Genomic DNA, 56836 nt, shown 5'->3' on the forward strand with positions numbered 1-56836 from the left:
TCCCCGCTGTTTGGTGGCAGTGTGGCGGCGACGATTGGGCATGTGCTGGCTGAAAGCGGCGGGAATGTCATTGAAGTCGGTGCCGGAACCGGCCAACTGGCAGCGCAAATTCTGGCCGAGCTGGAGCGACTGGATCAACTGCCCGCGCAATACGGCATTCTGGAATTATCAGGCGAATTGCGCGAGCGCCAATTGCAAACACTGCAAACACTGGTGCCACATCTGGCCGAGCGCGCCGTGTGGCTGGAAACCTTGCCCAGCGAATTTGTCGGCGTGATCGTGGGCAATGAAGTACTCGATGCGATGCCTTGTGAAGTCGTACAACTTCACAATGGCACATGGCAACGGCGCGGCATTATCGCGACTGAAGCCGGGTTTGACTGGGCCAATCGCCCGCTCGACCCACAGCAAGATGCTGCGCTGCTCGCCACTTGCGCGCGCTGGCCGCAGATCCCCGGCTATACCAGCGAGATTCAGCTGGAAGCGCAGGGCTTTATCAAGGCGCTGTCTGCCAGCCTTCAGCGCGGCATGATCTTAATGCTTGATTATGGTTTTCCAGCAGGCGAGTTTTATCACCCGGAACGCAGCATGGGTACGCTGATCGGCCATTATCGCCACCATACGGTGCATGACGTATTTCATTACCCCGGCTTGACCGATCTGACCTGCCATGTGGATTTTTCGGCGATGTATAGCGCTGCAGAGCAAGCTGAGCTTGCGCTAGAGGGCTATACCTCACAGGCCAGTTATTTGCTCGATTGCGGCATTCTGGAACGCGCAGCGCAGCTCGATAGCCAATCCGTTGAATATCTGCGCACCGCTGCCGCGCTGCAAAAATTGCTCGGCCATGCCGAAATGGGTGAATTATTCAAAGTCATTGCATTTTCACGCGGGTTGGAAGGCGCGACCGCCCCCGGCTTTCGCGGGCAGGATCGCTCTGGCGAGCTGTAATCAAGCACACGATCTCACGATCTGAATGCGCTGGCACAGCTCAGTTTATTTGACGCTGGCTTGACCGAGCCAACGTCGCCAAGGGCAATTTATGGCACCCAGCTGATCTGGCTTTGCATGGCCGCTGGGATTTTGAATTGCCAGCGCTCAAGCTGGGTGCGGCTAAACATTATCCGCCCTGAACTACCAGAGCGGATCGCCTGCCGCTGAGCCGGTTTTTGCAACTGCGTTTTGGCCATACTGCCCGCCACCGCACCTTGCTCAAAGCCGGTAATCACCACACCACCTGCCGTGGCTTCGCGCCCCACCTGAAAATCCCAAAAACCGAACAGGGGAATTTTGCTATTGGCCGAGCTCCAGCGCATCACCTGAGCGGCGTCAACATTGCGTAATTTCTCGTCCACCAGCGCCTGATAGGTGGCGATGATCACCACGTCATAGCTCGCTGGTGCCGCATCAAGTGCCTGCTGCCAGGCGGCAAAAGTCCCCACCTGCTGTACATCCAGCCGGGTATCACCCAAACGGAGCAGATCGTCGCGCAAAATAAAGGCCGAACGATCTTGATCCATCAGCACCAGAATGCGGCGCAGACCAGGCAGGACTTCGCGAATCAGCGCCAGACTGCGTTTGTAATGCGGACGCTCAAGGATGCCGGTGATGGTTGGCGGGATTTTACCGCCCGCAAAATACGCAGCAGGATCGGCATTGATGCCCAGAAACACCGTCGGCATCGCCATCCGTCCCAGCTTGGGGCCCAGCAAAGCCAGCGCCGCATCGTCCCCCAGCATCACCAGATCGGGCGAGCGCGACTGAATCTGCTCCAGCGCCACGCCCGCCTGCTGCAGATGCTCGCGGGTCGGCTGACGCTTGGTATCGAGCGAGATAAAATCCAGCTCGGCCACGCCATCGAGCTTGCTTTTAATCCCCTGCAAATAGGCCTGATCCCAGCTATTTTCCGGGTGATAGCTCTCGACCACCGTCACCTTGGGCAAGGCACAAGCCAGGGGCATGAGCAAGGAAAATCCCAAGCCGCACAGGGCGGTGCGGATCATGCGCCCCATTCCACCATCAGATCATCGGCGATGCCTTCCAGCGCATGGCGTACCGTGGCCAAATCCAGCTGCTGCGGCGCCGATAGCTGCGCCTGGGCATGAAACATCATTTCCCCCGACATCGGTGCGCTATCGAGCCAGGTGGTAAGTTTTTCCACATTGACCTGATGGCGTGCCAGAATGGCGGTCACATCATTCACAATCCCGATCCGGTCATGCCCAACCAGCTGCAGGGCAAAATTCTGCCTCTGCTGCGGCTCGGACTCCTGATCAATCACGCCGCGAATATCCAGATCGGGCACAGACTGCAAAGCCGCCAGCAAGGCCGCGCCATCCTGCTCAACAGCCACTTTGACAATCCCGGCAAACTGCCCGGCCAGCCGAGAAAAAGACGACTCCAGCCAATTGCCCCCCTGCGCAGAAATCAGCGCAGCCAGCTGCTCTAGCAAGCCGGGCTTGTCTTTACCCAGTACCGAAACCACCAAGACATTCATTGTCATCGCCACTACCTCATTAGCTATCGTTTTTAGTCAATCTGATCCGCCTGCACGCCGAACTGGCTGGCAATCAATGCCATCTTCAACTCATTTGACCATAAATCATGACCAGCGCCCTATTTCCTGCCTGCCGCTGTTTGATTTATGCCGCTTAATACCTTGCTACGCGATCCCAGGACATACCGACGGACTTCCTCACCTTGTTTGCCCATCGCTTTTATGTGGCCAATTTCAAACGAACGTTTGTAACAAGCCGCCGCGATGATGCCAATTTTCAGGGAGAGAACCATGGATCGTCGTCAATTTATTCGACTGGCCGGCTTTATGACCGCCAGCGTAGCCAGCCCCATCCTACTGAGCGCCTGTGGCGGTGGCAGCACCGAAACCAACACACTGGGCACGCAAACCACGCCAGCGCCATCATCCAAACATTATCAATTTCCGCAGGGTATCGCCTCAGGCGATCCGCGTGCCGATAGCATTATTTTGTGGACTCGCGTATTACCTGCCGGTATTGACACTATCAATAGCCACGATGCCAGCATGAATAGCAGCATCACCTTGATCGTGACCGAAGGTGATCCGGCCGCACTGGTCGGCACCACACAACCATTGACTGGCAAAGTCGTCGCCAGCGTAACTCTGAATGCATTACATGAATGGGATCACTCGGTACGCCATAAATTATCTGGCCTGCAGAGCAATACCACCTATGGGTATCAATTTGTCGCCGTCGATAGCCGCTCAATGATTGGTCGCTTTAAAACCGCACCGGCGGCCAATGCCGATATTGCGCAGCTCAAATTTGCCTTTCTGTCCTGCCAAGACTGGAGCATCAATCACTGGGGCGCGTTTGATCTACTGGCCAAGGATGAGCTCGACTTCATCGTGCATCTGGGCGATTACATTTACGAGACCATCGGTGAAGGCTTCCAAAGCGGCCAAGTTGAAGCCGCACACCCGGCGCTCGAATTGCCCAATGGCCCATTTAAACAAGGCAATAGCGGCGCCCGCTACGCCAGCACGCTGGCCGATTACCGCGCGCTCTACAAACAATACCGCAGCGATCCACGCCTGCAGCAAGTGCATGCACGCTTTGCAATAATCGCCATCTGGGACGATCACGAGTTTTCCGACGATTGCTGGGGCGATGCCAGCACTTACGACAATGGCACGTATGATGCCAAAACCGGCGGAGACAACAAGCACGAAACCACCCGCCGTCGCTCGGCCAATCAGGCCTGGTATGAGTTTATGCCGGCCGATATTGCGTTTGACGCCAATACCACCGGTTTTCAAACCGTACGCCTGTATCGCGACTTCCAATTTGGCAAATTGCTGCATTTAGTTATGACCGACGAGCGCCTGTATCGCGCCGACCATGTGATTCCAGAGGCCGCGGCCGGCTCATCGGTCGGAAGTCGTTATATGGTGCCTAGCCCTATTCTTGCCAGTGCTGAAGCACAAAAAATGGCCATTGGTAAAGCGGCTGGTGATGAATTGGCGCTGGTGTCGATCTTGGGCAAACCGCAGCGCGACTGGTGGAAAGCCAAATTACAATCGAGCACGGCGCAATGGAAAATCTGGGGCAATGAAGTGTCTTTGCTCAAGATGCGACTCGACGCGCGCAATTTGCCGGGCGTACCCAAAGAGCTGCAGCAAGACTTTGTGCTGAACGCGGATCAATGGGATGGCTTTAATGCCGAGCGCAGCGATTTGCTGAACTTTATCCGCAATAACAAAATCAGCAACGTCGTGGCGATTACCGGCGATATTCACAGCTTTTATGCTGGCGTCGCCCATGCCGACTACAGCCAAAATACGCCCGCGCTGGTAGATTTGGTCACTGCCGGCATTAGCAGCGATTCGTTTTATCACTATTTTGCCGATGCAGTGCGCGACCCGTTACTGGCCAGCGCGCAAGCCTTGGTGTTTAGCAGCGAAGCTGGCGCCGAGCAAATTGCGATTCAAATGCTGAGCATGGCGGTTGCCCAACAAACGGGCGTGAGCAATCTAAGCGATAGCAATCAGGTCAAAGCCGCCGTCACCGCCGCCATTGTGGCCGGTAAATTGCCTGCTGCCGCAGTGCAAGCCACCGCCAACTTGAGCAAAGCCGAAGTAAATACCTTTAATGATTTACTCGGTGGCGAGCTGGGCCAGACCATTGCCAAACTGATTGCGGGCTTGGCAGCGCAGAAAAAGTCGATCCCGGCGATGACGCTGTACGGTTTGGTGGCGCAACAAATCGCCGGCAAACTGGGTATCACACCCGAGCAAGTGCCTGCTGCGCAGGTGCAACGCTGGCTCAACCCGTTTACCGATCAGGCCAGCGGCAATGCCCCGGTGAATAATCCATGGATGCGGTATGCCGATACCGACGCGCAAGGCTATGCCGTGGTGACGGTCACACCGGGCGCACTCGATTGCACTTTCCGCAAAATCAATCCGCTGGAACAGGGCAAAGTGCCGTCACAGCTGCTCAAGCAAGAAACCCGCTTGCAAGTTAAAGCGGGTGTGGTGGACGTGAAAGAGGTTTAAGCCGGTATTCGTTCAGTAGCACGATTGGACAGCATCAGCTAGGCATCTTCCGGCCAGCATTTTGGCCGGAAGATGTAGGGGTTGTGATCAACCAGGCGGAATCCAAGGCTGCACACCGGTTCTGCATCAATGGGATTAATAAACCCGCTTCATCCACAGCACGCTGGGCATATCGGCCTGCGAGCGATCCAGCAAAGCACGATGCTGCAAAAACACCACGCCAAAACGCGCCCCCAGATCAGTCCAGAAATACGTGCTTTTCACCGTCAAGCGGCTGACTGGTACATCGGCACGCAAAGGCTCGGGCAAAGTCGCAATAAATTCCTCAACACTTGAGAAGTATTTACTTCTACGCCTTGATAATACTTGCTCAGCAGCAGATACCCCTAGCTTTGGCAGCCAAGCCGCGAGTACTTCCGCGCTAACAAAATTCAGATTCATCGGCGTGACGCCCGGCAAGGCCACCAGATGTGGCTCCAGAATCTGCAAGACGCTGGCGCTATACCCATCAATTGCAGCCAGTTCACTGATATCCAGATACAGCGGCAGCGCACCTTGCGGGCTCGCTCGCTTAAGCCAATCGACCTGCAAGGCATCAGCAAGCGTCTCCGGCAGAGCCAGATTAAGCAAAAGCTGCCGATAGGCCGTCAGCGCAGCGGGATCTATCCGGCCTTCAGCAGTCAGGAGGTTATTCAGATTGAAACGGCCATTCAATTCAATCAGACGACCGCTTAAGGCGCCGTTTTCGATTTGAATTTCCGGTATCGGGATCGCCCATGGCTTGAGCAAATGATCCGGCTCTGCCAGCCGCGCATCATCACGCAGCGTTAAGCGCACTAGCTGCAAGACCGACCACGTGGCGGCGCGCGCCTCGGCGGTGTCTTTGCGCACTTCAAGCTGCTGCAAGGCGCGCTGCTGGCGCAACATCAGCAGCCCAGCCACTGAGGCCACCAAGGCAGCCACCATCAGCACCGCAATAATGGCGACGCCCGCTTGGCGAATCAATGGGCCTTTGTGCATCGCGATCATGGAATTAAAAACACCCGTTCATAGCTGCCCGCACGCTGCGCCACGGCCAAACGCACGCGAATCGCACGTGGCCGGGTCGTGGCATCATTCCAAACCGGCAGCCATTGATTGCTTTTATCCATAAACGCAAACTCGCATTGGCTTAAATTGCTCAGCAGTACATACGGCACTGGCACATCGCCAGCGGCTAAATCGGGGCGCGGATACAGCTTGAGCTGCAAGGTCTGATTGCGACATTCATATACGCCATGCAGCGGGGCGCGATTGGCATCAAAACGAATAAACTCCAGCGCCACTGGCACCTGCAGACTACTCACACTGCGCAGCGGCGGCTGCAACGCACCGCGCTCATCCCGCCAGGGACGCGGCGCCACTTGGCTGAGATCATTTTCCAGCCGTTCAAACGCCAGCGTCAGCTCGCGCCAATATTGCGTTTCGCTCACCACGGCGCTGCGCGTATCAATCACCATGCTCACGCCGCGATAGGTAATCAAACTCATAATTGCAAAAATCGCCAGCGCCACCAGCAATTCGAGCAGCGTAAAACCTCGCAAATTACTGCCACGGGGTATAGGCTGAAAAGCCAATCCAGATCCGCCCCGCATGGCATTACTCCGCTCTGGATGCATAAAACACCTGTAGCGAGAGCACATAATCGGGTTTATCGGCGGCCATCACGGCCAGCTCAATGCGGCGGAAACTGTAATTGGGCGTCGGGCTGACATTCATCCGGTAAATAAACTGCTCGCCGCCTTGCTCGACATTGCCCTGTAACGAGCCAGTATCCGGAAAAGCCCGCGTCGCCAGACTTTCATTCACCAGATTACTCGCCACCCAGCTGGCCAAAGTACGCGTGCGGTAATCAATCAGCGTATCGGTGCTGCCGATCACCAAGCGCGCAGCGGCCGCCAAGGTCACGCCCAGCACGGCCAGCGCAACCAAGACTTCGACTAAGGTAAAGCCGCGATGGCGCTTCATTGTGCCACCTTGGCTGGCGCGCTAGCGATGCCGCTATCGAGCGCAAAGTGCCCCATTACATCGGCCACCACCCGCAGCTTTTGCTCGCCACCCTGCAATTCAATCGCAAACGGCTCAATCACCCCATCGCTAGGAAACAATATCCGCTCACCCAATGGTCGCGCCTGCTGATTGACGCTTTGCGCGCTAATGCGCACCTCGTCGGCCAATTGAGTGCTGCGCAGCGCTTCATGATTATTAATCGGCTCCCACTCCAGCCGCTCGGTTTGCACCCAGAACTGGTAGGCCGCCCCATCGCTAGTCCACGCCACCAAGCGCCCCTTGGCCACGGCTTCATCCCGCGCGGCTTCAAACTGCAGCGCCAGCCGTTCCGCCGCTTCGGGCACGCCGCTGCCGCGATTAAATTTGAACGCCACAAAGCTGGTGGCAATCAAAATAATCGCCGTGACGACGAGGATTTCGAGCAGGGTGAAGCCGGATTGTGGGTGCGCTTTTTTCAAAATATCATCTTGTGACACTAGAACGTGCTTCAAATATTGAGCCTTGGGTTGGCGGCTATGCGCCGCGGCACTCCCTTTTCTTGCTTCACCAAGAAAACGAAGTTTCTGCGTAGCAAAAAGGAAGCAAAAGAAGGCGACCAGGGCGAAAAGCGCTCCGCGCTGCCCTTGCCTCGTCCGTCGAAAAAAGACTCCAAACGATAATACTGTTTGTCTCTCTCCTCACCTCGGTTTTCGCTACACGGGAATGCAAGCCCAAGACCAACAAGTACAGTCCATATGTATTGTTTTAATTGCTCAACCGATTTACGGCGTTTAATACTGAGCAAACAGCGAGCGAGAGGCTTGAGCACAAGGCAGAAAAGTGCGAAAAACCGGAATGTACTGCAGTACATAAGGATTTTGAGTGCTTTTCTAACGCCGTGATCGAGTCTCGCAGCCGCTGTTTTATTGCTGCCAAGAGCCGATTTGAGTTTCTGGTGCCCCCGCCTGCCCATCTGGACCATAGCTGAGCACATCAATCTCACCATGCGCACCAGGGTTCAGATACACATAATCCGCCCCCCAAGGATCTTTCGGGGCTTTTTCCAGATAGCCGCCGGATTTCCAATTCATCGGTACTGGGGCGGCTTGTGGTTTTTCGACCAAGGCTTTGAGGCCTTGCTCAGTCGTTGGGTAGCGACCGTTGTCGAGCTTATACAATTTGAGCGCAGCCATAATCGCCGACACATCTTGCTTGGCCGCGACAATCCGCGCTTCATTCGGGCGATCCATAATTTTGGGCACGATCAGCGCACCCAATATCGCCAAGATCGACACCACGACCAAAATCTCAATCAGCGTAAAACCACGATTTTTCTTCATTTTTACTCCACAGGGGTATAGCCCCATCAACAACAATCTAATTAGTCTGCAATCAAATACATCAAACATGGGTGGGGTGGTTTAGGCGAAGCCGTAACCCACCAAAGGTTGTATCTATGCGTATGCGGTGGGTACGCCCTGCGGGCTAACCCATCCTACAACGGCAACAGGCGCCGCAGCCAATCACTTCACCAACTGGTTCATCTCAAACACCGGCAACAGAATCGCCAACACAATCATCATCACCACCGCGCCCATCACCAGCACCATCACGGGGCCAAGCAGGCTGGTAAAGGCGGTGACTTTGCGATCAAGTTCTTTAGTCTGCTCAATTGCCGCGCGATCAAGCATATGCGCCAAACGCCCGGTGGCCTCGCCGCTGGCGACCAGATGTAATAATAATGGCGGAAATTCATTGGCTGATTTCATGGCGCGGGCGAGGCTCACCCCTTCGCGCACTTGCGCGGCCACTTCGCCGACGGCGGCTTGTAATTTCAGATTACTCATCACGCCTTCGGCGGCGTCGAGCGATTTGAGCAGTGGCACGCCGCTACCGACTAAAATCGCCAAGGTGCTGGCAAAGCGTGCGGTATTGGCGATGCGATCCAGATATCCCAGCACCGGCCATGTTAAACGCCAGGCATGAAAGCGGTATTTCAGCTCGGGCTTTTGCAAGGCGTAATACGCCGCCACGCCGGCCACCGCCAAGGCCAGCGCGACCCAGATGCCTGCCGAGCTAATCGCCGCGCTGGTCCACAGCAGTGCGCGGGTCAATAGTGGCAACGTCTGTTTGGCCGATTCAAACACCTGCACCATTTGTGGCACGACCCAGGTCAGCATGCCCAAAATCACCAAGGCCGACACCAGCATCACCACGGCAGGATAAATAAACGCCAGCGCGATTTTGCTATTGAGCTCGCCGCGCGCTTCCAGATAATCGGCTAAGCGCTGCATCACGCCGGCCAGCTTGCCTGATTCTTCACCGGCTTTGACCAAGGTACGGTACAGCAGCGGGAACACGCGCGGAAATTGGTCCATCGCGTGTGATAGCGGCATACCCGCCATCACGTCCTGACGCAGTCCGGCCAGAATTTGCTGCACTTTGGGCTGATCGGCTTGCTCGGCTAACACCACCAGTAATTCATCAATGGTTAAACCAGCATCGAGCAGCGCGGAAAATTGCCGCGTCAGCGTGGCCAGCTGCTGGCCTGATAGCCGCAAGCGTTGCGCGAGCTGGGTTTCTGCGCTGGCAGCTGCAATTTGCAGTACATGCCAGCCTTGCTCGCGCAGCAGACTGCGGGCGTGCCGCAGTGATTCGGCATCGATCTGACCAGTTTGGGGTTTGCCACCAGCGGCGGAGATAGCTTGATAACGAAAGGCAGTCACAGGTTTTAAGATCACGTTAAAAAGCTGGAAAATGACATTATGAGGTCAAAATAATTTCAATTTGTCGTACATCGCCACATTGAAGTCATCTAACTGTGCTTCAATGTCCACATTCTATGGCAAAATCATTTTGATATGACAGGATGCGACAGCGCAATTCATAAATAATCACAGCCCAGCCCATTCTTTGCTTTCTAACCTTGCTCTGCCTCGCCTGTGGCGATGATCGAGAAATATGCTTTTCATACCCAAACTCCAGCGCCAATTACTCCCGCGCCTTGGCCAAAGCCTGCTGGTACTGCTACTGATGTGGCTGCTGGCCGGCATCATCTGGCAATTATTAGCACTAGGGCAGCATGGCCGCACGCTGCGCTTACCCCAGGCAGCCCCCAGCCAGAAGCAGATCGATCCAGAAAGCGTCAGCCGCTTGTTCAGTCAGGCCGCAACTCATGCTGTGGCCGCTGAAAGTAGCAATCTAAGCCTGAGGGCGCTGATTTCAGGCCGTAATGGCGTGGCGATTATTGATGGGGTAGAAGCCAGCGCTGTGGCGGTAAAACTCGGTGGCGAGGTGGGTTCATATGGCAAGCTGCTTGCGGCCTACCATGACCATATCGTGCTTGAACTCAATGGCCAGCAAAGAAAAATCTACCTTAATCCACAGGGTATTAGCCCAAATACCAACCCTGCTAATGTTTCTGTGGCAGTACCCCAGAACAATACCAACACCGTCAATAGCAGCTCGACGGCCATTGGCCTAACGCGCGGCCAGCTTACCGGCGTTTTGCAAGGTGGCAATCTGGCCAACTGGAGCAAGGGTCTGGGCACCAGTGCTGCAGGCGGTATCAGCATCGAGCGCGCCAGCGAGCAGCAGCTCGCACAAGTACTGCAGTTTCGCGATGGCGATGTGATCAAGGCAGTGAATGGCCGACCACTGAATAAGCTGGACGACATCTCGCTGCTGTACGCGGCCTTTAGCCAGCAGAATCAATTATCGGTGCAGATTATGCGCCAAGATCAACAGCAAACCCTCAGCTACACCGTGAATCCATGAAAATCATCAAGCAAGCCCTGATCAGCTCACTTCTTAGCACCCTCCTTTGCAGCGCCAATGTGGCCGCTGCAGATGATAGAGTGATGCTTAATTTTGTGAATTCCGACATTGAAACCACGGTCAAAGCCATCAGCCTGATTACCGGCAAAAACTTCATTCTCGACCCGCGCGTCAAAGGCACGATCAATATTGTGTCGACGCAGCCCGTGAGCAAAGAGCTGGTGTACCCGATTTTGCAGTCGGCGCTACGCCAAGCCGGTTTTTCCACCGTGCAAAGCAATGGCGCGGTGAAAATCCAGCCTGAAGCCGATAGCAAATCGCTGAGCAACAAAACACTGGTGCGCGGGGAAAACGCCAGCGGTGAGCAAATCATTACGCAGATTTTTAATCTGAATAATGAAAGCGCCAATCAAATGGCCACCATGCTGCGCCCGCTCGCCACGCCCAATAGCCTGATCAGCGCCTACCAATCGGGGACCAGCAACACCATTGTGATTACCGACTACGCCGATAATGTGCGCCGTCTAGCCCGCATCATCGACAATATCGACCAGCCCAAAAACAGCGAGATCTTTACGCTGAAACTAGAGCACGCCTCGGCGCTGGATGTCGCGCAGAATATTGCCCGCCTGATGCCCGAAGTGAGCGTGCAGAACGGTGCCAGCGCCCTCCCTGCTCCTGATGGCATTCGCCGCTCGATTGTTGTACCCGATCCACGCGGCAACCGGCTGATGATCCGCGCGCTCAATGCCGCGCAAACTTCGCAATTGCGTGCGCTGGTGGCACAACTGGACGAGGCGGCCACCAACGACAGCAGCATCAATGTGATTTATCTGCGCAATGCCGAAGCCACCAAGCTGGCCAGCACGCTCAAAGGCCTGCTCACCGGCCAGGAAGACAGCAGCACGACAAGCTCGGGCAATACGAATAATTCGACGGGTAACTCAAACACCACGCAGCAAAGCAGCTTTAATAATTCATCATCGCCAACCGGCAATAGCTCAACGACAGTACAGGTTGCAGGGGCCACGGTACGTGTGCAGGCCGATAGCGTGACCAACTCGCTGATCATTACCGCACCGCAAAATGTCTATAACAATCTGCGTGCGGTGATCGATAAACTGGATGTACGTCGTAGCCAGATTTATGTCGAAGCCATGATTGCCGAGGTTAATCTCTCGAAACTCTCCGAATTTGGTTTCCAGTGGATCGTTGGGGGCGGCAATGACAAGATTGGCGGCGGCATGGTGTCCAATCTGGCAACAGGCAGCAATACGCTGGGCAATATTGCCTCGGCCATCGTCAATAAAAATGCGGCGGCCATTCCAATCGGCGCCACTTTCGGCCTGTTTAATGGCGACCCGACCAAAGGCACCGCTTCGCTGGGCATGATTGCCTCGGCATTGCAGAGCAGCGGCAATGGTAATGTGCTGTCCACGCCCAATCTGCTGATGCTGGATAATGAAGAAGCCAAAATCACCATTGGGCAGAATATCCCGATTATCACCGGCTCGCAGCAGCCAACTGGCGGCAACCCTAATCCGTTTATCACGGTGGAGCGTAAAGACGTCGGGATCAAGCTGCGCGTTCGCCCGCAGGTCTCCGAGGGCGGGATTATCACGCTGAATGTCTATCAGGAAGTATCGGGCATTGATAACTCGGTCAACACCAATGGCGCAGGTCTGGCCACCAAAGTGCGGACAATTGAAACCAAAGTGCTGGTCGATGATGGACAAATCGTGGTACTGGGCGGGCTGATCGAGGATCGTTTATCCAACACGGGCAATCAGGTGCCTGGGCTAGGCGATCTGCCATTCATTGGCGAGCTATTCAAATACGAAAACCGCAGCTACCAGAAAGTGAATCTGATGATTTTCCTGCGCCCGGTGCTGATCAAGGATACATCGTCCAATTTCAGCCTATCCAATGATCGCTATCAGTATTTGCGCGAGCAACAGGGTGATTACAAAGTCGGTGAGCACTGGTTCTTGCAAGATATGCCGAAAATACAGCTGCCAACTCAATTACCCAACACCGGGACATCGATGTATTCGCCTGAAAACAAGGCGGGATCTGATCTACAGAGCAATACCCAACCTGCCGTGCAGAAATAATCATGAGCCAGAGCATTGTATCCTATAGCTATGCGCGTGAATTTGGCGTACTGGATGGCGAACCTCAGCACGGCGTCACACCGGTTTATCTGCGAGCGGGCGGGCATTTTGCCGCGGTGGGCGAAGTGCGTCGCCAATTAGCCGATAGCAAACTACACAGTGTTAGCCCAGCCGAATTTGATGCGCTGCTGAACCAGCGCTTTGGCTCAAACCAAGGTGGCGCGGCCAATCTGGTTGACGATATCGAAGAATCGGCTGATTTGGCACGGCTGATTCAGGATATGCCCGAAGTGTCGGATTTGATGGAGGCCGAAGAATCGTCGCCGGTCATCAAGCTGATCAACGCCATTTTCACCGAAGCGCTGCGCGAAAACGCGTCCGACGTACATATCGAGCCATTTGAAACCCGCTCGGTGGTGCGTTACCGCGTCGATGGTACATTACGCGACGTCATCGAGCCCAATCGCGCGCTGCACGCCGCACTGGTGTCACGCATTAAAGTCATGGCCGGCCTCGATATCGCCGAAAAACGCCTGCCGCAAGATGGCCGCATTAATCTGCGCATTGCCGGCCGCCCGGTGGATGTGCGGGTGTCCACGCTGCCAACAGGCCACGGCGAGCGCGCCGTGCTGCGTTTGCTGGATAAATCGGCGGGCCGCTTGGAGTTAGCCAAGCTGGGCATGGGCGAAAAAACGCTAAATGAATTAAATCAGCTCCTCGCCGCGCCGCATGGCATTGTGCTCGTCACCGGCCCCACCGGCTCGGGTAAAACCACCACGCTGTACGCCGCGCTAGGCAGCATGGACGCCAAAAACAGCAATATCATGACGGTGGAGGACCCGATTGAGTACGACCTCGATGGCATCGGCCAAACGCAGGTCAACCCGCGTATCGACATGAGCTTCGCCCGCGCCCTGCGCGCCATTTTGCGCCAAGACCCAGATGTGATCATGATCGGTGAAATTCGCGATCTGGAAACCGCGCAAATTGCGGTACAAGCCTCGCTGACCGGCCATTTGGTCCTCGCGACGCTGCACACCAATGACGCCAGCAGCGCGATCACGCGGCTGGTTGATATGGGCATCGAGCCATTCCTACTCGCCTCGTCGACCATCGGCGTACTGGCGCAGCGTCTGGTGCGTTCACTATGCCCAAGCTGCAAGCAGGGGTATGTCGCCACAGAGGATGAGCTAAAAGAGCTAGAGGCAGATACCAAGCAGAGTATCACCCTATACCGCCCTGTCGGCTGCCCCGCCTGCGCCAATACCGGCTATCGTGGGCGTACCGGCATTCACGAATTGCTGATCGTCGACGAAGCGATGCGCACGCAAATTCACAATTCAGCCAACGAACAAGACATCCGCGCCCGCGCTGAAACGCTAGGTATGCACAGCCTGCGCAAAGACGCCGCATTGCGAGTGCTGGAAGGGGTGACGAGTGTCGAGGAAATGCTTAGGATTACGCGCAGCAGCTAAACACACCATGGGGCACGCAATGACACTGCAGCGCAGATTTCTGGGATGGTTGCTAATAGGCAGTGCCATCGCCGCCCCAGCGCTGGCCACTCCACTGGCTCAGTGCATTGGTTTGAGCGACCGAGACACTGCACTAATCGTAAATGCCGACGACATTGGCATGCACCCCGATCTGGATAAGGCCGCGTTCAAGCTAATCGACGCAGGGCAGATTCAGGATCTGTCGGTGATGCCGCCAACTCCGAATTTTGCGCAAGCGGCTCAATGGGCTAAAGAACGTAATTTATCGGTAGGGGTTCATCTCACGCTAACCAATGAATGGCAGGAAAAACAGCCGTGGGGCGCGGTGCTGTCGCGTGATGAAGTGCCTTCGCTCTACAACCCACAAGGCAATTTGTGGGCCACGGTGACCGAATTGGCCGCACACGCCAAACCCGCTGAAGTGAGAAAAGAGCTACTCGCACAGATTGCCAAAGTGCAGGCTACCGGCCTGAAAATAACGCACCTGGATACCCATATGGTGTTTTGGCCTGCCACCCCCGAGTTACTCAATCTCTACGCCAGCTTGCCCAAAGAAACCGGTATTCCGATTGTCATCCAATCTTTTCGCGGTACGCTCAAAGAACAATCCCAGCTGCATCGGCAAATTCAATCTGAAAACGCCATCGCTACGCCCGACACATTTTCAATGCAATATAACCCTACAGAGCGCTCGCGTGGCGTAGCTTATCAGGGGTATGTAGAACTCATAAAGCAACTGCCAAGTGGTGTACACACCATCGGCATTCATCCAGCAGAAGACAGCCCATCGGCGCAGGCCGCCATCACCGACCTAAACTTGCGCCTAACCGACTACGCAGCATGGCAAGACCCTGTACTACACAAAGCCATTAAAGCGCGTGGCATTAAGCTAATCACCTATGCGCCTTTGCAGGCACTGCAAGAGCAACTGAATCAGAGCTCGGCCAAGCACTGCCTTAAATAGGTGATGCCTTTTTCTAGCCCATGACGGCGGACTTGCTTTTGCTGCTCTATCAGTGAAGCTCGAATCAGTACGTATTGAGGGGATTGCCACCTTAAAATGGTATATTCATACATATCAATAAATACGATACCTACAGCCATATACCATGCCAAGTGTATTCCAGTTTGCAGCCTCACCAATGGCAACTCAAGCCCTGCCTGATTGGGCAGCCACTAGCCATGGCAAATTCACCTCTGGGATGTATCGCCCTGCCGAGCCCAGTGTGCGCTGCGGCGCATGGCCAATAGGCCATTTGCTTGAATGTCGCAGATATAAAAAACCGTCAGATAAAACTGGCGGTTTTTTTTACTGTTGTCATGCACCTACGATTCCGCTTCGCGCTATCGGGCCATGCTCACTTTTGACTCACACCATTAAAAACAGTGCCGCATCCAGCCGATTTACCAGCTGTTTTGAGACATTGATTGGCTACGCAAGCAGGTATTCAGGGCACTGAGAGACACGCCCAAATAACTGCAGGAATTACTCCAGGTATAAGCAGTGCTGATGTGTTGATCGGCTTCGGCATACCAGCGGGTAATCACCGCATCGCTCCAGTCTGCGCTGCTGGCATTCTGACTTGCCTGTACTTTGGCCACCGAGACCTCGCCACCCAGTGCCTTGATCGCAGCCCCTTTCCATTCCACATCGGCTAGCGTTGTCTTGTTTTTCAAGCTTTCAATCGTGACGCGCAAGTAGTTGATTCCTTGTGCATCAAAACGGACTTTATTTTCCCCCAATCCGATGGCATCAGGGAATGCAATATTGACCAGCCCGGCCTCTGAGTAAAAACGCTGAGTCAAGCTTTGATCGTAGAAACGGCTTGTCCCGGTGCAATCAGCGTTGGCAAAAGTTTCAACACGGTATAAAGCCCCACCCGCAGCAATTTTGGCATTCAGCTCATTAATGATTTCATCCGACGGGTTATACCAGCGTCTCGTCATCACCGGATTCGCCGCAGAAGCGTTCATCTCATAGTATTTTTTCCAGCCTGAATCAGCTTGGCCTTTGGCATAAAAACGCGCGCAGCCTATGCTGTCCCGAAACGGGTGCCGTACAAACAGCTGGATCAGCTGCTGATTTTCAGGAGCTGGCGCACCTGAGCGATAGAGAGATTGCCTTTTCTCGGCCAACGAGAAAAATCCAGTCGCAAAATCCTTTCCATATTGACCTTGGTCGCCAAAAAACCGCCATTGACCATCGGCCCCCAGCTTCAGAAAGGTTTTTTCACTGATGCGCGACATGCCTTTCGCATCGTTTAGTGACAGCAAGACCTGACATACTTTGAGCTTGCATCCCAGCACCGAAACCAGTGATGCCTGCAAAGCCAGCCCTGGATTCAACTCGTACTCTTTCCTGAGTTTCGCAATTTCATCAGCGCTGGTGCCGGCCGTATCCAGATACGCCTCATCCCAAAATGCGGCAAATGCTGCGGAATCAACACCGGACTTGGTTTTCAACAACTGATTCCACTGCAACAATCTTGAAGGTATCGCGGCCAGATCAAGCGCCAGCGTGGTGGCAACGGGCTTGGCAAGCTCTTTTGGCATTTCACTCGGCACAATCTGTACCGACGTGTCAGTCGTCGTATCGTCAACGGTGATGGCCATCTGCTCGCCAACAGAAATAGCATGAACCTTGACCAGATCCATCAGTTTATCCAGCCCCTGATGATCGGCGCTGAACGCTGTCGAAATGAAGTCTAGCTGTTTGGCATCGATCCCCAAAGCCGGGAGGTAACCAGCCAGCGCCAATCGCAGCTTTTGCTGTGCCGCTTGCAGCTTAGCCGAGTCAAGTGACGCCAGCCTGACCGGATCGGCAAAGATCACATCGGGAGAAATCCCCGCAGCCTGCGCCAGCAACGCGGTCGTAAGCGGGTTAATATTGGCCGTTGAAGTGGGTCCAACTGGCCCAGTGAGCACACTGTAGAATGTATGCCCCACACTACCCACCGTCCCCTGGGCCTGAATCACCATTGGCGCGAACAAACTGCTGACATCAGCAATCACCCACTGCCCTTTGGCATCTGACTGGGTAGTCAACACATTGCCATGCCGGTCTTTAATAATGATCTGAGCATGGGACAAAGCAACGCCATAAGCCGCAAGCCCGGAAACCGATTTGGCCAACTGGGGCACTGCGCTCGGGCTTGGGATGGGTGTATCTACACCACCGCCGCCACATGCCACCAGAGACAGGGACAGCACCCAGGCAGAGCAATGTCTGAACGACATGAAAACCTCCTTTTAGAAAGGAGGGAGCTTAGCACAAACCAAACAATTAGAAAGCATGTAGAAAGAAGTCATAGCCAGATGGAAAGTCACGACTCAGGATTTGCGCGAATCCAAACTCAGCAACGCCCCACTATCCACTGGGCTTGGGTAACGTCCACCTTTGCAATAGATGCCGAAAGAATTTTGGATTCAGTTAACACCAATTATTTGACAACAATCAACAAATTAAATTGACAAAAAAACAAGTTATCTCAATAATTTCAATCTCCCAACTTACCAAAAGAGTAATATATGTCATTAAGAAACTGTGCTATTGCTTGCTTTGCTCTACTGGCAATTTCAAGCCAAAGCGCAATGGCTACAAATCCAAATGATGGTATTTATGATTGCAATATGGGTTTCGGTGCTGATTACATTTCTTTAAACAGCCGAGATGCGACCGGGGTGCTAGTTATGCTAGAGCCTGCAAGTGGTGATTCAAATGGGTTAGCTGAATGGTGGTATGTAATCGGGAGCTGGATTAATGAACAACAGCTAAATGGCAAGACTCAAAAAGGTGGCAACTTCTCAGCAAATGTAAACAATGGCGTATTGCAACTGAGAATCGATATGAAAATGGGTAACGGGTTTCAGCCTTTCGACTTAACTTGTAACAAAGTAATTTAAACCAATATTCAGGTGAGTATCGTTACTTACTGACTGTGCGTCACAGCAACTTCAATTCACCTGAATGAACTAATACATTCAACAAGCTGTTAAAGATAATCTTTTCTACACCTCTTCAGAATTTCATCTGATATCCATTCGCTGTCGCAGGTATTTGCATGAGCAAAGGTGCAAGCTGCTGTTTGACTTTGTCATCCGGCTGCAGATTGATTTCACCTTGCGAGCCCACGCGCCCACCGGACAGCCATTGCAGTGCGCCTTGGCCGTTGACCGTGATGGCACTGGCGCCTGCGGGGTTGATCGTCCAGTTGGCTCCGCCGTCGTTCATCGTCAGACTGGCGCGCAGCGTGGTCAGTGGGCTCAGGGCGGGCACCAGCTGGCTAAATAGCGGGTCGATAGTCAGCTCGGCGCTGTCCCCCGCTTGTTTGGATAGCCGAGCGCTGCGCATTTGTGCGGTACCGCCCAAGCCCCAGCTGGCGATTTTGGGGATGGTGCGCAATACGCCTTCGAGTGGTAGCGTGACATCAACATTTTCCAGTGCTGCGCCGCGTACCCCTAGCACCAAACGCGCCTGACTATTGGCTTCACTGCCCGCCGCTTGGCCATTGAGTTGCCAGGCCAGCTGACCGCCCAATATGGCTTTGGGCTCAAATTGCCAGCGCAGATTTTGTTGAATGGCGATGCCTTCCAGCCCCAAGGCGCTGGCACGGCCAGCCCAAAGCGTGCCGCTGGTTTGCACCAATGACACCGAGCTGGGTAATACGGTTTGCAACATGGCCACTGGCATGCGCACGATCAATACCAGTAGCAGCACTATAAATAGGCCAAGACTCCATTTGCGTACGCGGCTCATGATCGCTCCAGGATGATGAGCAAAGCCGTGCCTTGCGCATCTGATTTGATTTGAATTGCGCTAATTTTGGCGGCCAGCTCATTGCGCAGACTGTGCGCCAAATTGAGTGCCTCATTCACCGTGGGCAAGCTGGCGCGCAATTCAAGCTGGGTCGGAGTGATCGAGCGAATATCGGCACTCAGCTGCTTGGCGCTGATCGCGGCAAAGGCGGCGGTGCGTAAGTCTTGTTGTGCCGCACTCGGCTGCAATACCGCAACCTCGGTTTTGCTACCGCGCATCATGATCAACTGATTTTCCAGCGTGGGCACGGCGCGCTGCAAGCGCGTGATTTCAGCGCTCAACGGCGAATACAGACCCCAGTACATCGCCGCACTGGCCACCAGCAGCAACCAGATTTGTAATACACGACGCTCGCGCGGGCTGCGTGCTTGCCAGTAGTGCTGGGCTTTTATGATCAGTGGATGACTCATGGCTGCAACTCCAGATTCATGCGTCCATCGGGCAAGGTGCTGCTCGTCACTTTGGCGCCTTGGGCATTCAATTGAGCCAGCAGAGTATTACCTGCTGCGGCAGGCAAGATCACGGTCACTTTGCCATCTTTGACGCTGACACTCTCGGCGCTCAGCTCGCCGCTCATTTGGCCCGCCGCGCGGTACAGCAGATCAAGCGCATCGCCACCACTGACTTGCCCGCCCTGCTTTTGCAGGCTTTGCCATTGCAACATGGGGTCAACAATCGGCACGCCGGGATAGAGGCTGGCGAAGGTTTGGCGAATTTCCTGGCGCAAAGCCACTTCGCGATTGGCTAGGCTGCGCCATTGCAATATCACGCTGAGCAATAGCAAGGCCACACATACCCCTAGTAGATACACGCACCAACGCCAATTATTCCAAAGGCTTTGAAGCGATACCCCCTTGGATTTATGACGATAAAAACTGACTGTCGCAGCCGGCGGCGCGCTTAACTGCTCGCTGCCCAGCTGACTTAAGCCCTGTAGAGCGGTCACAGCCAGCAATTCACTTTCATCACTCAGCCAGATCAATTCACCGGCACACCGCGCCATCAAGCCTTGCGCGGCGGGTGCAACACAATCCATCGTCGCTGGCAGCAGCGCAAATTCAGGAATCCAGCGCTGAACATCCAGATGCTGAGCACTCACCCAAGCCTGTAGCTGCTCGATTCTGGTAGTAGCAAGTACCCATACCTCGGATACGCCCTGCTGCTGTGCGCTGGCCAACCATTGGTATTCGTGCAAGGGGCCAAGTACACGGTCTTCCAGCGCTTGCGTGATCAGCTGCTGGCGTTGCTTTTCGCTGACCTTAGGCAGGCTAATCCGGTGAGTAGTTAGCCAGGATGCCGGAATCGCCAGATCAAGCTGCGGCGTATCGGGCCAGGGCTGGCCATGCCCATGGGCGCATTGGACACCTTGCGCATCAAATGCCAGCCAATCGTAAATAGCCAGTGGCGTAGTCTGAATTCTGACAACGACCCGGGAAACATGCTGAACCATACAGGGCTTACCTATTGTCGCAAGCTTGGCGGCTTGCGAAAGAAAATCTCAAGTTCGCTATTGTGCCGTCAAAACGATGACGATTTACACCGTTATGCCGCTTAGAGCCAAAAAAATGCTGATTTGCTGCAGTTTGCAAATCCACCCTTTATCCGGAATGAAAAAACGGCAGCCTTGGCTGCCGTTTTTTAATCAAGCCTGCTCACCCGGCGTGGCACCTCTTGAGGAAAGAGACGGCTGGGTGTGGGTGTGAATCACTCAGAGCAAATCTCGAATGTCTTTTGCGCCCCAATGCGGGAAGTGCTTACGCACCAAGGCATTCAGATCGGCTTCAAACGCGCGCAGGCGGCTCAATTCGTCCTGATCGGCTGCGCCGGCGCTCGCTTCGGCTGGCGCAACGATCATGCCAGCGGCAATCGTTGCATTGCTCAGGCGATCGATCACGATCAGATTACCCGTACCACGGCAATCGCTGTATTTATCGTAGGCAATCGGCGCGGTCAGCTCGAAACGCACCAAAGCGATTTCATTGAGCTTCAACTCAGACACATTCAAGTGCTCCAAGCTATTCACATCAATACGATACTGGATAGAGGTAACGCGCCCAAAGCACTGTTTACCGCCGAGTTTGACGATATACTCCTTGCCCACCACCAGCGGCGCTTCGTTCATCCACACCACGTGCGCGTCAAAAGCGCTGCCAACGTGCGGCTGCGCGTCTTGTGCGCGAACAATCATATCGCCACGCGAAATATCGATTTCATCTTCCAGCGTCAGCGTAATTGCTTGGCCTGAGAACGCGACGGTTTGCTCGCCTTCGTACGTTACAATCGCTTTGACTTTCGATTTTTTACCTGATGGCAACGCAACGATTTCATCACCCGGCAATACATGACCCGCCGCAATCGTGCCGCAGAAGCCACGGAAATCCAGATTCGGGCGATTCACGTACTGCACAGGCAGGCGGAATGCATCGAGCTTGGCGTCTTTGTTGATTTGCACGCTTTCGAGCAGGCCCATCAACGTCTCGCCTTCGTACCATGGCGTTTTGTCAGATTCATTGACGACGTTATCGCCACGCAGCGCCGACAAAGGCACAAAGCGGATATCGCTGATGTTCAGGTCTTTGGCAAATTCAAGATATTGCGCGCGGATTTCGTTGTAGCGAGCTTCGCTAAACTCAACCAGATCCATTTTGTTCACCGCCACGATCACGTGCTTGATACCCAGCAGCGACACGATAAAGCTGTGGCGGCGCGTCTGCGTTTGCACGCCGTAACGCGCGTCGATCAGGATAATCGCCAGATCGGACGTCGAAGCGCCGGTCGCCATATTGCGCGTGTACTGTTCGTGGCCCGGGCAATCGGCAATGATGAATTTACGTTTTTCAGTGCTGAAGTAGCGGTACGCCACGTCAATCGTAATGCCCTGCTCGCGCTCGGCTTGCAGGCCATCCACCAGCAACGCCAAGTCGATTTCTTGGTCGGTGGTGTTAAATTTCTTGCTGTCTTTCTGTATTGCAGCGAGGTGATCGTCGAAAATCAATTTCGAGTCGTGCAGCAAACGACCGATCAAAGTCGATTTACCATCGTCAACATTGCCGCAAGTAATAAAGCGCAGCATGTCTTTGTTTTCATGCTGTTTCAAATACGCCAGGATATCGCTGGCGATCAGTTCTGATTGATTTGACATTGTGTTCTTCCAATCTCACAAATTCGTACGAAACGACCCATCTCAAGGCCGTAGCGAGCAAACCAAAGGCAAGGAGTAGCACCGCAAGCAAGCGCAGTGGACATATAGTCCATGATCATTGCGCGGAGCGCACGACGCAGGATTTGGTTTGCGCAGTAGGCTTACCGCTTAGAAGTAACCTTCCATTTTTTTCTTCTCCATCGACCCAGAGCTGTCATGGTCAATGGCGCGGCCTTGGCGCTCACTTGTCGTCGCCAGCAGCATTTCCTGAATGACTTCCGGCAGCGTCGTCGCGCGTGACTCAACAGCGCCAGTCAATGGATAACAGCCCAGCGTACGGAAACGCACCCATTTTTTCTCGATGGTCGCTTTTTGTTCTGGCGTCAGGTATTGCAGGATGCGATCGTCATCGATCATCACCGTGGTGCCGTTGTAATTCACCACTTCGCGTTCGGCCGAGAAATACAGCGGTACGATTTCGATGTTTTCGAGGTAGATGTATTGCCAGATATCGAGCTCGGTCCAGTTCGAAATCGGGAAAACGCGGATCGATTCGCCTTTATCGACTTTCGAGTTGTAGATGTTCCACAGCTCGGGGCGCTGGTTTTTTGGATCCCAGCGGTGGTTTTTATCGCGGAATGAATATACGCGTTCTTTGGCGCGGGATTTTTCTTCGTCGCGGCGCGCGCCACCAAAAGCGGCGTCAAAACCGTATTTATTCAAAGCTTGCTTCAAGCCTTCGGTTTTCATCACGTCGGTGTGTTTGGCCGAGCCAGCGGTGAACGGGTTGATACCCGCGTCAACGCCTTCCTGATTCACGTGCGTGATCAGATTCCAGCCATCGGCGATCTGTTTATCACGCAATTTGTACATGTCCTGGAATTTCCAGGTGGTGTCGACGTGCATCAGCGGAAACGGTGGCTTGCCCGGCGCAAAGGCTTTTTTGGCCAGATGCAGCATCACGGCTGAATCTTTACCAATCGAGTACAACATCACAGGGTTTTCAAATTCGGCAGCCACTTCACGGATGATGTGGATGGATTCGGCTTCAAGCTGCTTCAGATGCGTCAGCCGTGCTTCGGACAAGGTATTCATGGCGTGGACTTTCACTGCTAAAAATCAATAGAGACGGAATCTAAACTTAAATTCCGCGTGGAAAAAGAACGTGTGGCTATATGCATAGATCGATTTCATCTAGGCAATCGGAAAGCAGTTTGGACAAAACAATGGCGGCCGAGGATTGATCCAACCCATGGCCGCCATTCAAGACCAACAAGGACTAATTATTCGTCAACTGTATTGGCTGCCGACCAGGCACGACCCATCGGGTTAAATGTTGGCTTCTGGCCGCCCCACAGCTGCTCCAAATCATAGTAATCGCGTACGGCTGGCAACATCACATGCACAACGAGGCTACCGGCATCCACCAGCACCCACTCGCCGGTTTCTTCGCCTTCGGTGCTCATGATTTCATAGCCTTTGGCTTTCAAATCAACCGCCACATTATTGGCCAGCGCGCGCACTTGGCGGTTTGAGTCACCAGTGGCAACGATCATGCATTCAAATAAATCGGTCAGTTTTGCTGTATCCAGAACCTGGATTTCTTTCGCTTTGATGTCTTCCAGAGCATTTACAGCGATATCGCGCATCGCGATCAAAGTTTCATTCATTGTATTTCCTTCAAAAACGGTAAAGCCCACTGCTCTCTATTTCTCGCCAAACAGGGGTGAGTGCTGAAACATCTTCCCCACGTGCGAGCATTTCCCGCACCAAAGTGGACGAAACAGACATAAGTGGGCTTGATAATAGGCTGATTTTACCCCGAGACAGGGTATCGGTGTTGGCTATTACGTGCCGAATGGCAAATTCCTTCATTAAATCAGTACCTAAATCAGCACTTAAGGTCGCAAAAGCATAGTCAGGCCGTGCGGCAATCAGCAAGTGCCCGATGTCGAGCAGCTCGCGCCAGCGATGCCAGCGAGTCAGATTCAACCAGGAATCGGCACCGATCAGCCAGACCAGCAAGACATCAGGGGTATCTTGCTGTAACTCAATCAGAGTGTCGATTGTATAGCAATACCCCTCACGCCTAACTTCCCTATCATCAGCAATCAAGCCCGCTTCACCTACAATCGCCGCCCGTACCCAGTCAAAGCGCTGCTGCGGTGAAACGGTTGACGCTGCGCGATGCGGCGGCAAACCGGTTGGAATCAGCCGCACTTCAGGCAACTGCAACTGATCACGCATACAGCGCGCCAATTCGATATGCCCGTAGTGAATCGGGTCAAACGTGCCGCCAAAGATGCCGATTTTCTGCATAAAGAAAGCTAATACCTAAGTTTCAGAAGGAACTGCAAGATTGAACTCAGAATCCGCGAATACCTTAAGCGCCCCTAGGAATGACTCTACAAAATTCAAGTCGATTGATTTCATAGTTTGCTCTTCATGTGCATAGCGCCACTTAACAAACCCATTGGATATCTCCAACAACTTAGATTCAAATGTGGCACTTGGCACGCCTTCAATTCTTGGATAGTTCCCAACAGAAACTTGGCTCTTAATTCTTTGCTGAATACTGGGATCAAGTTCCAAAAATAGCGTTTCTAATTTATGCCCAGTGGTGGCAACGCCGTTTGATTCAAGAAACAACGCCTTTATAAAAATCTCAGCAGAGAATAAATAGCACACAACAGCCGGAATTAAAGGAGTTGACTCAAACTTATCCCCTTCACGACTTAGTCGCTTTTCTTGCAATCGTTCTGCTGCAGCTAAGAAGTCGCAGGCTTGCTCATAAGCGGCATAAGACTCCGACGAGCTTGGCTTAACGTACAAAATTGCCATTCTTATTTCTCACTTATGCCACAGTGATTTGGAATCACCCACCATAAAGCCAACCACTTTCAGCACAATTTATGCTGCGCCACGACCTCATCCAGAATCAGCCGCTGCAGGCGCTGGGCAAAGTCGGGGTCTAGCCCGGTTTGGGCGGCTAGCTTGGCGGTTTTTTCCAATTGTTGCGCTTCGCGCGTTGCGTCTTGCGCCGGCAATTGGTGCTGTTTTTTCAGTTGCCCTACCTGGGCGGTGACTTTGAAACGCTCGGCCAGCACGCTAAACAGCTGCTGATCGAGCGCATCAATTTGCTCACGCAAGGTGAGAAGTTCGGCTGGCACACTCATTACACGCGCACCTCGCCATCGCCCAGCACAATCCATTTCTCGCTGGTTAATCCTTCCAGACCTACCGGGCCACGTGCGTGGATTTTGTCGGTCGAGATGCCGATTTCGGCGCCCAAACCATATTCAAAACCATCGGCAAACCGCGTTGAGGCATTGACCATCACGCTAGCGCTATCGACTTCACGCAGGAATTGACGTGCTTTGGTATAGTTTTCGGTGACGATAGCGTCGGTGTGATGACTGCCGTAGGTATTGATGTGATCCATCGCCTGATCGATATCAGACACCACGCGAATTGCAATAATCGGCGCGAGGTATTCGGTACGCCAATCTTCTTCGGTCGCGGCAATCGCGTCGTTCAGAATCGCTTGCGTCGCAGCACAGCCGCGCATTTCGACGCCTTTTTCGCGGTAAATAGCAGCAATTTCCGGCAGGATCAGCTCGGCGACGTTTTCGTTCACCAGCAGCGTTTCCATCGTATTGCACGGTGCGTAGCGATGCGTTTTGGCATTGTCCGCAATGCGTATCGCTTTGGCTGGATCGGCTTCGTCGTCGATATACACATGGCAAATGCCGTCCAGATGCTTGATGACCGGAACGCGTGCATCGCGCGAAATGCGCTCGATCAAGCCTTTGCCACCGCGTGGCACGATCACATCGACAAATTCGCTCATCGTAATCAGCTCGCCCACCGCAGCGCGGTCAGGCGTTTCGATGATTTGCACCGCAGTTTCTGGTAAGCCCGCTGCAGCCAGGCCTTCTTTCACGCACGCCGCAATCGCCTGATTGCAATGGAATGCTTCGCGGCCACCGCGCAAGATCGTGGCGTTACCCGATTTAATGCAGAGGCCAGCGGCATCGGCAGTTACGTTTGGGCGCGCTTCATAAATAATGCCGATCACGCCAAGCGGAACGCGCATTTTGCCGACTTGAATGCCGCTGGGGCGGTATTTGAAATCGCCCATATTGCCGATCGGATCGGGCAGCGCCACCATTTCGCGCAGCCCTTGCGCCATTGTCGCGATGGTTTTATCCGTTAATTGCAGACGGTCGAGCATCGCCGGCTCCAAACCATCGACACGCGCCTGCTCCATATCACGGCTATTGGCGGCGAGCAGCTTGGCTGCATCGCGAACAATAGCATCGGCAATCGCGTTCAGTGCGGCGTTCTTAGCGCCGGTGCTGGCCTTGGCCATCGCACGGCTGGCAGCGCGCGCCTGACGGCCAACGGTTTGCATATAAGCTTGAATATCCATCGTCTTTTCTTTCCGGAGCTATTTTTATAATCGAATCAGCACATTGTATCGCTTACTAGAAGCGACGTGAAACGGATTTAGCCAGTCGCCCGCCAAGCCGGGCTTTATTTTGGCAAAAGTTTGCCCGCGCCTGCGGGTAATTGCAGCACGGTCACGCCCACATTATCGGCCTGCTGGCGATTAAACCAGTCTGGAGCCGAGCTTTGCACCGCAATCAGCGTGGGCCCGGTGGGCAAATCTATCCAGATTGGCGAGCCCGAATCGCCCGACAAGGTATCGCAGCGATGGAAAATCGTGCCATTGCTGCGCAACTGCGTGAGTAAGCAGCCCAAATGGGCCGACAAGATCGTATCGTGGTCTTCCGCAAAGCCGCCCTGATTCACTTTTTGCTGCGAGCGCAAAATGGCCTGCATCAAGCGCTGCCGGTTTCCGCGAAATACCGGCATGGGGGATGGCGCAATGCCATCTTGCAGTTTCAGCCTGAGCAAGGCGATATCGTAGGGCGCAGCGCTGGGCTCGATATAGACATCATCGCCCTTATAAGTGAGCCCCTGACGAAACTTGGGGTGAAAAAGCTGCCCTGTTACCTGATAGCGTGCCTGATATTTGCCATGATGAAAACCCGCCATAAACCAGCGCCCGGCGTCGATTTTGCGTGGCGTCATCAAAAAGCAGTGCGCCGCCGTGAGCGCCAGATCAGGCGCCACCAAAGTTGCCGTACAGGTGCCGCCCGATTTCACTTCCAGTCGGCCAATCGCGGCATAAGGCGCAGCGTAGGGCGCAGCAATATTGACGCGATCATCGTGGCCAAAAAACAGGGCCTGCCGCTCTTTCTGCAGCTGCGCCTCATCCTGGGCCAACACCGCAGCGGGTAATAATAGGGCGATTAGCAAACCGGACAAACGCATGGGCGGCGCTCCTGGGGAGATCAACAGAACGTAAAAAAGGACGGCAAGCCGTCCTTTTTCAATCAGCGGAAAATTGATTCCGGATTATTTTTTTGCAACAGCAGAAGCTTTAGAAGCTACAGAAGCCGCAGAGGCTTTTTTAGCTTGTGCTTTTTGCGCAGCAGATGCTTTAGAAGCTACAGCAGAAGCCTTTTTAGCTTGTGCTTTTTGTGCAGTAGATGCTTTAGAAGCTACAGCAGAAGCTTTCTTAGCTTGTGCTTTTTGCGCAGCAGATGCTTTAGAAGCTACAGCAGAAGCCTTTTTAGCTTGTGCTTTTTGTGCAGCAGATGCTTTAGAAGCTACAGCAGAAGCCTTTTTAGCTTGTGCTTTTTGTGCAGTAGATGCTTTAGAAGCTACAGCAGAAGCCTTTTTAGCTTGTGCTTTTTGCGCAGTAGATGCTTTAGAAGCTACGGCAGAAGCCTTTTTCGCTTGTGCTTTTTGTACAGCAGAAGCTTTAGAAGCTACAGAAGCAGCAGAAGCTTTTTTAGCAGGAGCAGCAACAGCAAATACTGAAGCAGCAGCAAATACGGTAGCGATAACACCAGCAGCAATCTTGTTCATCTTCAAACTCCGATATTCTTTTTAACAGTATCCGAAAGTGGATACCTCAACGCGGCGAATTATGGAGTTTCACTACGATGGCTGCACTACATACTTAGTGATGATGTGTAACGTAAAGTACGTAGTTCTACTACAGCTTACTACATCATCTTACAGGGCATCGCCCGAGCGCATCGGCGTGGGCCAGCTCAGACTCAGCCTAGCTCCGCCGCTGGGCGCATCGTGAATGCTGACTGCACCACCGTGACCGCGCATAATCATGGCCACAATTGCCAGCCCCAGACCAAATCCGCCAGTGGCTTTGTTGCGGCTGCCTTCCAGCCGCGTAAACGGTTGCAGCAGGCGTGCGCGGTCTTCCACCGGGATGCCCTCGCCATTATCGTCGATATGCAGCGTGGCCGTACCGTCCTGCCATAGCAAGGTCAGATGAATCTGTTTACCGCCATAACGGCGGGCATTCGAGAGCAGATTGCCTACGGCGCGGCCAAAGTAATAGCTATCGACGTCAAACAGCGGGCTGGGCTGGCCGGTGGCATTGTCCAGCGTCGGCTCGGTGCCATCGAGCGTATATTCGTTCAGCAAACGCTGCAGCCACGGCACGATTTCCAGCGGCTGCACTTCCATGCGCAATTGCGGGCTATCCAGACTGGACATCGTCAGCCATTCGTCAATCAGCTGGTCGATCTGCCCCAGATCACGCTCGATGCCAGCCACTTGCGATTCACTATTGGCTCCGGCCTTGATCGCCTCCAGCCGATAGCGCAAGCGCGCCAGCGGGGTGCGCAAATCGTGCGAGACGGCATCAATCATGGCGCGGCGCGAAGCGGTGAGCTCCTCGACATCGTGCGCCATGCGGTTAAAGTTGGAGCCCAGCGCCGCCAGTGGCGAGCTGTCTTCCAGACTAACGCGCACGGAGAAATCACCGGAACCCAGCCGGCGGCTTTGCCGGATCACCTGAATCAGATCGCGCCAGAATGGCCGCAGCCACAACCAGGTGGGAATCCCCAGCGCCAGACACATCAGCACCAGCGCCAGAATATCCATCCATGAAATGCCGTCGAGCGACTCCAGAAACGAAATCGGCCCCAGCACCACCATCTGCTGGGTTTTATGAATACGGTGCAAATACAGGCCGCGATCACGCAATAAAATAATATCGCCGCGCTGCAATGAGGCCTTGTTTTCTTCCGACAGCACATAGGCATCGAGCGCCTCGATCTCCACTGGCACCGGCAGCTTGCCGCGCAGGCGCGACGCCTCGTCATGCCACATCGATTGCGGCAGATCGCCCAGCTCTTTCTCGATCAGCGAGACGGTCGACAGAAACATATCGCTCAGATAGCGCTGATTGGTGCGCTCGATCATCTGCTTGTAAAAACCGCCAATCAGCAACGATGAAGCGAGAAAACACAGCACGACGGTGAGGTAAAAGCGAATAAATACCTGGCGCATATCAATCCATAAACCAGAGACAGTGAAGCCACACAAGGAACTCGCAGATGCGCTCGCAACGAGTTGACCGGGCTGATCAATCGCTGCGCCAATCCTTGCACCCTCGCCCTAGCAAAACCACGGTCATGTTCAGATGACGTGTTGATGGCTTTTTGAGCCGTAGAATCGCTTTTGTCCCCTCTCCCTTGATGGGAGAGGGCTAGGGTGAGGGTGATAGGTTGAATTGATCGTCAAATCAAGCATTTCCACCCCCATCCCAACCTTCCCCCATCAAGGGGGAAGGAGCTAATTCAGTTCATTTTCAATCATATCAACACAAAATCTGAACACACCAAAAATCAACAAGGTATAAGCTCACAGACCATATCCAACAAGCTCTGCAGCCATATACCCAACAAGCCATCTTCAAAATAAATCTAAGTGAGTGAGCTTGATCAGCAACAGCAGCGCACTTACTCTTCCTGCCACCAGATATCGGCTGCGAACAGATACCCCTTGTTGCGGATGGTTTTGATTTTCAGCGGGTCGAGCGGATCGTCGTCCAACTTTTTGCGCAGGCGCGAAATGGCCACGTCCATGCTGCGATCCAGACCATCGTATTCGATGCCGCGCAGTTTTTTCAGCAAATGATCGCGGCTGAGAATCTCGCCAGCGTGGCTGGCCAGCTCCCACAACAGATCAAAATCGCTGGTCGATAGCCCCATCGGCGCGCCACGGTATTTGGCGCTGCGGTTACGTGCATCAATCTGCAGCTTGCCAAAATTGAGTACCGACTGATCTTTTGCCGGTGCAATCGCCAGCAGATCGGCGCCCTTTTGCCCCACATGGCGCAAATGCGCCCGGATGCGCGCCAGCAAGACCGATGGCGGCGTGGTTTTAACCACATAATCGGTCGCGCCAATTTCAAAGCCCAGAATCTGATTCATATCGCTATTGAGCGAAGTCAGCAGAATAATCGGGCCGGTGTAAAACTCGCGCAGCTCGCGGCATAGCGTCAAGCCGTCTTTGCCGGGCAGCATGATATCAAGCAGAATCAGCTCGGGCGGATCAGCCCGGACACGATCAATCACCTGCAAACCATCGGGCAAAACATCCACCGAAAACTCGAACGAGCGTAAAAAGCCGCCAATCAGCTCGGCCAGATCAGCGTCGTCCTCAACAAACAATACCCGCGTGTTCATGCAGTTATATCCCTTGCAATGTGTTTCAAAGCCTGTGCCACCCCGGTGGCATCATGGCAAATGGTGGCAAATTCAAAACGCCGGATCTGCTCGCCCAACCGGATATCACACCCGGCCAGATCCACGCCCAGCAGCTCGCCAGCGCCGATGACACTGGCGGCGATCAGCTCGGCCTCCTGCGCCAGAGTCAGCGCCGCAGCGCTTTCCCATTCATCGCCCTCAACCCAGCCCATGCGGCCAAATCCGGCAATCAGGCGTGCCCGACGCGGCCACAGTCGCCAGACGGAAAAATCGCCCATGTCCAGACAAGCGGCCAACTGAGGATTGTAACGCGCCAAGCGCGCAGCGAGCAGCTCATCCGGTGCTACAGGCTGCAAATCGCCCAGAATGGTCAATCTGGCCTTCTCCAAGGCCATGTCATCATCGTGCAGCAGCACGCTCACTTTATGGTTCTGCAGGATATTTTGCGTGTGTTCGGCCAGACGACTGATCACCACCAGCGGTCGCCCAGCTTCATCGGCCACCGTGGGCAGCCACGACACATGGGGATAGCCCGGCATGTGCGTGGAATGAGTCGCCAAAGCCAGCATGCGGCTGCGACGGATCAGGGCCATGACTTCGGGCCACAACATAGCGGTTTCTCCTTGGAGCGGTTTCTCCTTAGCAAGCGCCGATTTTACTCACTGCAGCGCCGCAGTGCTGCGCTTTCGCGCCGCCAGGGTGATGCAGGCAACAGATCGTGAGGGGCAAGCGGGACTGCTGCGCTGAACTAGGGGCTAAGCGGCGCGCCGCACTTTGTAAACTTCAACGCTGGCCAGCGCTATTCCTTTTGTTGGCCTCAGCATCTGCCCATCAATCTGCGCCGACCAAGGTCAGCCGGGGCCAGCGTTGCAGAAAGCGCTTTTGCGCCAGACGCGCCTGAAACTGCGCCTGCGAAACGCGGGCGGGATTGTGCCGCAGTCGCAGCGCAAATAGATCGGCCAGCCCCGTGTCGCCGTGCGCCAGCACAGGTGCCCAGATTTGCAGCTGGTCGGCCTCATCAAGCGACACACCTACCGCCGTGGCGGTTTCCGGCCAGCTTGCCATTCCGGCCAGGGTGGATGCAAACGGCGCAAAGCGGCGGCCATCTTCGCCGCGATACCAGTAATGCACCCCGGCCTGATTGGTGACATCCCAATCAAACTGCGGCATGCGCTGCGCCAATTGGGCTTGCAACGCCTGATCGCGCTCTGCGCTGGAGTCGGCGTCGGCATCATCCCAATACACCAGGTCGATTTCACCCGGCTCAAAATCCATGCCATGTATATGGCTCCAGACCAGATTGCGAATAGCTCCGGCGGCAATACACCACTGGGGTAATTGCAGCTCGCGCGCGGTGTGCAAGGCGGCCAGCAGGCTGGGGTTGGCTTTGACGCAGCTAACGATGCGCGCGGCGTATTCGGCGCGGGCTTGCTCGGGTGTGGAGGTGTGTACCGATTTTTCCGTGGCCGCCAGGGCCGGATCAGTCCGCATCGGCTTCACCGCACACCTCGGCCAGCACAGTGCGCAGCCAGCGATGCGCCGGATCGGCATCCATGCGCGGGTGCCATTGCATCGACACGGTGATCTGCGGCAAGGCCAGCGGCAGTGCAAAAGTATGCAGCCCGACGCGCAGCTGGCGAGTGTGGCGCTCGGGCACGGCGGTGATCAGATCGGAATCGCGCACCAGCGCCAGCGCGGTGGCAAAACCGCCCACAAAACAGGCAATCTGCCGACTTAGCTCCAGCGGCTGTAGCGCGTCATCAACCAGCCCTGTTTCCTGCTCGCGCCGCGAGACCAGAATATGCTGCCCGGCGGCGTAGCGCTGCGGCGTGATGTCCTGCTGGCTCAAGGCGTGCCCCAGCCGCACCACGCCAACAAAATGATCGCGAAACAGCGCGCGGGTGCGCAGATCGGGGCGGGTGTGGATGGTGACCACGCCGGTTTCCAGATCGACACGTCCCTGCTGCAATGCGCTGTCGTTCAGATCGGATTTCTGCACAAAGCGCAGCCGCACGCCGGGCGCTTGCGCATGCAGCCGCGCCAGCAAGGCGGGGCCGAAATTTTCCACAAAGCCATCGCTGCAGCGCAGCGCAAATGTCCGCGTTAGCGTGTACAGATCCGGCGCGGTGGCTGGGCGCAAGGCGGATTCGACTTGCTGCACCAGATCGGCCACCGATTCGCGCAGCTGCAAAGCCCTGGGGGTGGGCACCATGCCGCGACCGGAGCGCACCAGCAAAGGATCGCCCGTGGTGTCGCGCAGGCGTGCCAGCGCGCGGCTCATGGCCGACGGGCTTAAATGCAGGCGGCGTGCCGCACGCGCCACGCTGCCCTCGCTAAGCAAGGCATCCAGCGTAATCAGCAAATTGAAATCGGGTGGAGTCATGCGCCTATTCTAATCCGCCCAGCGCCGACACAACACCCAAAGATAGCGCCAGACGCACGGATCAAGTGCAAACCATGCACCTTCCGCCTGCTGTGGCGGGCGGATAAGGTATAGCCATCAGCCAGCCACCGGAGAGCTCATCATGAGTACGCCTGATTCTGTACCCAACGCGATACCCGCCCCTGTCCACCAACCCGCACACCCATCTACACATCACTTGGCCGCAGCCCAGCTGGCGCTGGCACTATCTACCCTGCTGGCCTCGCTGGGCATCAGCATTGCCAATGTGGGCTTGCCCGCGCTGGCGCAGGCTTTTGCGGCCTCTTTTCAAGCCGTGCAGTGGGTGGTGCTGGCTTATTTGCTGGCGATTACCAGCCTGATTGTGGGCGTGGGGCGGCTGGGCGATCTGCTGGGGCGGCGCAGGCTGCTGCTGATTGGTCTGCTACTATTTTCGCTGGCCTCACTGGCTGGCGGCTTGGCCAGCAATCTGGCGCTGCTGATTGCCGCACGCTTTGTGCAGGGGCTGGGCGCGGCGATGATGATGGCGCTGTCGATGGCACTGATTGGCGAAACGCTAGGGTCGGCCAAAGCAGGCCGCGCGATGGGGCTGCTGGGCAGCATGTCGGCGGTAGGCACCGCGCTGGGGCCATCGCTGGGTGGTGTATTGATTGATGCGCTGGGCTGGCGGGCTATTTTTCTGCTCACCGCACCGCTGGGTATGCTGGCCTTGCTGCTCGCTTGGCGCTATTTGCCCGCCGCACCGCCAAGCGACAAACAGAGCACATCCCGCTTTGATTACACCGGCACCCTGCTGCTGGCGGCAACGCTGGCCGCGTATGCGCTGGCGATGACGCAGCGCCAATTTGGCCTCAGCAGCTGGCTGATGCTGGCGGCGGCCGGGCTGGCGCTGTTGGTCTGGCAGCAAAAACGCAGCACCGCACCGCTGATCCAGCTGGCGCTATTTCGCCAGCACGCGCTGGCCGCCAGCCTGATGATGAACGGCATTGTGGCCGCACTGGTGATGACGCTGCTAGTGGTTGGGCCTTTTTATCTGGCGCAGGCATTCGGGCTCAATGTGAGACAAACCGGCCTGGTGCTAGCCATCGGCCCCGCCGTGGCGGCGCTGTGCGGCGTACCCGCTGGCTACGTGGTTGATCATCTTGGCGCGGCCAAAATCACCCGGCTGGCGCTGCTGGGCATCTTTGGCGGCACGCTGGCGCTATCGCTAATGCCGCTGCACTGGGGGCTGGCGGGCTATATCGCGCCGGTGGTGCTGATCACGGCCAGCTACGCATTTTTTATGGTGGGCAACAACACCGCCACACTGGCCAATATACCGGCCACGCAGCGCGGCCTGATCTCCGGCTTGCTCAATCTATCGCGCAATCTGGGGCTGATCAGCGGCGCATCGCTCATGGCCGCCGTATTTGCCTGGGCATCGCAGCAAGCCAGCCACACCAGCGCACAAACCGCCGCCAGCGGCATGCACACCACCTTCCAGCTCGCCACCGCGCTGGTCACGATAGCGCTGCTGATTGCGTTCAGGATGCGGGGGCGAGGTTGATGGCGACTATGATCAGGCGGGGAAATAGCACGTACTGTGACAGATCCTACAGAAGACCCGTCAACGTATAGCGATCAAGTCTTTTCCAACCAAGGAATGTAGGTTGATACCCATACAGGTATTACAAAAAAACCACGCCCAACACTTACCCTCAAATTACGAGCAGGGCAATTACCCTGTGCTAAGCAACCCTACGGTACTGGCGCGTTGCTTTTGAGGATTAATGAGCATCTCCGAGGGAGTGCCGCACCATCACATTCTGTCAGCACGACGCTATCGTTTTAGCTTAGCAAACGTCAGGCAAGAATGTGATATGCACTTCAAAGAAGCCGCAATTCTCTTTGAATAATCCATATGGACTACTTACACTAAAAAACCAATTAGCGAAGAGAATACTGTGACAGAAACCCTGCATAGCGATCATTTGGAGCAACTTCGCCGCCTCGTTTGCCTGCTGTACCCCGACAATAAACAAGTTGCCGATTTAGCGGCAGTGGGCAGCATTGCCAGCTTTTGGCGCAGCTTGGCTCACGCGACGGAAAATGATCTTGAAAGTTTGCATGCCGTGGTCGCCAAACATTTGGGGATGGAGTGCGTGACCGTACTGGAGCCCCAAGCTGATGCGCTGGATGCCATCCCGTCGAGCAAAGCCAGAGAAAGCCAAATCTTGCCGCTTTACCGCGACGAAGAGCAGTTGGTCGTCGCAGTAGCCAACCCATGCGACGAAGAGGTCATTGATTTTTTACGCTTTGGGGTAGAAGGTCGCGTCAAAATGATGATGGCACTGCCGGAAGACCTAGAAAGCGCGATTCAGTTTGCCTATTCACGCAGCACATCTGACGGCGGGAATTACTTTACTGGCTCGCTCGTCATCACCAGTGAAGTTATGGACTTCACGAGCGATCAATCATTGGTCAAATTAGCCAAAGAGCTCATTCGTGAAACGATTCGCCTTAAAGCATCCGACTTACATATCCAACCGTTTTTGGGTGGTGGAGCAATTCGCGTACGCGTCGATGGCATCATGCATCGGATCGCCCTATTGCCCGCCGAAGTTTACGAGCCCTTATGCCGTTATTTTAAAGCGCTGGCCAGCATGGACCCGACTAATGAGCGCATCCCGCAAGATGGTCGGATCGCGCTGCAACACAATCAGATGGAATTTGATTTACGCGTCTCCTCCTTGCCCGCAAGGGATGGCGAACGTATTGTTGTTCGCTTTCTCGAACAAAATAAAAGTATTCAATTAAGTAGCTGTGGCTTTGCAATTGCTGAAATGCAGTGTATCCGTAAAATGGCCAATCAGCGCTCTGGGCTCATTTTGATTACGGGGCCGACTGGATCGGGAAAAACTTCAACATTAGCCTCGCTATTGCGTGAGTTAAACACGGTTCAGCGTACCATCATCACGGTTGAAAACCCGGTTGAGTATGTGATCCCAGGCATTTCACAGGTCGATGTCAACGATAAAGCGGGGTTAACCTTTGCCAGCGCACTGCGCAGCGCTTTAAGGCAAGACCCTGACGTTTTGCTAATTGGTGAGATTCGTGATGAAGAAACGGCAGCAATTGCCCTGCAAGCAGCAATGACTGGGCATTTAGTTTTTTCTACTTTGCATACCAATGATGCATGGTCGGCGATTAACAGACTGGTCGACCTGGGCTGCAAGCCCACTTTACTCGCAGAAGCACTCAGTGGCATTGTGGCGCAGCGCTTGGCGCGTAGATTATGCAAACACTGCCAAAAACCGGTTCAAGCGCCACTTAGTGTCGAAGAACAAGAGTTTGAACGTATTACTGGCATCACGCCGCCATTTCGACCTGTAGGTTGTCCTGAATGTAATTTCAGTGGTTATCAAGGCCGCTTCCCCATTTGCGAAATCATTGAGATCACCGGCGCCATCCGACAGCAAATTGCGCGCGGCGGTACCGAATTAACCCAACGCCCCGAAATTAGCTTGTCATCGCTTAACTCGATGACCACTTCGGCAATGAACCACATCGCTACGGGTCATACCACGGTTGACGAGGCTATTTCTGTGCTTGGGCAGCATTTTTGGCTAGACCTAGCACTCTTACACGATTGCCCACCCCCTGATGTTATCTACACCGAACTTTCTTCAGGAAAAACAATGGCTGCGGGTGTACTGGTGATTAGCCGGACCCCATCAGCCGAATTGAGCTCACAACTTGAAAATGCCGGATTTAGCGTGTTTTTTGCACCGACGGCACGTGATGCTTGTCAATTACTGAAAAGCAATAACAGCATAGTGATGTTGTTGGGTGATATCGGCGATGATATACCCGAAGATAATTTAATTTTAATAATGCAAGATGCGCTCCGCCATTTAGCCTGGAGTCGACTCCCTGCTATCACCCTACTGCCAGCAGGTTTAGAACATTGCACCTTATCTTGGCGGACACATGGCATTCATATTCCGTATCTGACAAAGCCAATGATTATGGGCGATTTAGAGTGCCGCATCCGCATGGCATTAGGCAACTTTAATGGGATAGGCACTTAACCTTGGAAATAAGCATGTCAAAACAAGCACCCGTACAAAATATCAGCGGTTTGATCCGAGCTGTTGAAATTGAAGAAAGCACCAAAAAGAGAAGGCGAGAAAGCCTGCTCGCTTTAAGTGAAACAAAAAAAAGAAAAATACTTCCGATTATTAGTGCTTTAAGTTGGATTTGTGCAGTTGGTTTATGGGGCTATTATTTAAGTCACCAACCCAATTTGCACCAAGAAAAAAAAGATTTAGCCCAAGCACTTGAAATGGCAAAAAATGATATTGATGCACATCGGGAAATTGATGGAAAGCTTCCCAGTCAGCTTAGCAATCCAGCACTTGCAGCGATTGTTCAGTATCAAATTGAAATTAATCAACACGACACCCAATCCTATCGATTGATTGCAAGGGCAGGACAATCGTTGATTGAATGGGAAAGTGCTACATCACTACAAGAGGCTACACGATGAATAGCAAATATGACCCACATCAGCATGGATTTACGCTCATCGAAACAATGACCGTTGTCGCAGTGATTGGGATTTTAGCGGCAATTGCACTGCCAGCTTATGATTATTACGTTTATAAAGCACGAGCTGCAGAGGTTATCGTTCAATACGATCGATTAAGAACAGCCACCGCTATTATAGAAGTCGATGAAACCAATATTCCGATCTGCCAATCATTTCTAGAACAGGCTAACGCAGTTAACATTAATGACCCCTATGTAACGCTAACGGTTGGATTTGCGCCACTAGAGGGCCAACCCAACGATTTTCGCCCCGTGATGAATGTATGCGCCAGTGCTAACAAGCAGTACAGCATGGGCTCAGCACAGGCCGCGCTCAGGTACTTTCAACGCATAGGAAAAGTTGAGCCAAATCTTGTTGGACTCTCGAGCATTATGAGTTACTCAGTAGCGCTCACGGAGAAAGATGCAATGATTTGCCGGGGCATTGCACCACAAACTCATGCAGTTTGCGGAGGAGAGCTTAAGCCCCAACTCCCCCAATCAACAACAAGCGCAACAAACAACCCAACACCTGCACCAACTTTAGCGCCTCAGGGATCAGCATGGCCAACAACACAAGTGGGCCCATCAAGCACATTACCTCCGAATCCAAGTCCCACAGCACGCACAGTCATCACTCCAACAACAGCCCCATCACTCAACAATCATAATTGCCCTGCTGGGCAGTGGTATAACCCACATAGTCAAAAATGTCAGCATGCACCTAATGGTGTAGCAAACAGCCATTAGGAACCGGAGATCTGTTGTGGCTCGATGATTTCGGACATCACCTTAGGTGGATTCAGTCCACCTTGGCCAAAATTCTACCTACCAAGTAAGCGGATGGGTTGATCGTCGGATCAAGTTGCCGGTGAGTGTTGCTTTGGATATTGATCAACAAGGCAAGTGCAAACGCCCCTGCTTATTGTGAAAAAAGCTCCACGTTCGGAGCTTTTTTCATTTTCTGAGTCACAAGTTTTTCATTAACTTGGCACAGTTTTCACCTTCTGCGTCACCCGACACTTTAAACGTCGAGATTCCGTGCCACCAGCGCGTTTTGCTCGATGAAGTGACGGCGTGGTTCTACTTGGTCACCCATCAGCGTGGTGAACACTTCGTCGGCGGCAATCGCGTCGCCGATGTTCACTTTCAGCAGGCGGCGCACGGTGACGTCCATTGTGGTTTCCCATAGCTGCTCGGGGTTCATCTCGCCCAAGCCTTTATAGCGCTGGATGCTCATATTGCGGCGCACTTCGGCCAGCAGCCAGTCCAGTGCTTCTTTGAAATTGCGCACTGGCTGGGTGTGGTCGCCACGGCGGATGATGGCTTTGTCGCCGATCAAACCCAATAGCATTTCGGCCATTTTTTTGATTTGCGCGTAATCGCCCGACAGGATGAAATCGTTGTCGATGTATTGCATCGTGGTTACGCCATGCAGGTGGCGGGCGATGCGAATCTGGTGGCCCGCTTCTACCGGCTCTACCACAAAAGTAAAGGCCGGGTGCTTCACAGCGTCGGCCAGGCGGTTGGCCGAATCTTGCGCGGCGGCTTCGCTTTCCAGGCTAAGCGGCTGCATGGTGAGCATGGCGTTCAGGATCATCGGGTCGATAAAGCGGCTTTCGCGCTCGATCACCGCTTCGGTGACGAAATACTGCTTCGCCAGCGTTTCCAGCGCTTCGCCAGCGATACCAGCGTGATCAGCGCCGTTTGGCAATAGTTCGGAGCCATCCATCGCGGCGCGCAGCAGGTATTGCTTCAGTTCCTGCTCGTCTTTCAGATAGGTTTCGCGCTTGCCTTGCTTCACTTTGAAGAGTGGCGGCTGGGCGATATAGATATAGCCGCGCTCAACCAGCTCAGGCAATTGGCGGTAGAAGAAGGTGAGCAGCAGTGTACGGATGTGCGAGCCGTCCACGTCCGCATCCGTCATGATGATGATGCGGTGGTAGCGCAGTTTTTCGATATTGAAATCGTCCTTGCCGATGCCACAACCGAGCGCGGTAATCAGCGTGCCAACTTCCTGACTCGCCAACATACGGTCAAAACGCGCGCGCTCCACGTTCAGAATCTTACCTTTCAGTGGCAAGATGGCCTGGAATTTACGGTCACGACCTTGCTTGGCTGAGCCGCCGGCGGAATCACCCTCGACCAGATACAGCTCGGACAATTCCGGGTTTTTCTCCTGGCAGTCGGCCAGTTTACCCGGCAGGCCAAGACCATCGAGCACGCCTTTACGACGGGTGATTTCACGCGCTTTACGCGCCGCTTCACGCGCCCGCGCTGCATCGACGATTTTGCCGCAAATGATTTTGGCGTCGGTCGGGTTTTCCAGCAGGAAGTCGGCCAGCGCCTGGCTCACTACTTCATTCACCACCGGGGCGATTTCGCCGGAAACCAGCTTATCTTTGGTCTGGCTGCTGAATTTTGGATCAGGCAGTTTCACGCTCAATACGCAGGTCAGGCCTTCGCGCATATCGTCGCCGCCGGTTTCTACTTTGGCTTTTTTGGCAAAGTCGTGGCTGTCGATGTATTGATTGAGCGTACGCGTCATTACCTGGCGCAGCGCGGTCATGTGCGTGCCGCCGTCGCGCTGCGGAATATTATTGGTAAAGCATTGCACCGATTCCTGGTACGAATCATTCCACTGCATCGACACCTCAACGGTCATGCCGTCTTTTTCGCCGATGGCGTAGAAAATATGCGGGTGCAGTACGGTTTTGTTGCGGTTCACATATTCAACAAAGCCACGCACACCGCCGGTGTAGTTGAAGTTTTCTTCTTTGCCGTGGCGGCGGTCGAGCAGCTGGATGTTCACGCCGTTATTCAGGAACGACAATTCGCGAATGCGCTTGGCGAGGATTTCGAAATGGAATTCGATCAGGCCAAAAGTCTCGACCGAGGCGAAGAAATGCACCTCGGTACCACGGCGGTCAGTTTCGCCGATCACTTTCAATGGCGATACCGCTACGCCTTGGCGGAACTCCATCGAGTGTACTTTACCGTCCCTACGTATAGTCAGGCGCAGCCAGTCTGATAGCGCGTTAACAACCGATACCCCCACCCCATGCAAACCACCGGATACTTTGTAGCTGTTCTGGTCAAACTTGCCGCCAGCGTGCAGCTCAGTCATTACGATCTCAGCGGCCGAGCGCTTGAATTCGTCGTCCTCCTTGATCGCCGTGGGGATACCACGGCCATTGTCTTCGACCGAAATCGAGTTATCAGCATGAATAATGACTTTGATCGTGTCGCAATGCCCGGCCAGCGCCTCGTCAATGGCGTTATCCAGCACCTCGAACACCATATGGTGCAAGCCAGTGCCATCACCCGTGTCGCCGATATACATACCAGGGCGTTTGCGTACGGCTTCCAGACCCTTCAGGATACGGATACTGTCGGCGCCATATTCAGGCTGATTCACTTCGGGAAGATTATTTTCGCTCATAGGACTCATTCAGAAATTCGGTGTGAGAGACAAAGGCTGCAAGACACAAAAGGGCGTCGCCGCCCTTTTGTGGTCACACCTGCAACTAAATACGCATCGGCATTACGATGTATTTGAAGTGCTCGTTATCGGGAATCGTCACCAGCACGCTGGAATTGACGTCACCGAAATAGCAATGCAGCGTTTCAACCGATAGATTGGTCAATACATCCAGTAGGTATTGGATGTTAAAGCCTACATCCAGTGGGTCGTGGCCATATACCACCTCTAGTTCTTCTTGCGCCTCTTCCTGCTCATTGTTGTTGCACAGGATTTTGAGCATATTGTCGGTGAGCACCAGACGCACGCCACGGAATTTTTCATTCGACAGAATGGCGGCACGCTGCATCGACGACAGCAGCGCCTGACGGTCAACATTGAGCAGGCGGGTATTGTTTTGCGGAATCACGCGGTTGTAGTCGGGGAATTTGCCATCAACCACTTTGCTGTGAATCACGATATTGCCAAAGCTGAATTTCACCTGATTGCTGGCGATGTCGATGGTGACTTCGTCGTCCACATCGGCGAGCAATTTATACAGCTCCAGAATCGTTTTGCGCGGCAGAATTACTTCATTCTTATCAAACGAGCTGGTCAGCTCGGTGGAAGCAAAACCCAGGCGGTGGCCGTCGGTGGCCACCAGTTTGAGCAAATTGCCCTCGGTCACCATGAACATGCCGTTCAGATAGTAACGAATATCCTGATGTGCCATGGCAAATTGCACGCGGCTGAGCAGCGCCTTCAATTGGCCTTGCGGCATGCGCACAGTAGCGCGCAGATTGGTATCGACGGCCAATTGCGGGAAATCATTGGCGGGCAGTGTTTGCAGCGCAAAGCGGCTTTTGCCAGCCTTGATCGTCAGGCGGCCTTCGGCCTCTTCAAACGACACCACGGTTTTATCGGGAATGGCGCGCAAAATGTCCGACAGCTTTTTCGCTGCCACGGTGATGGCAAAATCACCGCCGGAAAAGCCTTCCAACTGCTGGCTGCTAATCTGAATTTCAAGGTCAGTGCCGGTAAAGACCAAGCGCTCGCCTTCCTTTTTGATCAGCACGTTCGAGAGAATCGGCAAAGTATGTCTGCGCTCTACGATACCAGTTACGGTAGCCAGCGGTTTTAAGAGCGAATCGCGTTCAGCTTGCAGCAGTTGCATTTTCCCTCACCTATGAGTCCCAAATCGTTTAACAAAAAAAGTAGCCCAATTCTACCTGAAAACGGGCAATTGATCAGATTACGGCAGCGCAAAGCACCGTAGGGTGTGCAAATCATGCTTTGCGCACCGCGACCACACAAATCATCAAATTATCCGGCCAGTCGGCGCGCAAATCCCAGCGGGATTGTCACCCGATTTCATCCCAATCAGGAGCGCAACATCTGCAGCAGCACACTGTACTGATGCGCCATTTCCTGATCGCTCTGGCGGAAATCCTGAATCGTGCGGCAGGCATGCAATACCGTGGTGTGGTCACGCCCGCCAAATGCGTCGCCAATCGCTGGCAAGCTCATTTGCGTGAGCTCTTTGGTCAGCGCCATCGCCATCTGGCGTGGCCGGGCAATATCGCGCGTGCGCTTTTTACTATGCATATCGGCCACTTTGATCTTGTAAAAATCAGCCACCGTTTTCTGGATATTTTCTACCGACACCTGGCGATTACCCGAAGCCAGAATATCGCGCAGCGCTTCCTTGGCCGAATCGACCGTGATCGATTGATTGGTAAAGCGCGAATATGCCATCACGCGCTTCAAAGCGCCTTCCAGCTCGCGCACATTGGAGCGGATATTTTTGGCCATAAAAAAAGCCACATTGGCGTCAAGCTTAAAGTGCTCGGCCTCGGCTTTCTTGAGCAGAATCGCCACGCGCATTTCGGTTTCCGGCGGCTCGATCGGCACGATCAGACCCCAGGAGAAACGGCTGGTCAGACGCTCTTGCAAGCCTTCAATTTCGCGCGGAATTTTGTCCGAGGTCAGAATAATCTGTTTACCACTCTCAAGCAGCGCATTAAATAGATAGAAGAATTCTTCCTGCGTGCGATCTTTGCCCACAAAAAACTGAATATCATCCACCAGCAGCACATCGAGCGAGTGATAGTATTTTTTAAAGTCGTCAAATGACTTGTGCTGGTAAGCCTTCACCACGTCCTGCACGTATTTTTCGGCGTGGATATAGCGGATTTTGGCTTGCGGGTTGTGCTGGTGTACAAAATTACCAATTGCCTGCGTCAAGTGCGTCTTGCCCAAGCCTACGCCACCATAGACAAACAGCGGGTTGTAGCTCACACCGGGGTTTTCGGCCACCTGCATGGCGGCGGCGCGCGCCACCTGATTGGCTTTACCGGTCACCAGCGTATCAAAAGTGTGGCCCGGATTGAGGCGGGATAATTCGTGATTCGAGCCTGCCGCATCAAAACGCTTGGCGGGCTTGGGCGCGGCTTGCACCGGCGCAGGCGCCTCTTGAACTGTTTCTTGCGTCGCCGGTTTGGCGCTGCGCTCGGCCGGCGCACTGGCAGCCAGAACGCCCACTTTCAATTCAATATGCGGCGGCACGCCATTGCATACCTTGGCGGCAGCCATTTCGATCATGCCCAGATAGCGATCACGAATAAACTGCAGAAAAATCTGGTTGGGCACGGCGATTACCAAGCTTCCATCCACCACTTGCGCACTATTGGCCAATGGCTTGATCCAGATATTAAACTGGCTGGCCGCCAGGCTTTGCTGGAGCTCATTGAGACAATGTGACCACAGGTCTTCAGTCGAGACTTTTATTTGCATTGGGGACAGTCCATCACCACGCCATGTTGACTGCAATGCGAATGCATGCCGTTTGCGCGGTAGGTGAATGGATTCATGTTGGTAATGGGAAGCGGCCGATTGTACCGATTTATACGCAACTTATCCACAGCCCCGGTGTATTTAATCCCGAACAGCGCATTACATTTTGGCTTGACAAGGTGATTGGTTCACTGATTAAATCGCGTGTTTACTGCACCTTTGTCAATCTAGGATTTATCATGAAGCGTACTTTCCAACCTTCTGTAATCAAACGCAAGCGTACCCACGGCTTTCGCGTTCGCATGAGCACTGTAGGTGGCCGTCGCGTTCTGAACGCACGCCGCGCTAAAGGCCGCAAAGTACTGTCTGCTTAAGCTTTGCTTGAGTTTGCGAAAGCAGGTCACAGTATGAGTAGCGTTGGCCGCTACCGCTTTACGCGTTCTGCGCGTTTACTAAAAACGGATGATTTTTCATCCGTTTTTAGTTTGCGCGCGTCAGTGGGCAATGATTACTTCCAGCTTCTGGGCAAACGCAACCAGAGCTCGGCTGCCCGGCTAGGGCTGGTTGTCGGCAAAAAAACCGACAAGCGGGCCGTAGGCCGCAACTATATCAAACGCACGATTCGCGAAACTTTCCGGCTAAACGCCACTCAATTGGCGGGTCTGGATATCGTGGTGCGATCGCGCAAGGCGTTCAATCGCCAGGAAGGTGCGGCTGCCCGAGCTGCTTTATTGAGTTTGTTCAAGAAAATACGCTCATGTCGCGCCTTATCATCGCATTCGTGAAACTATATCAGCTTATGATCAGCCCGCTGCTGGGGCCGCGCTGTCGCTTTGTGCCTAGCTGCTCGCAGTACAGCATTGAAGCCGTACAGAAATACGGCGCAGCCAAAGGCAGCTATCTGACTGTACGCCGTTTATGCCGCTGCCACCCCTGGGGTGATTGCGGCCACGATCCGGTACCTTAAATTTCTACTTAATCTGAGTTGGGAGCTCGTCCGTATAAAATGGATACCAAGAGACTCATCGTATTTATTGCGCTGTCGTTCGGCATTTTGTATTTCTGGCAGCAGTATATGGAGAAGCAATACCCGCAGATTAAAAAGCCTGCGGTTGCTTCCAGCGTTGCCACCGCCTCGGGCGCTGCGACGGCAACAGCCAGCACCGCTGCGCAACCTGAAGCAGGCCGCCTGGCCAAGGGCCAGCGCATCAGCGTCACCACCGATTTACTGCAAGCAGTAATCGACACCAATGGTGCCGACCTGCGTGAAGTGAAATTGCTCAAGCATGGCGACAGCAAAGACCCGAAAAAACCATTCACTCTGCTGCAAGATGAAGGCGAGCACATTTATGTGGCGCAAACCGGCTTGCTCGGTGATGGCCTGCCAACGCACAAAGACGTCTTTACCAGCGCACAAAGCAGCTACACACTGGCTGATGGCCAGAATGAAGTGGCCGTTCGCTTGGAAAAAGTGACGGCCAACGGCGTCAAGATTGCCAAAATCTATACCTTCAAACGCGATCAGTATGTGGTGGACGTGAAGTATGAAATCGTCAACGCCAGCGCAGCGCCAGTGACGGCCAGCGCCTACTACCGCCTGATCCGTGATGGCAAAGTAGAAAACCCGGGCATGTTTGGCACACACACTTTCACTGGCCCGGCGGTTTACACCGACGAAGGCAAATTCCAGAAAGTGGATTTTGAAAAAATCACCAAAGGCGAAGCCAAATACGTCCCAAGCGCCAAAGATGGCTGGATTGCGATGATTCAGCATTACTTTGCTTCGGGCTGGATTTTCTCGCCGAAAGACGGTGCTGGCGTTTGCACTCCGAATGCCTGCCGTTATGAGATGAAAGCACTGCCGGACAATATGTTTGCGGTCAGCGCCACCGTCGATATTCCGACAATTGCGGCCGGACAAAAAGCGGAAAAATCAGTCGGCCTCTATGTAGGCCCGCAAGAAACCAAGCGTCTTGACGCGGTGGCCAAAGACTTTGACCTGGTTAAAGACTACGGCATGTTTACCATCTTCAGTAAACCGCTGTTTGCCGTGCTGCAGTTTATCCACGGCTTTGTGGGCAACTGGGGCTGGGCGATCATTCTGGTGACGGTACTGATCAAACTGGCTTTCTTCCCATTGGCCAGCGCCAGCTACCGCTCAATGGCGAAAATGCGCCAGCTGGCACCGCGCATGGAAGCGCTCAAACAGCGTCATGGCGACGACCGGATGAAATTCCAGCAAGCAGTAATGGAAATGTACAAGACCGAAAAGGTCAACCCGCTCGGCGGCTGCCTGCCGATGCTGGTGCAGATTCCGGTCTTCATCGCCTTCTACTGGATGTTATTGGCCGCAGTTGAATTGCGCCAAGCACCGTGGGAATTCTGGATTCACGACTTGGCGATTCCAGACCCGTTCTACATCTTGCCATTGATTATGGCGGTGTCGATGTATGTTCAATCATCATTGTCGCCACCGCCACCTGATCCGATGCAGGCCAAGATGATGAAGTGGATGCCGATTGCCTTCTCGGTGTTCTTCTTCTTCTTCCCGGCCGGTCTGGTACTGTACTGGGTCGTGAACAACATCTTGTCGATCGCACAGCAATACGTGATCACCAAGCAAGTTGAAAAACAAACACAGCTCGCCAAAAATAGCTAATTTTCAGCTTAAATAAAACGCCACCTCAGGGTGGCGTTTTGCTATTCGCGCATTCAGCGCTCAGCCAATACCCCAGATACGTAATTAGCTGCAGGATAATTATTAATTAAGCCGCAGCCATATACCCCAAGGAATAATCATGCTCTACTCACCCGACACCATCGCCGCCATTGCCACCGCGCCCGGACGAGGTGGCGTCGGCGTGATTCGTGTGTCGGGCAAATATATTGCGCCGGTGATTGCTGGTCTGCTTGGCCGCGACCAAGCTGCAATGAAGCCGCGCTTTGCCCACTTCGCGCATTTCAAAGCGGCAGACGGCAGCACGCTCGACGAAGGCATTGCACTGTTTTTCCCGAATCCGGCGAGCTTTACCGGCGAAGACGTGCTTGAATTGCAGGGCCACGGCGGCCCCGTCGTGATGAATATGCTGCTCAAGCGATGCATCGAGCTGGGCGCGCGCCATGCGCAGCCGGGTGAGTTCACCAAACGGGCCTTCTTGAATGGCAAACTCGATCTGGCGCAGGCCGAAGCCGTCGCCGATATTATCGACGCACAATCGGAAGCCGCCGCCAAATCGGCACTCAAATCGCTCGATGGCGCGTTCTCGCGCGAAGTACATACGCTGGTCGACGAACTGATCACGCTGCGCATGCTGGTTGAAGCCACGCTCGACTTTCCCGAAGAAGACATCGACTTTCTCGAAGCCGCCGGCGCGCGCGATAAACTCGCCGGCATTAGCGCACAGCTCGAGACGACGCTCGCAACAGCAACGCAGGGCAAATTATTGCGCGAAGGCATGCACGTCGTGCTGATCGGTCAGCCCAACGTCGGCAAATCCAGCCTGATGAACGCACTGGCTGGCGAAGATGTGGCGATTGTCACTGACATCGCCGGGACGACGCGCGACACGGTGCGCGAGCTGATCCAGCTCGACGGCGTTCCGCTGCACGTCATCGACACTGCCGGTCTGCGCGAAACGAGCGACACCGTTGAAAAAATAGGTATTGAACGCACCTGGGCTGCGGTCGAAAAAGCCGATCTGGCCTTGCTGCTGCTCGACAGCCGCGAAGGCATCACTGAACACGATCACGCCATTCTGGCCAAATTGCCAGCGACGCTGAAAGTACTGCGCGTTTTTAACAAGATCGATTTAACCGGCGACGCGCCGGGCATTGTTGCCGACGACGAAATTCACGTTTCGGCCAAGCAAGGTATCGGCTTGAAAGAATTGCGCAACAAGCTTCTCAAGCAAATAGGGTGGCAGGGTATGAACGATGGCGTGTTTATCGCGCGCGAACGCCACCTGACTGCGATCCGCGCCGCGCGCGAACATTTGGCGACGGCCGACGCAGCGTACCTGCAAATCGAAATCCTTGCCGAAGAATTGCGCCTAGCGCAAAACTGCCTCAATGAAATTACCGGCGAATTCACCTCAGACGATCTGCTTGGCGTGATCTTCAGCCGTTTCTGCATCGGAAAGTAGTGCACACTTTCCTGCAAGCCTCACCGAAAAACAATCTAGACAGGACAAAAACATAACAGCACCTTCGTCGGATTACTCGCTAGTACCAAGCCGAAGCACCGAACAACCGAATCTATGATTGTGCATAAATAGCGTATCGCAATCTACCAGTCGAGAACGAGATGAAACTCTTTTTGCCATTATTGGTGCTGATCATATCCGGAATGCTCAGTGTAAATACACAGGCACAAGAACCACTAAAAATTGCCATCGTGGCCAATCGTCAAGCCATTATCGACAGTAAAATTCTGGAGCAGGTCTACCAACGCGTTGGTATACGCATGAAACTGCTTGTCATGCCAGGATTGCGTGCCAGCCAGGAAGCTGATCTGGGTTTGATTGATAGTGAAGTCATACGCATTGGCAGTTATCTTGATGCTCACCCACAGATGATCCGAATTGAACCCGCAATTGATACTGCAATCGTTGCTGCTATTTTCAAACCAAAACTCAAGGGACAAATCAATTCACTGGCCGATTTAAAAAACCTAAAAAAATATAAGATCGGCTATGTACGCGGGATCAAAGCCGTACATGATTTGATAGGCAACTTACCCAATGCCCAGTCGACCAACACACCCAAAGCTTTGATGAAAATGTTTCAAGCTGATCGGCTGGATATCATTGTAGAAACAGTTGGATCAAGCAATTTTTATATTAAAAAACTAGGCCTCCAAGAGCTGGAGCAGGTTGAACTATCGCGCCAGCCGCTCTATCACTACTTACACAAAAAAAACCGCACCCAGGCCACTCTGATTGAGAATGAGCTAAAACGACTTGTTAGTTCAGGTGAACTGCTCAAAATCCGCGCCAGAGCTGAAGCGGATTTTGAGCAGCATGAAGTCGACCCTTTTTAATTAGTCTGCTCAGAGCACATTACTACCGTCTGATAGATCGGAATCCGCGACCAGTTGTTGGAAGTATTGCTCTGCAGGCGGACACCCATACAAGAAAGTGCCAGACCACAGGCGGTGGTGGCGCACTTTTCAGGCAAAAAAAACGCCACAATCAATCGATTGTGGCGCTCAATAAGACATAGGATGGAGACAAAACACTACAGCACCGCCGCGTGAGCGGCCTATCTCTGTGCATGCCGCGATAATGCAGCATATAAGAACATTAGTCAATACTAATACACATCAATGCACGGCAATATCAACACCTTTTATCCAAAACCCTATCGGACTTGCTTGTTTTTTCGGTAAAATTGACCGCTTTTGCGTTTGGAGTTGACGGCGATGATTCAAGTCGGCGTAGTAATGGGTAGCAACAGCGATTGGGATGTGATGCAACACGCAGCCAAGCAGCTCAAAGCTTTTGGCGTCGAGTTTGAATGCAAAGTCGTCTCGGCTCACCGCACCCCGGATTTGCTGTTTCAATATGCCGAAGAAGCGGCGGCGCGTGGCCTGACCTGCATTATTGCCGGTGCAGGTGGTGCAGCGCATTTGCCGGGCATGCTGGCAGCGAAAACCACCGTACCCGTGCTGGGCGTGCCAGTGCCATCCAAATATCTGCGTGGCGAAGATTCGCTGCTGTCGATTGTGCAAATGCCCAAAGGCATTCCAGTCGCCACGTTTGCGATTGGCGAAGCGGGCGCCGCGAATGCAGGCCTGTTTGCCGTATCGATGTTAGCAGGCAGTAACCCAGCGCTGGCGCAGCAATTGAACGATTTCCGCGAAACACAGAAACAAACCGTGCTGGCGATGGAACTACCCGCAGTAGAATGACACACAATCAGGTCACCGAAACCATCCGCCCTTGCTGGTATTACATACTGGTCAAGGGCTGTTTATTTTGGGGACTGACCTGTTCCCTACTGTTGGCGGCACTTTGGCACTACAGCGGCACCTATCCCTTATTTGAAGGGGTATTGGCTGCAAACCCAATGGCAGCAATCGCTGGCGGGATATACGGCTTTGGACAATGGGGCTTTGCCCGGCATCAGGCATTTAAAGCAAGACTGCACAAGAAGGAAGACGATGATGAGCAACACTAAACCCATCTTGCCACCCGCGATGTTGGGCATTCTGGGCGGTGGCCAGCTTGGCCGCATGTTCGCAGCCGCAGCCAAAAACATGGGCTATGGCGTGACCGTACTCGACCCGGACAATCACGCACCCGCGGCTGATTTTGCCGATGTGCATCTGTGTAAATCGTTTACCGATCCAGCTGCGCTGCAATATATGGCCGAGCACTGTGCGGCCATTACCACCGAATTTGAAAACGTCAACGCTGACTCGATGCGCTGGCTGGCCGCGCAAGGGATTCCGGTTTCACCGTCGGGCGATTGTGTGGCGATTGCGCAAGACCGCATTGCCGAAAAAACCTTTATCCGCGATGCTGGCCTGGATGTCGCGCCGTTTGTCGCAGTGAAAACTGCAGGCGATCTGGATGGCGATTTGGCAGCCTACCTGCCCGGCATTCTGAAAACCGCGCGTCTGGGCTACGACGGCAAAGGCCAGGTTCGCGTCAAAACCGCAGAAGAAGCGCGCTTTGCGCACGCCGAAATGAAGCACCAGCCCTGTGTGCTGGAAAAAATGATGCCGCTGGTATCCGAAGTCTCGGTGATTGTCACGCGCACCCGCGCGGGCGAAGTGGTGAGCTTTCCCGTGGCCGAGAACGAGCACGTGAATGGCATTCTGGATGTGTCGATTGTGCCAGCCCGCATTTCAGCGCAGGTGACCGAGTGCGCACGCGCAATGGCGATGCAGCTGGCGGAAAAACTCGATTACATCGGCGTGATGGCGGTGGAGTTTTTTGTGCTCGAAGACGACGAGCTGGTGATCAATGAAATGGCGCCGCGCCCGCATAATTCCGGCCATTACACGCTGGACGCCACGCTCACCAGCCAGTTCGAGCAGCAAGTGCGCGCCATGTGTGGCCTGTATCCGGGCAAGCCGGATCTGCTTAAACCAGCGGTGATGGTCAATCTGCTGGGCGATGTGTGGGGCGAGGACGGCAGCGAGCCGCGCTGGGAAGTGCTAATGACCGCGCCGAATACCAAATTGCACCTGTACGGCAAAAAGCAGGCGCGTCCGGGGCGCAAAATGGGCCACTACAATGTGCTGGCCGACAGCGCGCAAGATGCGCTGGAGCAAGCCAACGCGATTAAAGAAACACTGTAAATGCCCCTCGCGCGCTACTTGGCTGATTACCAAACCCGGCTCAGTAGCGCTGCCGACCCGATACGTGCCACAGGTATGGCCGCGTATATGAAGCATCACTTCGCCTTCCTTGGTATACCCACCCCTGACCGCCGTAAAATGGTGGCCCATATCGAGCTGGCCGCCAAAAAAGAACTCCAGTCCGCGCAACTTCTGGCGCTGGCCGCCCTGCTCTACAGTCAGAACGAGCGCGAATATCATTACTGCGCGCTAGATCTGCTGCATCGCTGCCATGGCCTATTGAGCGCCGCAGATTGGCCACAGATTGAAGCAATGATCATCCAGCACAGCTGGTGGGATAGCGTCGATACGCTGGCCGCCAAAATCGTCGGCCCGCTGGTCAAGCGCGAACCGGCTTTGCTGGCGCGGATGGACGAGCTCATCGGCCACGACAATCTATGGCTGCGCCGCACGGCGATTCTGTACCAGCTGGGCTGGAAGGCCGACACAGATCAGGCGCGGCTGTTCAAGGCCTGCCTTGCCAATGCCGCCGACCCCGATTTTTTCATCCGCAAAGCCATCGGCTGGGCGCTGCGCCAATATGCGCGCACAGCACCAGCGGCCGTTGCCGATTTTGTCGCACGACACCGCGCTCAGCTCTCGCCCTTGTCGCAGCGCGAAGCGCTCAAACACAGCCAATCCCAATGAGAGCAACACTGTCGTCATAAATGGCACACCCGCCAGGCAGCAGGCCGGACAAAGCGGATTATTTCACCTCGCTGACAGACATTCGGTTAAGATTTAGTTTTACCGCTTCGGTCCCTGCCAACCACCATGGCTGTACAAACCCGCTACCACTTGCGACGCGCCACACTGGACGATCTGAGCAGCGTCGTCGGCTGGCCGCAAACGCCCACCGAACTACGCTACCTGTTCCCGCGCGCCCAATGGCCAGCCGAGCCGCTCAAATTGCTGGAGCATCTGGCCAATCACGAAGAAGGCTTTGTGGTCTGCGATAGCGAACGTATTTTGGGCTACGCCAGCCTGTACAACCCCAAACCGCAAGGCCGGGCCTGGATTGGCCATTTAATCGTCAACCCGCGCGCGCGCCGCATGGGCGTGGCCCGCTATCTGGTCACTGCGCTCACCACCATTGCGCAGGAACGCTATCGCGCCAAAGAAATGGCCACCATCTGCTTTGCCAATAATCAGGGCGCTTACGATTTTTACACCACACTGGGCTTTCAGAACGAAGGCTGGGAAACCCGGATCGACCACCGCAGCGAACCGCTGAAAGTATTCCGCCTGACCAAATCACTCCCGACGCCAGCCTAATCCGCTCGGCTTTGCCGACGTAAGTGCATGCAGGCCGCGCCACATTCAGGCAAAATACCGCCTTAAATGTCCGTAGTGGGCCGCGCCCACGTTTTTGGAGCAACTATGACCGGCCTGACCACCACCAATCTGACCAGCCTGAAAAAAATCTACTCGGGCAAAGTGCGCGATCTGTACCAGATCGACGAAACCCGCATGCTGATGATCGCCACCGACCGCCTCTCGGCCTTCGACGTGATTCTGGCCGAGCCAATTCCGGAAAAAGGCAAAATCCTGACCGCGATTTCAAACTTCTGGTTTGATAAACTCAAAGACGTGGTGCCTAGCCACTTCACCGGCGATCAACCTGAAGACGTCGTGTCTGCCGAAGACCTGCCGCAAGTTGAAGGCCGCGCTGTGGTGTGCAAACGCCTGAAACCCGTTCCAGTTGAAGCGATTGTGCGGGGGTATATCGCTGGTAGCGGCTGGAAAGAATACAAGCAGAGCAATACCGTGTGCGGTATCCAGTTGCCAGCCGGCCTGAAAGAAGCCGACAAGCTGCCAGAACCCATCTTCACCCCATCGACCAAAGCCGCCGTGGGTGATCACGATGAAAACATCAGCTACGCGCAGTGCGAAGAAATTCTGGGCGCAGAATTGGCCGCCAAAGTGCGCGACACCGCGATCCTGCTGTACAAAACCGCCAGCGAATACGCCGCCACGCGCGGCATTATCATCGGCGACACCAAATTTGAATTTGGCCTCGATGAAAACGGCGTGCTGTGCCTGATGGACGAAGCACTGACACCTGACAGCAGCCGCTTCTGGCCAGCCGATCAATACCAGCCCGGCACCAACCCACCAAGCTACGACAAACAATTTGTGCGCGACTGGCTGGAAACCACCGGCTGGGATAAAACCCCGCCAGCACCCGCACTGCCTGCTGAAGTCGCTGAAAAAACTGCGGCCAAATACCGCGAAGCGCTGGAAAAACTAACCAAGTAATTCACCGCGACTTACAAACGCCCTTCGGGGCGTTTTTCATTGATGAGGAAAATACAGCATGATGATCAAAAGCGAAATCACCGATCTGAACACCGCCACCGGCGTGATGCGCACTTATGTACACCGCCCTGCCGTTGACGGCCAATACCCGACGATTCTGTTTTATTCCGAGATTTTCCAGCAAACCGGCCCGATCGAGCGCGCAGCGAAAATCATCGCTGGGCATGGTTACAACGTGTTGGTGCCGGAAGTTTTTCATGAGCTGAACCCCATCGGCACCGTGCTGGCCTACGACGACGCAGGTCGCGACAAGGGCAACGCCGATAAAATGGCCAAATCGGTTGAAGGTTACGACAGCGACAATGCCGCGATGATTGCTTGGGCGAAACAGCAAAGCTGGCACAACGGCGATTTTGGCGCGATGGGCTTTTGCATTGGTGGCCATTTGGCTTTCCGCGCCGCGCTGCAGCCGGAAATCAAAGCCACCGCGTGTTTTTACGCGACCGATCTGCACACCAATGTGATCCCCAATCTGCCCGGTCAACACAGCATGGAGCGTCTGGCTGATATCAGTGGCGAATTGCTGATGATTTGGGGCAAGCAAGACCCGCATATTCCCGCGGCAGGCCGCGCCCAGGTGTATCAGCAGCTGGTGGCGGCAGACAAAACCTTCACCTGGCACGAATTTAACGGCCCGCATGCGTTTATGCGCGACGAAGGTGATCGCTATGATCCGCAATTGGCGCTGCTGGGCTACCAGCTCGCGTTTGATCTATTCCGCCGCAATTTGAAGTAAGTGCCTGCCCCCCCCGTTGTGCAATGCTGAGCAGTATAACGGGGGCAATAATGCCATCAGCTCAAGTAAATAGCAGGGTATAGCTCTGCAGACCAACATAAATAAAGCCCACAACCAAATACCCTATATAGGCAATTTTCACCCTGCCACGATGGTAGTTCATCACTGAATTGCAGCCCACTTGCCCGTAAGCTTTAGCTAATCGAATTATTTCTAGCCGAATCATTTCTAGCTAATACAAAACACGGGGGTGAATATGCGCCGCTATTTATGCTGCTGCATCGCAGCCATGGGGCTGAGCCCAAATAGCTGGGCAGACAAGGTGCTGACCCAGCTCGATCATCGGCAGATGACCTGGCTAAAACCCAAAGAAACCATCACAGTAAAGCTGCCTACCGATCCCGGCAGCGGCTATTTGTGGTTTTTGGAACGCTCGGACAGCGCACTGACAACGCTGCATATGGCGCAAGACTGGCGCTTTATTCCACGCCATAAAAACCAGCGCCAGCCGATAGGCGACAGCACCTGGCGCTTTATCGCTCGGCAGGAGGGCGACGTGACTTTGCGCTTTATTTACCGCAAGCCCTGGCAAGGGCCCGAGATCGAGCCGCTGGATATTCGAGAATTTCGGCTGGTCGTGGCCGAGCAAGAAAGGAATTATTGACGGTTAGAGTTTCTGCCCGCGCCGCGCCGCCATCTTGCGTCCCAGTTGTTGCAGCTGTTCGGCATCCAGCAGCGCTTTGGCATAGGGATAAATTTCGTCTTCTTCGCGCGCAGCGTGCGCAGGATAGCGGCTGGCAAATTGCGCCGCCAGCTCGGCGCTCAGCTCATTATCGTTGCCCGCCACCAGCGCCAGCAGCGCAGCGCGCACCTGTTGCCACAATGCCCCCAGCTCGTCGTGCTCGGCCATAATCTCACTAATCACTTGCGCCAGCTCGGGCGATGCCAGCGGCAGCATGGCGGGAAACAGGTCTTCGTCTTCATCCTGATGGTGCAAAGGTGCGGCCACATCGAAATAGCGCAAAATCGACTGCGCGCCTGCAATCGCCGCCGCATCGGCACCATGTTTCGCCACATGGCTCACCAGCGTTTCAGTCAACGCCGCGTATTGCCGCACCCGATCATGACAGGCAATCAGCATGGCAATCGGCGTTTCAAATGTCACTGTTTCGGTAGCAAATGGGTTGAGCATCGACAGCCTCCAAAGCATAGAGCTCCTTTAAGCTACGCCGCAAAATCGCACTTGCCAAGCATTAATCACCAATTTAAACGAATGATGCGGTATCGCACTCACAAAACACAGGCAAAACTCCTCATTTAAGCCCTAAGGCTAAGCCATTAAGAAATTTTTACGCAAAAGAGTGATAGTCCATCATAAGGCAGCATAGAAACATGTAATAATTTCGTAACAATGCACGCGAAGACGTGCATGTTTAATTAGGAGCCCGCGCAACTCCTTTTCAATATGACAAGGTAAACTATGCTCAAACACATCCTTGCTGCCACTCTGGTCAGCACATTGGCGATGCACGCCAACGCCGAAAGCTATACGCTTGAACTGGGTTCATCCAATCTAAACCAAGGCCTGCCCTCAGCTTCAGGCCTGAGCTATCGCAATGGCTTCTTCTACGCCGTGGGCGATGATGCGCAATGGCTATTTGAACTGGATAAAAACTTCTACATCACCGACAAACAGCTGATCAAAGAATATCCAGTAGACCCAGCGACAGGTCGTATTCAAAAGAAAGTAAAACCCGACTTTGAAGCCATGGCGCAATTTCGCCAAGGCAAGCAAACCTGGAACATGGTGCTAGGCTCGGGTAGCAAGGCGGAAGTACGTGAAGTAGGCTTTTTGCTATCTAGCGATCGCATCACAAAATACGAGCGTAGCTTGGTCAGCCTCTATAGCCAACTGAAAATGGCTGCGGGTATTGCGGAATTGAATATCGAAGGTTTGGTACTCACACCTAGCCGCGCGTACATCTTCAACCGTGGCAACGGTGGCGGCAATTTGATTTTTGCAGTGAAGCAAAACGAGTTAGTGGACTACATGTTCGGTAAAAACGATCGCTTTAGCAAAATTGAAACTTACCTAGTGAAATTGCCAGTGGTCGCCAACTTTGAAGCGGGTCTATCAGGCGGCGAATTCTGGGCTAAAAATCACAGCTTGGTTTACACCGCATCGGTTGAAGCGACAGGCGACTCATA

Annotated in this window: 55 protein-coding genes and 1 pseudogene (2 of these 56 cut by a window edge); 26 read left to right on the forward strand and 30 right to left on the reverse strand. The window is 54.2% G+C overall.

What is annotated here, in order from left to right; genetic code table 11:
- A protein-coding gene (locus tag FLS37_RS02450) for a class I SAM-dependent methyltransferase (RefSeq protein ID WP_157314337.1) crosses the window boundary here: on the forward strand, positions 1–951 show its 3' portion. 222 nt of this gene lie to the left of the window's left edge; the window shows 951 of its 1173 coding nt (coding positions 223–1173); its start codon lies beyond the left edge, outside the window; its stop codon occupies positions 949–951.
- Between the two features lie 89 nt (positions 952–1040).
- Here FLS37_RS02450 and FLS37_RS02455 read toward each other — a convergent pair whose 3' ends face one another.
- Together FLS37_RS02455 and FLS37_RS02460 are read right to left on the reverse strand one after the other, a co-directional pair.
- Positions 1041–2003, reverse strand: coding sequence for an ABC transporter substrate-binding protein (locus FLS37_RS02455; RefSeq protein ID WP_157314338.1), 963 nt, complete (start codon positions 2001–2003; stop codon positions 1041–1043).
- Positions 2000–2503: a glycine cleavage system protein R gene (locus FLS37_RS02460; RefSeq protein ID WP_232522469.1), complete on the reverse strand. Its 504-nt coding sequence runs from the start codon at positions 2501–2503 to the stop codon at positions 2000–2002. The genes FLS37_RS02455 and FLS37_RS02460 overlap by 4 nt, the downstream gene beginning before the upstream one ends.
- Positions 2504–2788: 285 nt before the next feature.
- Between FLS37_RS02460 and FLS37_RS02465 the strand changes: the two genes are divergently transcribed.
- Positions 2789–5038: an alkaline phosphatase gene (locus tag FLS37_RS02465; RefSeq protein ID WP_198314459.1), complete on the forward strand. Its 2250-nt coding sequence runs from the start codon at positions 2789–2791 to the stop codon at positions 5036–5038.
- A gap of 135 nt (positions 5039–5173) precedes the next feature.
- On the opposite strand, the gene gspK is transcribed toward FLS37_RS02465, so the two are convergent.
- The 6 genes from gspK to gspF form a co-directional block, all read right to left on the reverse strand.
- Positions 5174–6067 carry a type II secretion system minor pseudopilin GspK gene (gene gspK, locus FLS37_RS02470; protein ID WP_157314340.1) on the reverse strand — a complete coding sequence of 298 codons (894 nt, stop codon included), beginning with the start codon at positions 6065–6067 and terminating at the stop codon, positions 5174–5176.
- Positions 6064–6672 (reverse strand): type II secretion system minor pseudopilin GspJ, encoded by a 609-nt coding sequence (gene gspJ, locus FLS37_RS02475; protein ID WP_157314341.1) that lies wholly within the window; start codon positions 6670–6672, stop codon positions 6064–6066. Before gspJ ends, gspK begins: the two co-directional genes overlap by 4 nt.
- Positions 6673–6676: 4 nt before the next feature.
- On the reverse strand, positions 6677–7045 hold the full coding sequence (gene gspI, locus FLS37_RS02480; protein ID WP_157314342.1) for a type II secretion system minor pseudopilin GspI: 369 nt from the start codon (positions 7043–7045) through the stop codon (positions 6677–6679).
- Positions 7042–7563 (reverse strand): type II secretion system minor pseudopilin GspH, encoded by a 522-nt coding sequence (gspH, locus tag FLS37_RS02485; protein WP_198314460.1) that lies wholly within the window; start codon positions 7561–7563, stop codon positions 7042–7044. The genes gspI and gspH overlap by 4 nt, the downstream gene beginning before the upstream one ends.
- Before the next feature lie 426 nt (positions 7564–7989).
- Positions 7990–8406, reverse strand: a complete 417-nt coding sequence (gspG, locus tag FLS37_RS02490) for a type II secretion system major pseudopilin GspG (RefSeq protein ID WP_157314344.1) — start codon at positions 8404–8406, stop codon at positions 7990–7992.
- 183 nt (positions 8407–8589) lie between these two features.
- Positions 8590–9807, reverse strand: a complete 1218-nt coding sequence (gene gspF, locus FLS37_RS02495) for a type II secretion system inner membrane protein GspF (RefSeq protein WP_232522470.1) — start codon at positions 9805–9807, stop codon at positions 8590–8592.
- Between the two features lie 220 nt (positions 9808–10027).
- Here gspF and FLS37_RS02500 point away from each other — a divergent pair, with 220 nt between their 5' ends.
- From FLS37_RS02500 to FLS37_RS02515, 4 genes are all read left to right on the forward strand, one after another.
- Positions 10028–10843: a type II secretion system protein N gene (locus FLS37_RS02500; protein WP_157314345.1), complete on the forward strand. Its 816-nt coding sequence runs from the start codon at positions 10028–10030 to the stop codon at positions 10841–10843.
- A gap of 83 nt (positions 10844–10926) precedes the next feature.
- Complete coding sequence (gene gspD, locus FLS37_RS02505) at positions 10927–12957, forward strand: type II secretion system secretin GspD (protein ID WP_157314346.1); 2031 nt, start codon at positions 10927–10929, stop codon at positions 12955–12957.
- 2 nt (positions 12958–12959) lie between these two features.
- The gene (gspE, locus tag FLS37_RS02510) at positions 12960–14432 is read left to right on the forward strand and encodes a type II secretion system ATPase GspE (RefSeq protein ID WP_157314347.1); all 1473 of its coding nucleotides are present in this window, start codon (positions 12960–12962) and stop codon (positions 14430–14432) included.
- Between the two features lie 19 nt (positions 14433–14451).
- On the forward strand, positions 14452–15417 hold the full coding sequence (locus FLS37_RS02515) for a polysaccharide deacetylase family protein (RefSeq protein ID WP_157314348.1): 966 nt from the start codon (positions 14452–14454) through the stop codon (positions 15415–15417).
- A 440-nt stretch (positions 15418–15857) separates the two neighbouring features.
- Here FLS37_RS02515 and FLS37_RS02520 read toward each other — a convergent pair whose 3' ends face one another.
- Complete coding sequence (locus FLS37_RS02520) at positions 15858–17690, reverse strand: hypothetical protein (RefSeq protein WP_157314349.1); 1833 nt, start codon at positions 17688–17690, stop codon at positions 15858–15860.
- 291 nt (positions 17691–17981) lie between these two features.
- Here FLS37_RS02520 and FLS37_RS02525 point away from each other — a divergent pair, with 291 nt between their 5' ends.
- On the forward strand, positions 17982–18356 hold the full coding sequence (locus tag FLS37_RS02525; RefSeq protein ID WP_157314350.1) for a hypothetical protein: 375 nt from the start codon (positions 17982–17984) through the stop codon (positions 18354–18356).
- A 115-nt stretch (positions 18357–18471) separates the two neighbouring features.
- Here the strand turns inward: FLS37_RS02525 and gspN are convergent, their stop codons facing one another.
- The 17 genes from gspN to FLS37_RS02610 all read right to left on the reverse strand — a co-directional run bounded on the left by gspN (position 18472) and on the right by FLS37_RS02610 (position 33388).
- Entirely contained in the window at positions 18472–19209 is a 738-nt protein-coding gene (gene gspN / locus FLS37_RS02530) for a type II secretion system protein N (protein WP_157314351.1), read from the reverse strand.
- The gene (gene gspM, locus FLS37_RS02535) at positions 19206–19679 is read right to left on the reverse strand and encodes a type II secretion system protein GspM (RefSeq protein ID WP_157314352.1); all 474 of its coding nucleotides are present in this window, start codon (positions 19677–19679) and stop codon (positions 19206–19208) included. The genes gspN and gspM overlap by 4 nt, the downstream gene beginning before the upstream one ends.
- Positions 19676–20719 (reverse strand): type II secretion system protein GspL, encoded by a 1044-nt coding sequence (gspL, locus tag FLS37_RS02540; RefSeq protein WP_157314353.1) that lies wholly within the window; start codon positions 20717–20719, stop codon positions 19676–19678. The genes gspM and gspL overlap by 4 nt, the downstream gene beginning before the upstream one ends.
- 258 nt (positions 20720–20977) lie before the next feature.
- A complete protein-coding gene (cysN, locus tag FLS37_RS02545) occupies positions 20978–22411 on the reverse strand; it encodes a sulfate adenylyltransferase subunit CysN (RefSeq protein WP_157314354.1) in 1434 nt (477 codons plus the stop codon).
- Positions 22412–22579: 168 nt separating this feature from the next.
- On the reverse strand, positions 22580–23506 hold the full coding sequence (gene cysD, locus FLS37_RS02550) for a sulfate adenylyltransferase subunit CysD (RefSeq protein WP_157314355.1): 927 nt from the start codon (positions 23504–23506) through the stop codon (positions 22580–22582).
- Positions 23507–23694: 188 nt separating this feature from the next.
- Positions 23695–24081, reverse strand: coding sequence for a ribosome silencing factor (gene rsfS / locus FLS37_RS02555; RefSeq protein ID WP_157314356.1), 387 nt, complete (start codon positions 24079–24081; stop codon positions 23695–23697).
- 10 nt (positions 24082–24091) lie between these two features.
- Complete coding sequence (gene nadD / locus FLS37_RS02560) at positions 24092–24730, reverse strand: nicotinate-nucleotide adenylyltransferase (protein ID WP_157314357.1); 639 nt, start codon at positions 24728–24730, stop codon at positions 24092–24094.
- A 15-nt stretch (positions 24731–24745) separates the two neighbouring features.
- Positions 24746–25252, reverse strand: a complete 507-nt coding sequence (locus tag FLS37_RS02565; protein WP_157314358.1) for a hypothetical protein — start codon at positions 25250–25252, stop codon at positions 24746–24748.
- Between the two features lie 59 nt (positions 25253–25311).
- On the reverse strand, positions 25312–25587 hold the full coding sequence (locus FLS37_RS02570; RefSeq protein WP_157314359.1) for a chorismate mutase: 276 nt from the start codon (positions 25585–25587) through the stop codon (positions 25312–25314).
- Positions 25587–26843: a glutamate-5-semialdehyde dehydrogenase gene (locus FLS37_RS02575; RefSeq protein ID WP_157314360.1), complete on the reverse strand. Its 1257-nt coding sequence runs from the start codon at positions 26841–26843 to the stop codon at positions 25587–25589. Before FLS37_RS02575 ends, FLS37_RS02570 begins: the two co-directional genes overlap by 1 nt.
- Before the next feature lie 104 nt (positions 26844–26947).
- Positions 26948–27751 (reverse strand): serine protease, encoded by an 804-nt coding sequence (locus FLS37_RS02580; protein WP_157314361.1) that lies wholly within the window; start codon positions 27749–27751, stop codon positions 26948–26950.
- An 84-nt stretch (positions 27752–27835) separates the two neighbouring features.
- On the reverse strand, positions 27836–28351 hold the full coding sequence (locus tag FLS37_RS02585) for a histone (protein WP_157314362.1): 516 nt from the start codon (positions 28349–28351) through the stop codon (positions 27836–27838).
- Positions 28352–28501: 150 nt separating this feature from the next.
- On the reverse strand, positions 28502–29803 hold the full coding sequence (locus FLS37_RS02590) for an ATP-binding protein (protein ID WP_157314363.1): 1302 nt from the start codon (positions 29801–29803) through the stop codon (positions 28502–28504).
- A 452-nt stretch (positions 29804–30255) separates the two neighbouring features.
- Positions 30256–30984 carry a two-component system response regulator RstA gene (rstA, locus tag FLS37_RS02595; protein WP_157314364.1) on the reverse strand — a complete coding sequence of 243 codons (729 nt, stop codon included), beginning with the start codon at positions 30982–30984 and terminating at the stop codon, positions 30256–30258.
- Positions 30981–31616 (reverse strand): HugZ family protein, encoded by a 636-nt coding sequence (locus FLS37_RS02600; RefSeq protein WP_157314365.1) that lies wholly within the window; start codon positions 31614–31616, stop codon positions 30981–30983. The genes rstA and FLS37_RS02600 overlap by 4 nt, the downstream gene beginning before the upstream one ends.
- A 220-nt stretch (positions 31617–31836) precedes the next feature.
- Positions 31837–32496, reverse strand: a complete 660-nt coding sequence (locus tag FLS37_RS02605; protein ID WP_157314366.1) for a nucleotidyltransferase family protein — start codon at positions 32494–32496, stop codon at positions 31837–31839.
- A complete protein-coding gene (locus tag FLS37_RS02610; protein ID WP_157314367.1) occupies positions 32486–33388 on the reverse strand; it encodes a LysR family transcriptional regulator in 903 nt (300 codons plus the stop codon). The genes FLS37_RS02605 and FLS37_RS02610 overlap by 11 nt, the downstream gene beginning before the upstream one ends.
- A gap of 142 nt (positions 33389–33530) precedes the next feature.
- Between FLS37_RS02610 and FLS37_RS02615 the strand changes: the two genes are divergently transcribed.
- From FLS37_RS02615 to FLS37_RS17070, 4 genes and pseudogenes are all read left to right on the forward strand, one after another.
- Positions 33531–34952, forward strand: a complete 1422-nt coding sequence (locus FLS37_RS02615; protein WP_157314369.1) for an MFS transporter — start codon at positions 33531–33533, stop codon at positions 34950–34952.
- 397 nt (positions 34953–35349) lie between these two features.
- A complete protein-coding gene (locus FLS37_RS02620; protein WP_157314370.1) occupies positions 35350–37476 on the forward strand; it encodes a GspE/PulE family protein in 2127 nt (708 codons plus the stop codon).
- Between the two features lie 14 nt (positions 37477–37490).
- Positions 37491–37934, forward strand: a complete 444-nt coding sequence (locus FLS37_RS02625; protein ID WP_157314371.1) for a hypothetical protein — start codon at positions 37491–37493, stop codon at positions 37932–37934.
- Positions 37931–38045: pseudogene (locus FLS37_RS17070) on the forward strand (type IV pilin protein); the annotation flags it as partial. The gene FLS37_RS02625 and the pseudogene FLS37_RS17070, both read left to right, overlap by 4 nt.
- A gap of 954 nt (positions 38046–38999) precedes the next feature.
- Here FLS37_RS17070 and gyrB read toward each other — a convergent pair.
- The 3 genes from gyrB to dnaA all read right to left on the reverse strand — a co-directional run bounded on the left by gyrB (position 39000) and on the right by dnaA (position 44228).
- Complete coding sequence (gene gyrB / locus FLS37_RS02635) at positions 39000–41417, reverse strand: DNA topoisomerase (ATP-hydrolyzing) subunit B (RefSeq protein ID WP_198314461.1); 2418 nt, start codon at positions 41415–41417, stop codon at positions 39000–39002.
- A gap of 85 nt (positions 41418–41502) precedes the next feature.
- On the reverse strand, positions 41503–42609 hold the full coding sequence (gene dnaN, locus FLS37_RS02640) for a DNA polymerase III subunit beta (RefSeq protein WP_157314373.1): 1107 nt from the start codon (positions 42607–42609) through the stop codon (positions 41503–41505).
- 206 nt (positions 42610–42815) lie between these two features.
- A complete protein-coding gene (gene dnaA, locus FLS37_RS02645; RefSeq protein WP_157314374.1) occupies positions 42816–44228 on the reverse strand; it encodes a chromosomal replication initiator protein DnaA in 1413 nt (470 codons plus the stop codon).
- 239 nt (positions 44229–44467) lie between these two features.
- Between dnaA and rpmH the strand changes: the two genes are divergently transcribed.
- The 14 genes from rpmH to FLS37_RS02715 all read left to right on the forward strand — a co-directional run bounded on the left by rpmH (position 44468) and on the right by FLS37_RS02715 (position 55292).
- The gene (gene rpmH, locus FLS37_RS02650) at positions 44468–44602 is read left to right on the forward strand and encodes a 50S ribosomal protein L34 (protein WP_081986631.1); all 135 of its coding nucleotides are present in this window, start codon (positions 44468–44470) and stop codon (positions 44600–44602) included.
- A 33-nt stretch (positions 44603–44635) separates the two neighbouring features.
- Complete coding sequence (rnpA, locus tag FLS37_RS02655) at positions 44636–45013, forward strand: ribonuclease P protein component (protein ID WP_157314375.1); 378 nt, start codon at positions 44636–44638, stop codon at positions 45011–45013.
- Positions 44986–45195 (forward strand): membrane protein insertion efficiency factor YidD, encoded by a 210-nt coding sequence (gene yidD, locus FLS37_RS02660; protein WP_157314376.1) that lies wholly within the window; start codon positions 44986–44988, stop codon positions 45193–45195. The genes rnpA and yidD overlap by 28 nt, the downstream gene beginning before the upstream one ends.
- Positions 45196–45234: 39 nt before the next feature.
- Positions 45235–46887 (forward strand): membrane protein insertase YidC, encoded by a 1653-nt coding sequence (gene yidC / locus FLS37_RS02665; protein ID WP_157314377.1) that lies wholly within the window; start codon positions 45235–45237, stop codon positions 46885–46887.
- A 139-nt stretch (positions 46888–47026) separates the two neighbouring features.
- Positions 47027–48370, forward strand: coding sequence for a tRNA uridine-5-carboxymethylaminomethyl(34) synthesis GTPase MnmE (gene mnmE, locus FLS37_RS02670; protein WP_157314378.1), 1344 nt, complete (start codon positions 47027–47029; stop codon positions 48368–48370).
- A gap of 161 nt (positions 48371–48531) precedes the next feature.
- The gene (locus FLS37_RS02675; protein ID WP_157314379.1) at positions 48532–49266 is read left to right on the forward strand and encodes a transporter substrate-binding domain-containing protein; all 735 of its coding nucleotides are present in this window, start codon (positions 48532–48534) and stop codon (positions 49264–49266) included.
- A gap of 381 nt (positions 49267–49647) precedes the next feature.
- Positions 49648–50136, forward strand: coding sequence for a 5-(carboxyamino)imidazole ribonucleotide mutase (gene purE / locus FLS37_RS02680; protein WP_157314380.1), 489 nt, complete (start codon positions 49648–49650; stop codon positions 50134–50136).
- Complete coding sequence (locus FLS37_RS02685) at positions 50133–50405, forward strand: hypothetical protein (protein ID WP_157314381.1); 273 nt, start codon at positions 50133–50135, stop codon at positions 50403–50405. The genes purE and FLS37_RS02685 overlap by 4 nt, the downstream gene beginning before the upstream one ends.
- Positions 50389–51534: a 5-(carboxyamino)imidazole ribonucleotide synthase gene (locus FLS37_RS02690; RefSeq protein ID WP_157314382.1), complete on the forward strand. Its 1146-nt coding sequence runs from the start codon at positions 50389–50391 to the stop codon at positions 51532–51534. The genes FLS37_RS02685 and FLS37_RS02690 overlap by 17 nt, the downstream gene beginning before the upstream one ends.
- Positions 51535–52221, forward strand: a complete 687-nt coding sequence (locus FLS37_RS02695) for a DNA alkylation repair protein (RefSeq protein ID WP_157314383.1) — start codon at positions 51535–51537, stop codon at positions 52219–52221.
- Positions 52222–52347: 126 nt separating this feature from the next.
- A complete protein-coding gene (locus FLS37_RS02700) occupies positions 52348–52848 on the forward strand; it encodes a GNAT family N-acetyltransferase (RefSeq protein WP_157314384.1) in 501 nt (166 codons plus the stop codon).
- A gap of 105 nt (positions 52849–52953) precedes the next feature.
- Positions 52954–53832, forward strand: coding sequence for a phosphoribosylaminoimidazolesuccinocarboxamide synthase (locus FLS37_RS02705; RefSeq protein WP_157314385.1), 879 nt, complete (start codon positions 52954–52956; stop codon positions 53830–53832).
- 58 nt (positions 53833–53890) lie between these two features.
- Complete coding sequence (locus tag FLS37_RS02710; RefSeq protein ID WP_157314386.1) at positions 53891–54628, forward strand: dienelactone hydrolase family protein; 738 nt, start codon at positions 53891–53893, stop codon at positions 54626–54628.
- Positions 54629–54884: 256 nt separating this feature from the next.
- The gene (locus tag FLS37_RS02715; protein WP_157314387.1) at positions 54885–55292 is read left to right on the forward strand and encodes a protease inhibitor I42 family protein; all 408 of its coding nucleotides are present in this window, start codon (positions 54885–54887) and stop codon (positions 55290–55292) included.
- 3 nt (positions 55293–55295) lie between these two features.
- Here the strand turns inward: FLS37_RS02715 and FLS37_RS02720 are convergent, their stop codons facing one another.
- Positions 55296–55820, reverse strand: a complete 525-nt coding sequence (locus tag FLS37_RS02720) for a hemerythrin domain-containing protein (protein WP_157314388.1) — start codon at positions 55818–55820, stop codon at positions 55296–55298.
- 288 nt (positions 55821–56108) lie between these two features.
- Here FLS37_RS02720 and FLS37_RS02725 point away from each other — a divergent pair, with 288 nt between their 5' ends.
- Positions 56109–56836 carry the 5' portion of a hypothetical protein gene (locus FLS37_RS02725; protein ID WP_157314389.1) on the forward strand. 247 nt of this gene lie beyond the right edge of the window, so 728 of the gene's 975 nt are visible here — the first part of the coding sequence; it begins with the start codon at positions 56109–56111; its stop codon lies beyond the right edge, outside the window.

This window comes from Chitinibacter sp. GC72 (genome assembly GCF_009760905.1).
GTDB lineage: Bacteria > Pseudomonadota > Gammaproteobacteria > Burkholderiales > Chitinibacteraceae > Chitinibacter.

What these genes read in the sequence shown, in the direction of transcription:
- FLS37_RS02455 (WP_157314338.1), bottom strand. Translation starts at nt 2,003, where the DNA reads ATGATCCGCACCGCCCTGTGCGGCTTGGGATTTTCCTTGCTCATGCCC.
- FLS37_RS02460 (WP_232522469.1), bottom strand. Translation starts at nt 2,503, where the DNA reads ATGACAATGAATGTCTTGGTGGTTTCGGTACTGGGTAAAGACAAGCCC.
- FLS37_RS02465 (WP_198314459.1), top strand. Translation starts at nt 2,789, where the DNA reads ATGGATCGTCGTCAATTTATTCGACTGGCCGGCTTTATGACCGCCAGC.
- gspK (WP_157314340.1), bottom strand. Translation starts at nt 6,067, where the DNA reads ATGATCGCGATGCACAAAGGCCCATTGATTCGCCAAGCGGGCGTCGCC.
- gspJ (WP_157314341.1), bottom strand. Translation starts at nt 6,672, where the DNA reads ATGCGGGGCGGATCTGGATTGGCTTTTCAGCCTATACCCCGTGGCAGT.
- gspI (WP_157314342.1), bottom strand. Translation starts at nt 7,045, where the DNA reads ATGAAGCGCCATCGCGGCTTTACCTTAGTCGAAGTCTTGGTTGCGCTG.
- gspG (WP_157314344.1), bottom strand. Translation starts at nt 8,406, where the DNA reads ATGAAGAAAAATCGTGGTTTTACGCTGATTGAGATTTTGGTCGTGGTG.
- FLS37_RS02500 (WP_157314345.1), top strand. Translation starts at nt 10,028, where the DNA reads ATGCTTTTCATACCCAAACTCCAGCGCCAATTACTCCCGCGCCTTGGC.
- gspD (WP_157314346.1), top strand. Translation starts at nt 10,927, where the DNA reads ATGCTTAATTTTGTGAATTCCGACATTGAAACCACGGTCAAAGCCATC.
- gspE (WP_157314347.1), top strand. Translation starts at nt 12,960, where the DNA reads ATGAGCCAGAGCATTGTATCCTATAGCTATGCGCGTGAATTTGGCGTA.
- FLS37_RS02515 (WP_157314348.1), top strand. Translation starts at nt 14,452, where the DNA reads ATGACACTGCAGCGCAGATTTCTGGGATGGTTGCTAATAGGCAGTGCC.
- FLS37_RS02520 (WP_157314349.1), bottom strand. Translation starts at nt 17,690, where the DNA reads ATGTCGTTCAGACATTGCTCTGCCTGGGTGCTGTCCCTGTCTCTGGTG.
- FLS37_RS02525 (WP_157314350.1), top strand. Translation starts at nt 17,982, where the DNA reads ATGTCATTAAGAAACTGTGCTATTGCTTGCTTTGCTCTACTGGCAATT.
- gspN (WP_157314351.1), bottom strand. Translation starts at nt 19,209, where the DNA reads ATGAGCCGCGTACGCAAATGGAGTCTTGGCCTATTTATAGTGCTGCTA.
- gspM (WP_157314352.1), bottom strand. Translation starts at nt 19,679, where the DNA reads ATGAGTCATCCACTGATCATAAAAGCCCAGCACTACTGGCAAGCACGC.
- gspL (WP_157314353.1), bottom strand. Translation starts at nt 20,719, where the DNA reads ATGGTTCAGCATGTTTCCCGGGTCGTTGTCAGAATTCAGACTACGCCA.
- cysN (WP_157314354.1), bottom strand. Translation starts at nt 22,411, where the DNA reads ATGTCAAATCAATCAGAACTGATCGCCAGCGATATCCTGGCGTATTTG.
- cysD (WP_157314355.1), bottom strand. Translation starts at nt 23,506, where the DNA reads ATGAATACCTTGTCCGAAGCACGGCTGACGCATCTGAAGCAGCTTGAA.
- rsfS (WP_157314356.1), bottom strand. Translation starts at nt 24,081, where the DNA reads ATGAATGAAACTTTGATCGCGATGCGCGATATCGCTGTAAATGCTCTG.
- nadD (WP_157314357.1), bottom strand. Translation starts at nt 24,730, where the DNA reads ATGCAGAAAATCGGCATCTTTGGCGGCACGTTTGACCCGATTCACTAC.
- FLS37_RS02565 (WP_157314358.1), bottom strand. Translation starts at nt 25,252, where the DNA reads ATGGCAATTTTGTACGTTAAGCCAAGCTCGTCGGAGTCTTATGCCGCT.
- FLS37_RS02570 (WP_157314359.1), bottom strand. Translation starts at nt 25,587, where the DNA reads ATGAGTGTGCCAGCCGAACTTCTCACCTTGCGTGAGCAAATTGATGCG.
- FLS37_RS02575 (WP_157314360.1), bottom strand. Translation starts at nt 26,843, where the DNA reads ATGGATATTCAAGCTTATATGCAAACCGTTGGCCGTCAGGCGCGCGCT.
- FLS37_RS02580 (WP_157314361.1), bottom strand. Translation starts at nt 27,751, where the DNA reads ATGCGTTTGTCCGGTTTGCTAATCGCCCTATTATTACCCGCTGCGGTG.
- FLS37_RS02585 (WP_157314362.1), bottom strand. Translation starts at nt 28,351, where the DNA reads ATGAACAAGATTGCTGCTGGTGTTATCGCTACCGTATTTGCTGCTGCT.
- FLS37_RS02590 (WP_157314363.1), bottom strand. Translation starts at nt 29,803, where the DNA reads ATGCGCCAGGTATTTATTCGCTTTTACCTCACCGTCGTGCTGTGTTTT.
- rstA (WP_157314364.1), bottom strand. Translation starts at nt 30,984, where the DNA reads ATGAACACGCGGGTATTGTTTGTTGAGGACGACGCTGATCTGGCCGAG.
- FLS37_RS02600 (WP_157314365.1), bottom strand. Translation starts at nt 31,616, where the DNA reads ATGTTGTGGCCCGAAGTCATGGCCCTGATCCGTCGCAGCCGCATGCTG.
- FLS37_RS02605 (WP_157314366.1), bottom strand. Translation starts at nt 32,496, where the DNA reads ATGCGGACTGATCCGGCCCTGGCGGCCACGGAAAAATCGGTACACACC.
- FLS37_RS02610 (WP_157314367.1), bottom strand. Translation starts at nt 33,388, where the DNA reads ATGACTCCACCCGATTTCAATTTGCTGATTACGCTGGATGCCTTGCTT.
- FLS37_RS02615 (WP_157314369.1), top strand. Translation starts at nt 33,531, where the DNA reads ATGAGTACGCCTGATTCTGTACCCAACGCGATACCCGCCCCTGTCCAC.
- FLS37_RS02625 (WP_157314371.1), top strand. Translation starts at nt 37,491, where the DNA reads ATGTCAAAACAAGCACCCGTACAAAATATCAGCGGTTTGATCCGAGCT.
- gyrB (WP_198314461.1), bottom strand. Translation starts at nt 41,417, where the DNA reads ATGAGCGAAAATAATCTTCCCGAAGTGAATCAGCCTGAATATGGCGCC.
- dnaN (WP_157314373.1), bottom strand. Translation starts at nt 42,609, where the DNA reads ATGCAACTGCTGCAAGCTGAACGCGATTCGCTCTTAAAACCGCTGGCT.
- dnaA (WP_157314374.1), bottom strand. Translation starts at nt 44,228, where the DNA reads ATGCAAATAAAAGTCTCGACTGAAGACCTGTGGTCACATTGTCTCAAT.
- rpmH (WP_081986631.1), top strand. Translation starts at nt 44,468, where the DNA reads ATGAAGCGTACTTTCCAACCTTCTGTAATCAAACGCAAGCGTACCCAC.
- rnpA (WP_157314375.1), top strand. Translation starts at nt 44,636, where the DNA reads ATGAGTAGCGTTGGCCGCTACCGCTTTACGCGTTCTGCGCGTTTACTA.
- yidD (WP_157314376.1), top strand. Translation starts at nt 44,986, where the DNA reads ATGTCGCGCCTTATCATCGCATTCGTGAAACTATATCAGCTTATGATC.
- yidC (WP_157314377.1), top strand. Translation starts at nt 45,235, where the DNA reads ATGGATACCAAGAGACTCATCGTATTTATTGCGCTGTCGTTCGGCATT.
- mnmE (WP_157314378.1), top strand. Translation starts at nt 47,027, where the DNA reads ATGCTCTACTCACCCGACACCATCGCCGCCATTGCCACCGCGCCCGGA.
- FLS37_RS02675 (WP_157314379.1), top strand. Translation starts at nt 48,532, where the DNA reads ATGAAACTCTTTTTGCCATTATTGGTGCTGATCATATCCGGAATGCTC.
- purE (WP_157314380.1), top strand. Translation starts at nt 49,648, where the DNA reads ATGATTCAAGTCGGCGTAGTAATGGGTAGCAACAGCGATTGGGATGTG.
- FLS37_RS02685 (WP_157314381.1), top strand. Translation starts at nt 50,133, where the DNA reads ATGACACACAATCAGGTCACCGAAACCATCCGCCCTTGCTGGTATTAC.
- FLS37_RS02690 (WP_157314382.1), top strand. Translation starts at nt 50,389, where the DNA reads ATGATGAGCAACACTAAACCCATCTTGCCACCCGCGATGTTGGGCATT.
- FLS37_RS02695 (WP_157314383.1), top strand. Translation starts at nt 51,535, where the DNA reads ATGCCCCTCGCGCGCTACTTGGCTGATTACCAAACCCGGCTCAGTAGC.
- FLS37_RS02700 (WP_157314384.1), top strand. Translation starts at nt 52,348, where the DNA reads ATGGCTGTACAAACCCGCTACCACTTGCGACGCGCCACACTGGACGAT.
- FLS37_RS02705 (WP_157314385.1), top strand. Translation starts at nt 52,954, where the DNA reads ATGACCGGCCTGACCACCACCAATCTGACCAGCCTGAAAAAAATCTAC.
- FLS37_RS02710 (WP_157314386.1), top strand. Translation starts at nt 53,891, where the DNA reads ATGATGATCAAAAGCGAAATCACCGATCTGAACACCGCCACCGGCGTG.
- FLS37_RS02715 (WP_157314387.1), top strand. Translation starts at nt 54,885, where the DNA reads ATGCGCCGCTATTTATGCTGCTGCATCGCAGCCATGGGGCTGAGCCCA.
- FLS37_RS02720 (WP_157314388.1), bottom strand. Translation starts at nt 55,820, where the DNA reads ATGCTCAACCCATTTGCTACCGAAACAGTGACATTTGAAACGCCGATT.